Below are 42,186 nucleotides of genomic sequence, written 5' to 3' on the forward strand. Positions count from 1 at the left end.
ACTAAGATACTTCAGACAAATATTCCCGATAACTTCACTACAGTTTCACCCAATTTTTTAGGAGAAATTCAAGACAGCGGCTGCATCATTTTCTTAGGTGGAAAGGATGGTCAAGGTTATGGCAGATACTGGAAAAATGGGAAATTAAAATCAGTTACCCGTGCTGTTTTAGCCGAGAAATTAGGATATGAACTTCCGACTTCGATGGATGCTTGTCATACCTGCGATAATCCCAGTTGCATCAATCCAGAACACCTTTGGGCTGGTACTCGCACTCAAAATTTGTTAGATGCTTCTAAGAAAGGACGCACTCAAGGAAAAAGTCATCCTCTTTCCAATGCCAAATTAGATTGGGAAAAGGTGCGAGAAATTCGGCAAAAACTAGCAGCAGGAGAGAGAGTGAAGGATGTAGCTCAGGAATACAGTGTTGGTCGCAAAACCATACACGATATTAAGTATCACGTCACTTGGAAGGAAGCAGGCGAAGAGGTTCCAGTTCCTCGCATGGGTGGATATCTCGATCGCAAATTGACCTTCGAGCAAGCTCTTGAGGTACGAAAAAGAATTAGAGGTAGAGAATCAGTCTCTAAAATCGCTGATGACTTTGGAGTATCGTCAAGTGTGATATCTGATATTAAAAACAACGTCACATATAGAGGAGTCTAACATTGATTTAAGCCGTAAAACAAGCAAACAAAAAAGATAAACAACCACAAATAATCGCCTGTAAATTATCAATTGGAGTCAAGAATGGCAAAAATAGAACAACGCTTTGATTACGTAAAGATCGGGTTAGCTTCACCAGAAAGAATTCGACAGTGGGGAGAGAGAACTTTACCCAACGGTCAGATAACTGGCGAGGTGACAAAACCAGAAACAATTAATTATCGCACGTTAAAACCTGAAATGGATGGCTTGTTTTGCGAGCGCATTTTTGGGCCTGCAAAAGATTGGGAATGTCATTGTGGGAAGTACAAACGAGTTCGCCATAGAGGCATTGTTTGCGAAAGATGCGGTGTTGAAGTAACTGAATCTCGCGTCCGCCGCCATCGCATGGGGTTTATCAAATTAGCAGCTCCAGTAGCTCATGTTTGGTATCTCAAAGGCATCCCGAGTTACATGGCAATTCTATTAGATATGCCGCTCCGAGATGTGGAACAAATAGTTTATTTCAATGCCTACGTTGTCCTAAATGCAGGTAATGCAGAAAAGCTGCAATACAAGCAATTGCTCACCGAAGATGCTTGGCTGGAAATAGAAGACGAACTTTACAGCGAAGATTCCACGCTGACGGGCGTAGAAGTAGGAATAGGTGCTGAAGCTTTGCAAGTTTTGCTGCAAAATATTCCGCTAGAAAGTGAAGCAGAAAAGTTGCGGGAAGATATTGCTAATGCTAAAGGTCAAAAACGGGCAAAGTTAATTAAACGGTTGCGGGTAATTGACAATTTCATCGCTACGGGATCTCAACCAGATTGGATGGTGCTGAATGTGATTCCGGTGATTCCCCCCGACTTGCGGCCGATGGTGCAGTTAGACGGCGGGCGTTTTGCAACGAGCGACCTCAACGACCTCTATCGGAGAGTCATCAACCGCAACAACCGCTTGGCGAGACTGCAAGAAATTCTGGCACCGGAGATTATCATCCGCAACGAAAAGCGGATGCTGCAAGAAGCAGTGGATGCGCTGATTGACAACGGTCGCCGGGGCCGGACAGTGGTGGGGGCAAATAATCGGCCGCTGAAGTCGCTGTCGGACATCATTGAAGGGAAACAAGGCCGCTTCCGGCAAAACTTGCTGGGGAAACGGGTTGACTACTCCGGGCGATCGGTGATTGTGGTGGGGCCGAAACTGAAGATTCATCAGTGCGGTTTGCCGAGAGAAATGGCGATCGAACTTTTCCAGCCTTTCGTCATCCACCGCTTGATCCGCCAAGGATTGGTCAACAACATCAAAGCTGCCAAAAAACTGATCCAGCGAAACGATCCCAGCGTTTGGGACGTGCTTCAGGAGGTGATTGAAGGACACCCGGTAATGCTGAACCGGGCGCCGACGCTTCACCGTTTGGGGATTCAAGCCTTTGAGCCGATTTTGGTGGACGGGAGGGCAATTCAGCTTCACCCGCTAGTCTGTCCGGCTTTTAACGCTGACTTTGACGGCGACCAAATGGCCGTGCACGTGCCTTTGTCTCTGGAATCTCAGGCGGAAGCACGCTTGCTAATGCTGGCTTCTAACAACATTATGTCGCCGGCAACCGGAAGACCGATCGTTACTCCTTCTCAAGATATGGTACTCGGTTGCTATTACTTGACAGCCGAAAATCCTGACGCTCAAAAAGGAGCAGGTCACTATTTCTCCAACCTGACCGACGCGGTTGTAGCTTACGAACAAGGAGTCGTTGACTTGCACTCTTATGTGTGGGTGAGGTTTCAAGGCGCCATAGAAAATACAGAACCCGAAGGAGAACCGCTGAAGGTGGAACGCTCTACCGACGGTATCGTGACGAAAGAATACAAGTTCCGCCGGGTTCGGGAAGACGGAGAGGGCAAGGTGATCAATCAATTTATTCGCACTACTCCAGGCAGGATTATTTATCACCAAACCATCGAATCGGTAATTAACAATTAGAAATTGGGAATCGGTAAGAGGTAATGGGTAAGAAGTAATAGGTAAGAGGTAATGGGTAATAACTGACAAATGATCGCTAACAAATAATAGTGATTGCAGCCGGAAAAATTACCCCTTATTACTTACCACTACCTCGGCTACGCGGTTCCAGATCGCAGTTGAAGGGCAGTAAAAGTTACCAATTACCAATTAAGTAGGTAGGTGAAAATAAACTTTATTATGGGAAGAGCAGGTGAGTGCATTCATCTTCTAGCTTAGCTCTCTTCCTTATACGCTAAACCCACCTCTACAAAATGGTTGGTGTTTTTTCCCACCGCTCTACTTACCAATTACCAATTGCCAATTACCAATTACCAATTTTTCGGCAACGCGGTTCCTGAACCCTTGGGTTTCGCTCAGGGGAACCGAAGTCGAACGGCAGTAAAAGTTACCAATTACCAATTACCATTACTCAGAAAAATGACAGAAAATAAGGAAATTGTTTTTCGCAATCGAGTTGTTGACAAAGGTCAGCTCAAAAAATTAATCTCTTGGTCTTTCATGCACTACGGAACAGCCCGTACAGCGCAAATGGCCGATAAACTCAAAGACTTGGGTTTCCGCTTTGCGACACGAGCGGGAGTTTCGATTAGCGTAGACGACTTGCAAGTGCCCCCGTCAAAACGATCGCTCCTCGATGCAGCCGAAGAAGAAATCCGCATCACCGAACAAAAATACACCAGAGGCGAAATCACCGAAGTCGAACGCTTCCAAAAAGTAATCGATACCTGGAACAGTACATCAGAAGACCTCAAAGACGAAGTAGTCAAAAACTTCCGAGCCACAGACCCCCTAAACTCGGTGTACATGATGGCATTCTCCGGGGCTCGGGGAAACATTTCTCAAGTGCGACAGCTAGTCGGAATGCGCGGATTGATGGCTGATCCCCAAGGAGAAATCATCGACTTGCCAATTAAAACCAACTTCCGCGAAGGACTCACCGTCACCGAATACATCATCTCTTCCTACGGCGCGCGCAAAGGCTTGGTAGATACAGCTTTGCGGACGGCAGACTCTGGCTATTTGACTCGCCGTTTGGTGGACGTATCCCAAGACGTAATCGTGCGGGAAGTGGACTGCGGCACTCAGCGCGGAATTCGAGTACGGCCGATGACGGACGGAGCAACAGTGCTGATTCCCCTCAAGGACAGGCTGCTAGGGCGGGTGTTCGCCAAAGATGTGGTGCACCCCAAAACCGGGGAAATCGTGTCTTACGGCAGCGAAAAAGCCGTCCGAAATCAGCCAATTACTGAGGAGTTGGCGACGGAAATTGGTAATTCTGGGGTGGCAGAGGTGTATTTACGATCGCCCCTGACTTGTGAATCTACCCGATCGGTTTGTCAGCACTGCTATGGCTGGAGTCTTGCCCACTTGAAAATGGTGGACATGGGAGAAGCGATTGGGATTATTGCAGCTCAGTCGATCGGGGAACCCGGAACCCAGCTCACCATGCGTACCTTCCACACCGGCGGCGTATTCACCGGAGAAGTCGCGAAACAAGAACGCGCACCGTTCCCCGGTGTAGTGAAATTCAAGAACTTGCGTACTCGCTCGTTCCGCACCAGACACGGCGAAGAAGCACTGGTGGCAGAAAACAACGGCAAACTTGTATTTGAGGGCGACGGATTTGAAGAAGGTAAGTCCGGCGCCAAGAATCAAAAACTGAAAATCGAATTGGCGATCGTCCAGGGTTCTACTCTGATGGTCAAAGACGGACAGCGCGCCATTCCCGGTCAAGTTTTGGCAGAAGTGCCGATCGTCGGTCGCGCCGCCCGCAAAACCACTGAAAAAGTGACTACAGACGTGGCTTCCGACTTAGCCGGAGAAGCCAAATTTGCTGATTTGGTGCCAGAAGAAAAAACCGACCGCCAAGGGAACACCACCCGCACAGCCAGCAAAGGCGGGCTGATTTGGATTCTCTCAGGAGAAGTCTACAACTTGCCCCCAGGCGCGGAACCTGCAGTGAAAAATGGCGATCGCATTCCGGCCGAAAGCGTGATTGCCGAAACTAAACTCGTCTCAGAACACGGTGGCGTAGTCCGCATCGCTGACCCCAGAGAAATTGAAATTATCACCGCCCAAGTCCTGCTCGACCAAGCAGTCGTGCGGGCGGAAAGTGCAGGCGGCCGCGACCACTACACGATCGAAACATCTTCTAAGCAGCGGTTTTCCCTGAAGACGGCTCCTGGGAGCAAAGTGATTAACGGGGAAGTCGTCGCCGAACTGCTCGACGACAGCTACCGGACAGCTACAGGGGGCATTGTCAAGTACGGCGGGGTGGAAGTCCACAAGCGCGGCAAAGCTAAACTTGGCTACGAAGTGGTCAAAGGTGGCACTCTGCTCTGGATACCGGAAGAGTGCCACGAGGTTAATAAGGATATTTCTCTGCTGCTGGTGGAAGATGGCCAGTACGTTGAGGCTGGTACAGAAGTCGTTAAGGATATTTTCTGCCAAACCAGCGGGGCAGTGGAAATCACTCAGAAAAATGACATCCTCCGGGAAATTGTGATCAAACCGGGCACACTCCATGTAGTAGACCGCCCGCCGCTAACATTTGGGGAAGGTCAAATCGTCAACGCCGGTCAAGAAATTTTCCCTGGCTTGGTTGCCGAAGAGTTGGGCTATGCGGAGTATATCGAAACTCCCGAAGGCCCGGCTTTGCTGCTGCGGCCTGTGGTGGAGTTTCCAGTGCCGGATAAGCCACCTGTGCCTTCTCAAACGGCGCTCAATGAGTCCATCTCTTTGAAAGCGGTGCAGCGACTTCCTTATAAGGATGGGGAGCGCGTCAAGTCTGTCGAGGGATTGGAACTGCTGCGGACTCAGCTTATCTTGGAAATTGGTTCCGGAGCTCCGCAACTGGCGGCGGATATCGAGCTGCTGCCGGATGAGGACGATGCTATGGCTTTTGGGGCGGATGGTTCGGGCCCGGCTTGGGGATCGGCTGAAGACGGTACGGAGTCGCAAGAATTGGCTATGACAGTAGCCGATGGGGGCGATCGAGCTTCAAAGACTTTCCGCTTGCAGTTAGTGATTTTGGAATCGCTGGTGATTCGGCGGGACGTATCTGCCGATCCGACTCAAGGCAGCACCCACACGCGGCTGTTGGTCGAAGATGGGCAGTCGATCGCGCCCGGGGCAGTAGTCGCCCGCACAGAGATTCTCTGCAAAGAAGCGGGTATCGTTCGAGGCATCCGTGAGGGGCATGGCGAACCAGTGCGCCGCCTGTTGGTGATGCGAGATGCGGATTCTATTTCGATCTCTGTGGCGGGTACGCCGGATGTGAGTCCGGGGCAACTGCTGGTGGCTGGTACTGAAATAGCTCCGGGAGTTGTTCTCGAAGAGTCCGGCCAAGTTGTGAAGGTTGTACCTGGGTCGGAGACAGAACCGGCGAAACTCTTGCTCAGGGTGGCTCGTCCTTACCGGGTTTCGGCCGGTGCGGTGCTGCACGTAGACGACGGCGACTTGGTGCAGCGAGGTGACAATTTGGTGATTCTGGTGTTTGAGCGGGCAAAGACTGGGGATATCATTCAAGGTTTGCCACGGATCGAGGAACTTCTTGAAGGACGGAAGCCGAAGGAAGCTTGTATTTTAGCCAAGCGGCCGGGGACGGCTCGCGTGGTTACGGATGACGATGTTGTGGAACTTGCGGTGATTGAGGATGATGGCCGGATTGAGGAGTATCCTTTGTTGCCTGGTCAAAACCCGATCGTTTCCGACGGACAGCGCGTAGGCGTCGCGGAAGCTTTGACCGATGGGCCCGCCAATCCTCACGAAATTCTGGAGGTGTTCTTCCACGTGCTCAAGGAGCGGCAGTCTACTTTTGAGGCTGCCTTAGAGAGTTTCCAACAGGTGCAGACGTTTTTGGTGAATGAGGTGCAGTCGGTTTATCAGTCTCAGGGCGTAGATATTTCCGACAAGCACATCGAGGTGATTGTCCGCCAGATGACCAACAAAGTCAGGATGGAAGATGGCGGCGATACTACTATGCTCCCCGGCGAGTTGGTAGAATTGCGGCAGGTTGAGCAGGTGAATGAGGCGATGTCAATTACTGGTGGAGCGCCGGCGGATTATACTCCGGTGTTGCTGGGGATTACTAAGGCTTCGCTGAATACTGATAGCTTTATTTCCGCTGCTTCGTTCCAGGAGACTACGCGGGTGTTGACTGAGGCTGCGATCGAAGGTAAGTCTGACTGGCTGCGCGGGCTCAAGGAAAATGTGATTATCGGCCGCCTGATTCCTGCGGGTACTGGGTTCAATGCCTATGAGGATGCTGGGGTTCAGGATGCGGGTTTTGATGGTGCTGTGTTTGATGACGACATCCACGATTTGCAGGAGGATGTGGTACTTGATGACCGTACGGCCCGCCGCGCTTATACGATCGAGAGCGGTTTTGAGATCGGGCGCGCCTCTGATCTTGAGCCTGATGAGGATTTTGAGGAAGTTGAGGTTGATGAAGACGATTTTGTCGCTGAGACTGAGGATGATGCCTTGGGACCGGATGATGATGATGATGATATCGGTTTTGACTTCGATGAGGACGAAGACTAATCATAGTTTTGAGATTGCATGAATGAATGAACAGCGTTGCGCTCGCTGAGGATAAGTTGCTTCCTCGCCGCAACGCACACTTCGATTTCATGAGTTGAAAAATCTCAAGTTTTTCCTCACTAATTCAAGCTGCGAACTCATAGCATCGTGTAATCGGGACATCCAAAGGAAGAAGGAAGAAGGAAGATTCAGAGTTTAAGCAAACTTTGTAATTCTAGAGTTTTAATTGTTTGTGGGTTCAAACAAACAATTCTTTCTTCCTGCTTCCTTTTTCCTTCTCCCTTCTTATTTTTTATTCATGTATGGTTCACTCAATCAGGTAGCAAAGCCTTGATTTGATTAACAAACTCTTGATGGTCTACCACAGGTTTAGAGATGTAACCGTCGGCACCGCTTTGATCCAGAAATGTTTCTTTATCACCAGCCATCGCGTGAGCAGTCACCAAAATAATCGGCAGCGAGGCCGTTTGCGGGTCAGCTTTGAGCAGTTGAGTAATCTTAATGCCGTCAACAGATTTGCCCTGGTACACGCTGCGCGAAAGAGACACATCCATTAAAATCAAATCAGCTTCGCCGTTGGCAGCAATCTGCATCACCTCTTCAACATTTTCCGTGTGCTTCACGGCTAAGCCCCCCCGCTTAGTCAGAATTTTGGAAAAAACCCGAGCATTAACCAAATCGTCCTCTACAATCAGAACGGTTTTCATAAATAAATATGGGAAGTATAGAAACTTTGTGACTTTAGTCCAAAGAGGAACACGAGACGGGGACTACATTCCCCGTCAAAAATGCAGAGTTTTTAGCGCCATCAGCCGGGAACCCTGCAAAACCCGTATGTATATCCTTGAGCCACTAGCTGTGAGAGGGTTTACAGATGCCTAGAAGCATCCAGTACCATCATTTAGACTACTACACACAGACAGTTTAGTTCTTTTTTATAACTAGACCTGACACTGGTGAGAGTCTCAAGATTCTCAGGTAGCAGGTTTCTAGTACAATCCAGGACGCAGGGACGACGCCTCGCAACCGGGTTTTTGCTCGTTTCGGCGGGCTATAACGAACTATTGTTATGAAAAAACCCGGTTTCTGACTACCCGTGCGTCCTGGACTTATAATATCCTTTCTTTCGGTCAAGCCTCCGGCTTCTACCATTTCTGATTTTATATTTTATATTTTAGATGGGAACTGATTGACTGGATATCAGTTTGGATCACTCGCCTACAGTTGCATTATTTTTTGAACTGGTATTAGAATCGGGAATGTGTGATAATTATTTCCTTCCTCGCGTCGCCACAGAAATCGAAGTAGCGAATCTAGCGGGGATTGTTGGAGATTCCTAATTCTGAGTTTTAACCCATCAAAACGGCTTCAAATATCGACGCTTTCTTTCATCAAGCGGAGGCCAGACTACGAGATATCGCCAGGAGAGCTTTTGAGTGATGAATTCATCGATATCGGCATTTTTGACACTCTCAGTGAGGGGAGCATTTCATAATTTGTACAAACACTTCTTCTGGCTCCTTCCTTCTTCCTCTTTCCTCCTGGCTCCTGTTTCCTGCCTCCAATTTCTAGCTTGGGTGCTTTCATTGAGATGCTTCATCAGTGAGTCACGGCCACGCTCTATGGTTGAATAAGCCCAAAACAGGGACTTCACTCATCGTCCAGTCGTCTCTACACGCTCAGAACAATTACCACTACCAGGGGTATTCCAATTGCGCTTACTTTTCTTTTTTAATACTTTCGGAGTCCATCACGCTTGCCAAAATACGGTAAGCTCGATCGTCAACCGTTGCTGCTCGATCCACACTACGGCTGTACTGAGACGAGATCGATCCGGGGTTTCTCCTGAATAGAATATTTCTTCGTGTAGATGGTTATTCCTAATTGCAATTAAATTCTATCATAGATTGACGGGGACTCAAGTCCCTCGTGACGCTTGCCTAGGAAGAGCTACAGCCTCACTACGTTCTGAGTTTCTGGCATTCCGTGTTCTCCTGTCTATTTACCTTCTCACGGCAGAAGGTAAATAGACAGGTAGGCGCAAATGAAGGCAACATAGAGGTTAGGGTAAGAGTGGAGAGTAAGAGGCAAGTGTTGCCCGTCTTCGGGACTCTGATTCTGCTTTCACAAGTTAAGTTTATTTTTATTCTTCAAATGGGCGGTTGGGTCGAACTTTCGGTTCGCCAGCAGCAAAGGCTTTTCAATCGAGACAGGGAACCTCGGCATTATTGACAGAGGCTGTTTTCACTCAGGAATTAACGGACACAAGGACTAATGGCTAAACAACTCAACCTACTTTCCGGGCAAGTAATTTCTACGCCTCTGCACGCCGAGATGCAGCAATCGTACCTCGAATATGCCATGAGTGTGATCGTCGGGCGAGCTTTGCCTGATGTCCGCGACGGTTTAAAACCTGTTCACCGTCGAATTTTATATGCGATGCACGAACTCGGTCTGACGCCAGACCGACCTTACCGTAAGTGCGCCCGGGTAGTTGGAGATGTTTTGGGAAAATATCACCCCCACGGCGACCAATCGGTTTACGACGCTCTGGTACGCATGGTTCAGGAGTTTTCGAGCCGCTATCCTTTACTGGCGGGTCACGGCAATTTCGGTTCGGTGGACAATGATCCGGCGGCTGCTATGCGCTATACGGAAACTAGGCTGGCACCGATCGCCCACGAAGCTATGCTAACCCAAGTCGGCGAGGCAACTGTTGATTTTACTGGAAACTTTGACAGTTCGCAGCAGGAACCGACGGCGCTGCCTGCTCAGTTGCCGTTTCTGTTACTCAACGGCTGTGCTGGCATTGCTGTGGGGATGGCAACTAATATCCCGCCGCACAATTTGGGGGAGGTGGTAGACGGTTTAATTGCTTTGATTGAAAACCCGGAACTATCCGACGAGAAGTTGATAGAACTGATTCCGGGCCCGGATTTTCCAACAGGAGGGGAAATCGTTGCTACAGAGGGCATTGTTGACGCCTACACTAAGGGCCGAGGCAGCATTGCGGTCAGGGGTGTGGCCGGGGTGGAAGAGGTGCCTGGTAATCGCAAGGTGCGTACTAAAACGGCGATCGTGGTGACGGAGTTTCCGTTTCAGGTAAATAAGGCGGCTTGGATTGAAAAGGTGGCGGAGTTGGTAAATGCTGGCCGCCTCGATGGTATTTCTGATTTGCGTGACGAGAGCGATCGCGAAGGCATTCGAGTGGTGATTGAACTCAAGCGGGAATTTTCCCCAGAAGCGGTTCTCGCTCGCCTTTACCAACAAACTGACCTGCAAACAAATTTTGGGGCGATTTTGCTGGCAATTGTCAACGGTCAACCGCGACAGTTGACGCTGAGACAATTGTTGCAGGAATTTCTGGATTTCCGGGAAGTGACTCTTACCCGCCGCTACAATTATGAGTTGCAGGCTGCGGAACGCCGCTGTCACATTGTCCAAGGCTTAATGTTGGCTTTGACAAATCTCGATACAGCGATCGACATTCTCAGAAATTCTCCTGACGGCTCTACTGCTAAGCAAACTTTGCAAGTTCGCCTCAATTTGAGCGAAAGTCAAGCTGATGCGATTTTGGCGATGCCTATGCGTAGGCTGACTGGTTTGGAAAGGCAAAATTTACAGTCTGAGTTTGATGAGTTGACGGCTAATATTCAAGAATTGCAGCGGTTGTTGAGCGACAGGCGCGAACTTTTGAAGGCTTTAAAGAAGGAATTTCGCTCGCTAAAACGCAAGTACGCTGACCCCCGCCGCACTAAATTCGCCAATGGAACCGCACGCGCAGCAAACGCCGAACCGCAATTTTCGGGTAAGAAAAATTCTGCGGTGAAGCAGTTGTCGCCTGCAACGATTCAGCCTAACTTATTGCCCGTTGTAGAGGCAGAGGAAACTATTGTTGAATTTTCACACAAGCAGTACGTGCGACGCTTGCCGGCTGGGGAAAGGCCGCGCTCGAAAAGTCGCGAAAAATCGGTTTCAGCTTTAGAAAAAAATGAAGATTTTATTGTGACGGCAAATCTGACAAAAACAGATCGCACTTTGGTCGTCTTAACTCCTAATGGCAAAGCTTACCCGCTGAAAGTGGCGGATATTCCTAGTAGTAGCGCCAAAGACCGGGGAACGCCGATCGTTAGTTTGTTGTCGCCGAGTGCTACTAAAGATAGTGCGGGTCGCGCTTTGTCAGAAATCACAGTTGCACACTTTATTTTGCCGGAAAATTCGGAAGCAGCAGATTTAGTAACTCTGACTCAGCAAGGGAAAATTAAGCGCTTGCCGATGCAGGAATTTGCTGATTTGACTAATCGCGGCGTTACTGTTGTTAAACTCAAGGAGGACGATCGGCTGCGCTGTGCGAGTCTGGCTAAAGTAGGCGAGCAAGTGGCGATCGCAACTTCAGGAGGCCGAGTCCTCCGGTTTGAGATCGATGATGAACAACTGCCGCCAATGGGCCGCGCGGCCCAGGGTTCTCAAGTCACCAGGTTGCGGAAGCAGGAAGAGTTGGTGGGTTGCATAACTCTCGACCCGGACGACAGTCTGGTGCTATTTTCCGAATTGGGTTGGGCAAAACGAATGCCTGCAGGTTCTGTCAGACTTACTAACCGGGGCGAAATTGGCACTCAAGCTTTTCGTTTCTCCGAGCCTAAAGATGCTTTAGTTGGCTTGCTGCAGGCTGTTCCGGGTACGGATGTTAAACTTTTTACTAATTCTGGCCGCCTGCTGCGATCTGCTATTGATGCTATAGCTTTTTGGGGGAAAGATGCTGCGGGCGATCGAGTTTTTGACCTCCATCCAGGTGAAAAAATTATCAAAGTTATCAGCAGTCAATAGTCATTGGGCATTGGGCATTGGGCATTGGGTATGGGGCATTGGGCATTGGGAATTAATCTGATTTCTGACCTCTGACTTCTAAATTCAACATCCATCCGTTAAATCATTTAAATCCCGTATACTGATCGTTGCCGAACTTCCTCCTTCCTTGAATACCTCAATTACCAATGCCCCATGCCCGTGCCCCATGCCCAATCTAAAATCTAAAACCTAAAATTGTTTGATGGCGCAAGTTTTATTAGAAAATATCTACAAAAGTTTTCCGCTCCGCCAAGGGGAACAGGAAAAAGAAGCAAACACCGTCGCAGAAAGTGTCTCGCCTGTGGTCGATCGCCCTTCGTCTAACAGCGTTTTGCGACGCATTAACCTAACGGTCGAAGACGGCGAGTTCATGGTGCTGGTGGGGCCTTCTGGCTGCGGAAAAAGCACTTTGCTGCGATCGATCGCCGGTTTGGAAGTTTTGACGGGCGGTAATATTTGGGTTGGCGATCGGCTCCTTAACGATTTGCCTCCTAAAGACCGAGATATCGCTATGGTATTTCAAAATTATGCTCTCTATCCTCACTTAACAGTTTACGATAATCTCGCCTTTGGATTGCGCCGATCGGAAAGGGAGAAAGACGAAAGAAGGAAGAAGGAAGAAGGAAGAAGGAAGAAGGAAGAGGGAAGAGGAAAGAAAGTAGAAGGGATAAGGGGGAAGATACAAGGAGAAGAACGAAGCATCCAGAATATAGAAAAAATTAGGAATAAGGTAGAAGAGGTTATTAATGATTTAGCTTCTAATTATTTTAAAAATCCTCTAAGTTATCCTTTGTTTGAGGACTTTTTAGGGGGAGCGACTCGCAAGTTGCCTCCGGGTTTGCGCTATTTGTCGGAACGGGAAAAATCCATAGGAAAACGAGTGCGGGAGGTAGCTGAATTATTGCAAATAGAATCTCTTTTAAATCGCTTGCCCAAACAACTTTCGGGAGGGCAAAAGCAGCGGGTAGCTTTGGGTAGGGCGATGGCTCGAAATCCTCAAGTTTTTTTGATGGACGAACCGCTATCTAATCTTGATGCGAAATTGAGAGCGGAAACTCGATCGCAAATTGTGCAGTTGCAGCGACAGTTGGGAACTACAACTATTTATGTGACTCACGACCAAACTGAGGCGATGACTATGGGCGATCGGATTGCTATTATGAATAGAGGTCAGCTTCAGCAAGTAGCTCAACCTCTAGAGCTTTACAACAAGCCGACAAATCTTTTTGTTGCTGAGTTTATCGGTTCTCCGCCGATGAATTTTTTGGCGGTGGAATTTAGTGCTCCGCTGTTGATTTCTCACCCGCAATTTCGCTTTACTTTACCCGATATTTGGGCAAAAAGTCTACAACAATATGACGGGCGAGGGCTTATTTTGGGCATTCGGCCGGAACATTTGAGCATTAACCCTCCCGCTACCAAAAATCTTTCGGTACAAGTGGAAATTGTAGAGGCTTTGGGACACGAAACTTATTTGGGGGTTTGTTTGACGGATGCTCCGGCGGTGCGGATGCAAGTGCGGGTTCCTCCTGAGCGATCTATCCGAGTTGGCGAGGAGCTTTGGTTGGCCATCGCCCATGACAAAATTCACTTGTTCGACCCTGATACCGAGTTGGCTATTTTTCCTCGTTAGGTAAAATCATCAAGGTCGATCGACCGTTGTGACCGATCGCACTAATCACAAGCTTGCATTTTGATCGAGGAATGTTATATTTATTCACATAAGCCTTACACAAGTTAACGAAAGGAGTTCGCACTATGCAAGAACAAAAACGCAACGCTTGGAACTGGGGCTTCAGCGAAGGAGCCGAAAATTGGAACGGTCGTTTGGCGATGATTGGTTTCTCTGCGGCTGTCATCATCGAATTGGTTTCCGGTCAAGGCCTGCTTCACTTTTGGGGTCTGATGTAATTTTATAGTTAAGACTTTTGTGACACCGCAAAGCTTGGGAGTTCCGTGACGGACTCCCTAAATTTTGGCAGCGGGATTTTGGCAGCCAATAGTCGCTTGCTCCGGGCAGTTAGGAGCATAAAATTTAACAGCTATAGCCCAAACCGGGGCGGGGGGTCTCCCCCCCCAAAAAAAAGAGTGCGAATCACTCTTTTGGGTGATGCTAGCAAATTACTCTAGCGGATATATTCTTTTAAGATGCTGTTGCGGTTGGGATGGCGTAACTTCCGCAGGGCTTTAGCCTCGATTTGGCGAATTCGCTCACGAGTGACGTTAAAGATTTGACCAATTTCCTCCAAGGTCTTCATCCGTCCGTCATCTAAGCCGTAACGCAGTCGCAGTACATCTCGTTCTCGGGGGCTGAGAGTATCTAAAACGCTTTCCAAGTCTTCCCTGAGCAAGTTTTTCGAGACTTGATCTTCAGGTGTTTCCCCGTCTGATTCAATAAAATCTCCCAGACGTGAGTCTTCCTCTTTGCCGATCGGAGTTTCTAGAGAGATGGGCAACTGTGCGGACTTAGCGATGAACCGCAACTTCTCGATAGTCATCTCCATGCGGGTAGCAATTTCTTCTTCCGTAGGCTTGCGACCCATTTCCTGAGACAGGAGTTTGGTAGTTTTCTTGATCCGCGAAATGGTTTCGTAAAGGTGAACCGGCAGGCGGATAGTGCGCGATTGGTCGGCGATTGCCCTGGTAATGGCTTGACGTATCCACCAAGTTGCGTAGGTAGAAAACTTGTAGCCTTTTTCGTGATCGAATTTTTCAGCAGCGCGGATCAGCCCCAAAGAGCCTTCCTGAATCAAATCTTGGAAAGACAAACCGCGATTCATGTATTTTTTGGCGATCGACACCACCAAACGCAGGTTTGATTGCACCATTTTTTCCTTTGCCCGACGGCCGACGTGGAGTCGGTGACGGAATGCAGGAAGTGCCATATCTACAGCATTAGCCCATTCGCTGTCTTTAGGTTCGCGGTTATACTCTTCGAGCAATTGTTCTCGAACTCGCTCTAATTCCAGCAAATCTGCAATCTTGCGCGCTAGTTCAATCTCTTCGTCAGCTCGCAGCAGTCGAATCCGACCGATTTCTTGCAGGTAAAGACGAATAGAGTCTTCAGTATAATGCTTTTTCTTTGCCTGTGCCCGACGGCGGGCTTTGGCGCCTTTGCCAGATTTAGGGTCTTCCTCAGATTGAGAGTCTAAGAATTCTTCTCGATCGTCTTCTTCGTCGATAAAGAGTTCTAACTCGCTCTCAGGTAGAACGCTTTCGGCGCCCCGAAGCAACTCGATTGTTTCCATTTCCGGTGTAATTGTGGTTTCGAGTACGGTGTTAGCCTGGATCATGCCGTCTTCCTCATGCTCCTGAATTAAAGAATAAATAACAGTGGAATAGTGTCGTCTGTTTGTAGTTTAGACAAGTTAGCCAGTATTGACATTCCCGCAGGAAAAAATAGTGGGATTTTCGGTCTGCTAGCTGAATCTGTTACCGAAATTGCACCATTTTTATGAGTCAAAGCTCGAGTTCGGGTTTGAAGCAGGCAGCGCATTCAATCGATCGCAGATTTTAACATCGCGACCTTAAATTGAGCTAGCGGCTTTTTTTTCGGAGCGAGTTACCACATCATCTGCAATACCTTGCCCAGAGAAGCAAACCATGAAGTGCGATCGATCGCACTTCCAAAAATACTGACTTTTTTACTCGGTACTTCGAGCTTTTACCCGTACAAGTTTTCCGGCACGGAACCCTCTAACTTTTGTATTGGAGGTGTCGAACTTTTGATTCGCCTTGCTTTCACTCTGGTTGTCAGACATGACAGTTGCACGGCAAGTTTTCGCCACCTTGGATGCTAGTCTGCTGCCTCAAATGCAACAGCAGAGGGTTGAAGCACCAAACGGGGAGAATCGGATCTTGCAAAGACCTTCCCGATTGTAGCCTTTCTCACAAAAAATGGAAGTTGTTTTCCATTGTTTGTCAAGAACTAGGAAAACTCTGTCAGCTTAGCTTGACAATACTAACTCATGTCCGGCTCTGCTAAATCCTGAGAACGGCCCGCAAAAACTTTGGCACGATCGAACGGCGCTGTTTTCTGCGTATATCTGGGTGAACGGCTGCGGCGTAGTTGGCCAGACACTTAGCAGACAATTTTTGAGTTGCCCAAATTGGAACCAATACAATCCGTGTAGATACACCCATCATTACCCTGTTTCCCTGAATTGAATCATACGCAATCTGCGATTGAATAAAGCTCGTAGCTTTAGTTTTAAGCCGGCCGCTCTGGATTAGAGACCGACTCTGACCCCCCATGAAGCGTTGCGGGTTGAGTAGTGCAACAGGGGCTTTCATTGTTAAGTTAGCTCAAATCTCAGAAATTGGGTTTAATTTTGACGTTAAATCACATTAAGTTCTTAACGTCACATTCTTATTTAAGCAGTTCGACACGAGTTTGTCGCGTCAATGGCAAAAACCACCCGGATAAATTCTACTAAGAGTTAACCCGCCGCGCAACTCTCGACTGCGGATTTCTCTAAAATTTTTTGGCTTTCAGTGCGCACTGTCGCGATCGCACTTTTTTCTCACAAACAACACAATTCGCCATCTTCCGGAAGTATAACTTCACGATCCCTTTAAATATATCGTGACACTGTGAAGATTCCATAAAGCCCCTCAATAAATTTTAGGTAGCATTCCCCAATTGTCTTGATAATTTCAAGCAGACGCAAAAAATTCCCCAGCGGATGTTGATGCAACTGCCTGATGATAACTCCGCCAGGGAAGAAAAATTTGCCAGTTAACGATGTGCTTGCTATGGTTAGAGAAGACCTAAACTCCAGGATACTTAAAGCAATGGAACGGTAGGACGTTGGTGCGATGCTCAAAATTTTGTTATTATTTACAGCGTCTCATCAGAAAGCACAGAGCCTTGCTTGATCCTCTGCTCTGGTTTAAATTATGTGGCTTGACCTTTAGAAGATGAAGCTATCAAGCAAAATTTCCGATCCGCGTCTATATTGACAACCCAACGAAGGTTGACTACCTAGAAAGAATTAACCTGATTGAGAGAAAGATATAGTAATTAATCGGGCAGAGATTACCATCTCTTTATATTGCCTGTTTCTAGTCAGGACTTCAGTTTTTTTTATATTTGTGAATAAGCACTAAAGTCCTGACTGCCAACTTAATTTAACCGCGAGACAAATTACTGCTGATTCCGCAGGCGAGGGTTGACAAATTCGTTTAATCCTTCCCCCACCAAAGACAGTCCCACCACCATTAAAGTCATCGCCAAACCGGGAAACAAAGCCGTCCACCAAATGCCAGTAGGTAGCGCATCTAAAGCTAAACGCAAGTCGTGTCCCCATTCGGGAGTTGCTTCGGGAAGTCCTAATCCGAGAAACCCCAAACCTCCTAATGTTAAAATTGCATCGGCAGCGTTGAGCGCAAACAGCACAGGTACGCTCTGAATCACATTCAGAAACAGGTAGCGCGAAAGCACTGTCCAAGTGTCAGCACCCATTGCTCGCGCGGCTTCGACAAACAATTCGGTTTTGACGCTGACGGTGTGATTCCTGACGACGCGGTAGTACTGAGGGATGTAGGAAATGCTCAGGGCGATCGCAGCATTCAAAACTCCTTTCCCCACTACAAACGCTAGCGTCAAAGAAAGTAGCAGCCCCGGCAAAGTATAAATTGTATCCATTAAAAATAACAACACTCGATCGAGCTTACCGCCCAAATAACCGCTAACCAAACCCAGCGGCACACCGATAAACAAACTCAAAGCAGTGGCTAAAATTACCACTTGCCAAGCCGCGCGAGAAGCAAACAGCGTGCGGGAAAACACATCGTAGCCGCTGCGGCTAGTACCGAACCAATAATTCGCCGAGGGCGGTTCGTGGATGGGGTTAATCAAAGCCTCGGTAGGATTTTGCAGCCATCCCCAAGCTTGCATAGCTGGAGACAAGGTGGCTACCAATACAAACACGGCTGTTATTGTCAAACCTGCCCACATCATTTTCATTGACAGGCTTGAGGGCGAGGCACTGTTGAGAAATCGCGGCAGTCGGAGACGGCTTTGAGCCATAATGACGATCGACCTATATAAGACTTTTCGATTTTAGTAGCACTCAGGCGAAAAAACCCGGAACGGTCAAAAATCCTCTTTCTCATTCGCCAAACACTCGCGACAAACCGGGTTTTTTTGCGCGATGCGGCTAAAAAAAATCGGTTTCTCCCCTGCACGGGACTGGCGCGCAGGGGAGAAACCTGGTTTTTGGCAGGTGGGACGCAAGTCGAGTTTAGGTTAAATCTCTCTTAGCGAACCTCAAATCTAAAATCGATCGAATTCCTACAAATTACTGGCAATTAACTCGCGGTACTGGCTTTTCGGCTTAACTCCTTTGAGCTCAGCTACCAAATCTTTGTCTTTGAAATACTGAATCGTCGGCGTACCGATCACGCCAGCATTTTCAGCAATTTCTGGATCTTCTTCGATGTCAATTTCCACGTAGTGGATCTTGCCCTCGAACTCATCTACTACTTTGCTCAAAATCGGCTTGAGGCTGTGGCAAGGCCCACAACTCGGAGAGGCATATTTGACCACAATCAGTCGATCGCTATCGTGGAACAACTTCCGCAAAGCATAACCTCCTTCGTGGCGCGTATCTTGGATATCAAAGTTCTCGCTGGTTTTGCGTACTTTTTGAGCTTCCGGCGCTGCGACGGGTTGCTCGGATTCCTCGGCTTGATGGAATTCCTGAGCTAAACCATTGGACGACAGCCACCTTTCTGCCAGCATCGCCCCCATACAACCGCTACCGGCGGCGGTGATGGCTTGGCGAAACTCGTGGTCTTGCACGTCGCCGACGGCGTAAACTCCCTCGACGCTGGTTTCTACCGAACCGTGCTTGGTAACGATATAGCCTACTTCGTCGAGTTCTAGCTGACCTTGGAACAGTTGAGTGTTGGGAGTGTGACCGATCGCGTAAAACAATCCCTTCACCAGCAAATCGCTTTCGGCACCCGTCTCAATATTTCTAATTCTCACCCCGTCCATTTTTCCGCCCGGTTCGCCCAAGATATCCACTGCTTCGGTGTTCCAGTGCACGGTAATTTTAGGGTTGCTCAGCACTCGGTCTTGCATGGCTTTGCTGGCGCGCATTTGATCGCGCCGCACCAGCATATGTACGTGAGAGCCGTATTTTGTCAAATAAATAGATTCTTCCGCTGCTGTGTCGCCTGCGCCGATTACAGCTAAGTCTACTCCTTTAAAAATTGGGGTAGCGCCGTCGCAAATCGCACAGGCAGAAATGCCGTGACTCCAAAATACGTGTTCGCTAGGCAGCCCCAGCCGTTTCGCCGTCGCGCCTGTAGCTATTACTATCGTGTGGGTTTTGATTTCTCTGTCTTCCGATCGCACTGTAAACGGCCGCTTGGTCAAATCCACAGAAATTACATCTTCTGTGTATAATTCTGCACCCCAGCGCACTGCTTGAGCTTTCATCCGATCCATGAGTGCCGGCCCGGTGATCCCTTCAGGGAAACCGGGGAAGTTTTCTACTTCTGTGGTGGTCATCAGTTGACCGCCGGGGACGCCTCCGGCTTGGTAGCCTTCAAAGACTAAGGGTTTCAGGTTTGCCCTCCCGGCGTAGATGGCTGCTGTATAGCCTGCGGGCCCTGAGCCGATAATTACTAGGTTTTCTACGGTTTCGTTGGTCATAGCTATTTACTTAAACTCATAACGACTTCGTTTTACTAATTTTAGCAGAGTTCGATCGAGTTTGGTTGGATGTCATTGGGCGATCGAGCATCTGTATCTATTTTTGAGGGTCGATCGGTCTTCGGGGCAATTACAACTACTTTAATAAGCAAAAACAATCTAAAAGTCGATTTAGTTTTAAATGTTCGATCTATTTTGACTGCTGAAATCTTAAGAAAACCTAAAGATGACCCAAATTATTGACTTCATTCTCAATTATTTTACCTATTTAGTTGCTTTGAGGCTTATGGTAAGATTTTCACAATCCAGGGGCATTATAACTAATTTAAATTTTTGGCGCTGAAAGCTTTTAAAATCGTAAAATTAACGAACTCTGCAAATGTAACCAGTACAATTATTTATGCAAAATCCGCATTTTATGGTTTAAGAATTGTAAAGGATATTTGGGTCAATTTGACAAAGTACATGATTAGTGGTATGTAAGGTGCGGTCGGGGGGAAATTCGATAGAACTTTTTAACCGCTTCGGAAGCACAGGCGGGACGGCCGTGCCACGATTAACATAGAATTTTGTATTTGTATCTGAATGGATAAAATCAAGATATTGTTTGTGTGCAGCCGGAATAAGTGGAGGAGTTTGACTGCCGAGAAGATATGGGAGAATGTTAGCGGCTACAGCGTGCGATCGGCTGGAACGGAAAAAGGTGCAAGAATTAGAGTAACTGAGGGTCTTGTAGGTTGGGCAGATGTGATATTTGTGATGGAGAAGAAGCATGGCGATCGACTCCGCAGCAAATTCCCGGAAAGTCTCGAAGGCAAGAAAGTTATTTGTCTGCAAATCCCGGACAATTACGAATATATGGAACCGGAGTTAGTCGAGCTTTTGCAGGCGAAACTTAACCCCTATATAAAAATGCCAGATAATGAGATAAATTTTATGCAGCGAGTTTTGGAACCGGAAGTGATGGATTCCTTGGAAGAGACGATCGAATACGATTCGATGGACTTTGCTGAGGTTAATGCTGCTTTTGCTCAGAGTGCTGCGGCGTTGGGACCGATTTTTGGAAACGTTTTGGATGCGGGGACGGGTACCGCGAGAATTCCGATCGCCCTTTGTCAACTCCGGCCAGCATGGAAATTGACTTGCATTGATTTGTCGGCAAATATGCTGAAAGTCGGGGCGGAAAATGTGGAAAAGGCGGGCGTGCGATCGCAAATTAGTCTCGAATTAGTCGATGCTAAGGCCATGCCGTATCCAGACAGTTATTTTGACATGGTGATTTCCAACAGTATTATCCACCATTTGGCAGATCCGCTGCCATTTTTGCGCGAAGTCAAGCGAGTCTTAAAACCGAACGGAGCAATATTTTTGCGCGATTTACTCCGACCTATGGATGAGGCAATGAGGGTTCATTTAGTCGAGATCTATGCGGGAGATTGCAACACGCATCAGAAACAGTTATTCAGCGATTCCTTGCAAGCAGCATTTACGCTGGATGAAGTTGAGGAGATGCTCCGAAATGCCGGGTTGGATGGGTTGAGGATTTATGAATCTTCAGACAGGCACTGGACGGCGGAGCGTGCTTGGTGCGAGTCTTTGTAGGCACGGGACGATCGTCCGATAATATTTTATACGCAGTATTGCACACCTTCAAGCTAAATACTTGTCCAAATCTGACCAACTGCGAAACTGACCCACGACGCTTCTATTGTCAATTGGGAAGCAGGCGAACAATAACCTAGGAATTCAGACGCTGTTTGTAAGGCATAATCGATTCATGTTCCTTTCCAAAATTGTCTAATCAATTTATTGTTTAGTCAAGATGCTTAAGCATCTTATTATATAAAAAATGTGCGATCGAAGTTATGCCGAAAAAGCCTGTGCCGCGACCAGAAGATGAATAGTCGCATTTGAAGAAGCTCAGGGAAGAACTGGAGATGAGTCAGGAAGATTGGGCGCGAGAGCTTGGCGTTTGGTCGCAAACAATCAGTCGTTGGGAGTTGGGAAAGAACGTGCCGACGTTCATCGTCAAGCAGATGAAAGCTTTGGAGAAATTTTTGGCTAGCATCGGCAGGTCGATCGGCGATTTGCCAGCCAATCTGTGATGGAAACGATTTTCCAATCTAAAATCCATCCGTATCTAAAATTACTCGATCGCGCCCTCGGTTTTTAGCTTGATAAAGCGCGCGGTCTGCCGCTGCAATCAAGTTTTTTTGTGCTGCAGACGATCGAGGAAATGTACTCGCTACCCCCAAACTCAGCGTCACGAGAGAACACACCGCAGAATTAAGGTGTTCGATTTCTAGTTCTTTTACGCAAACTCGAATTTGCTCTGCAATCCAAACAGCTATTTCAGACGAAGTGCGGGGTAAAATTACCGCAAATTCTTCACCTCCGTAACGGGCTACTAGAGTGTCCCCCGAAACTTTGCCTGCTGAGTAATTTACCGCTGCCAAAATAGCTTGGGCTACCTGCTGCAAGCAAGCATCTCCCGCCTGATGTCCGTAAGTATCGTTGTATTTCTTAAAAAAGTCAACATCGCATAAAATTAAAGATATTTCTGCTGCGGCTGCTCCCAATTCTAGCCATTTTTCCTGTAAGTATTCGTTAAAACAGTGGCGGTTGGCAATCTGAGTTAACCCATCTAAGTTGGCAAGGCGATATAATTCGGAATTAGCTGCTTTTAATTGAGAATTAGCTGCTTCTAGCTCGGATTGCGTAAGCGATAAATTGTAATAAAGTTCGCTCATAGACCAAGTAGCTTGTTGGTGAATTTGGGATAAAGCTACCCACAGTTGATGCACGTCTAAAAGTCGGTAAACTTGAGGTTCTAACTGCACAACAATCGGCTCGTAAAGCTGTTCCGGCGGTCGGTGTACGGAGCGCTGAGCTGCCAGGACAATTAAGGCTACTCCTGGTAAAATCAAAATATCGCTTTGAGCTATTTGATACAAGGCTATAATCGGTCTGCAAGCAAATATATCTACTCCGTAAGGGCGGCTCATGCGTTCCATAAACCGCCGACGGGATATCATCCCTAAAAATTCCCCATTTACGGTCAAGATAACTCCCGGAAGCAGGGGGTGAGATTGAAAAAAACGAGCTACTTCTTTGGCGAGATATGAGGAGTCAACCTGAAAATTGAATAGAGCCAGATCTTTAAGAGTAGACTCTAAAGATAAATTTTTGGGTGAGTTTTCGGGCGAGTTAGACGGCTCAATAAATTCAACAGACACAGCGCAGATCCGAATAAACAATAAAGCAGCAACGAAGCTAGTGTCAACTATTAACTTATCTTAGTATTTGTTTTTTGCCATTGGCTGTATTTTTACTACACTATACATTTAAGGGAATAAGCTCATGCGTTAGTTTATGCCCTGCCTGCATTGCCTTGGATTGATGCCTCCTCACTCAATTACAGATTTATTAAATTATTAGTCATTTTTTAGTGTTTGCTTTTTGCACGGTAAAAAAAAGATTTTACCGCCATTTCTCAACTCATTCACGGGTCACAAAAACTCAAAAAATCAGGTTTTTATAACTAGGTTTTGCGTAATAAAAAAACGTGGTTTGTGCCGCTGCGATCAACTCAAAACTCAAAACTCAAAACTCAACATTCTCTCACCACCCCCAAGTTCCTGGCCCCCCCTTAAATGGGCCGACAATATCTTTGGTAATCCAGCCACCGTAAAAATCCCCTGGTTGAGATTGCACTAATTCCCCGTCCACATAACAGGCATCCATCTTGCTCGGATAAAAAGCCACATAATCTTTAATAGCTGCAAAAACCTGATTGGGATTGGGATAAAACCAAGCTGCATTTACTACTTCTTTCGACTCTACCGTCACAGTGTAATAACCGGCTTGTCCCTTCCACTCGCACCAAGAACCCCGTAAAGTTTTGTGCAAATATTCCATTTTGATGTCATCGGGGCAGATATAGTAGGCAGGAGGGTGACTTGTCTCCAATACCCGCTGAGGACGGCGCGTATCGGCGATCGTCACTCCATTAAAAATTATCTGTACGTGTTTGGTCGATTCCTCAAGCCGAGGGGGACGTGGGTAATCCCAAACAGACTCTTGACCAGGACCGGGATCTATTCGATCGAAGTTCATTTGCACCATCTCCCCTGGAAAAAAACACTTAGCGACTTAGCATTACAATTTAATGTACCCTTAATCGAGTCGCTACTTCAGAGCAAACCAGCTTTTTTCAACTCTTCGTAATATGAGTATTCGCGGTATAGATGTTTCCGACTACCAGCCCAATGTCAATTGGCCAGCAGTTGCCCGGGATGGTATTGTCTTCAGTTTTGTCAAATCGACGGAAGGTGCCACGTTAGTTTCCCCAACTTTCGCTCGCAATTGGGCGGCGATGAAAGCGGCGGGGATTCAACGCGGTGCTTACCACTTTTTTCGACCTGCAAGCAGCGTTCAAGAACAAATCGATTTGTTCCTCAAAACTGTCAAACTCGAAGTCGGGGATTTGCCGCCAGTCTTGGATATGGAAACTACAGGCGGTTTGAGTGTGGATCAATTTTGCGATCGAGCCGCAATTTGGCTAGAAGCAGTCGAAAAAGCCACCTTGATGCGGCCGATTATCTACACCTACCCCGGTTTCTGGGACAACCTGGGGACAAAACGGTTTGCCGATTACCCACTGTGGATTGCTCACTACACCACTGCTGAGGAACCTTGGGTTCCCGGCGGCTGGAAAACTTGGACTTTTTGGCAGTACAGCGACACAGGCACCGTGTCCGGCGTTTCGGGCAATGTAGACACCAATATTTATGAAAGTGTCCGAGAAGGCGCCGTAAGTTATAAAGTGGCAGACATCCAGAGGGAATTAAGAATTAAAGGTTTTTATCCAGGTGCGATGGATGGTAAATTTGCAGCCACTACCACAGCGGCGCTCATCTCGTTTCAGAAATCTCAAGGTCTCAATCCAGACGGCATTGCAAGTCTCCAAACCTGGGCCGCTTTGATGCGAAAATCTCCCAAAGTAGTTGTCCCCCCTCCAGCGCCGACTCCCGCTCCAACTCCCCCTCCCATATCAGCCGTGCGGCTGACTCAGGTATTTTCGTCTTATCGAGCTAGCGCTAGCCAAGATACTGCCTTAATTTGGCTGCAAAGTCAAGTTTCTACCTCTATTTTAGGGGAATTCGCTCAAAAATGGCGGGCAACTACCTTACCTCAAGACAGTAATTTGCGATTGATAGATGTCGGCAAATTTTATCGCGGTTTAGCACAACAAGACCAAGCTTTAGATTGGCTGCAAAAACAAATTTCTCCGGCTATTATTGCCGAGTTTGCCCAAAAGTGGCGCTCTCAATCTACTGGCACTAATTCTCCGATTCGGTTAATAGATGCGTGCAAATTTTATCGGGCCGCACCCCAGCAAAACCAGGCTTTAGATTGGCTGGAAGGGCGAATTTCGCCGACCATTCTATCGGAGTTTTTTCGCAGGTGGCAGAATGCCAATCGATTATAGATTATAGATTTTAGATTTTAGATTGACTCTACAGATGAATCTTGCGGTTTGACCTTTTAGAGGGGAAATCTACTCTAAAGATGAGTCTGGGGGTGCTCGATTTGAGATGTGAGCTTTTTGATTGGAGATTGACTCCACAGATGAATCTGCGAGTTGAAGTCCTCTATAATGGAAAGGCAGGGAAATCTTGGTATCTGAGATGTAAGATTGACTCCCCATCAAAATTCGTCAAATCCTCTCCCTCTGTGCCCGCATCCCCATCGGACTCTCTAACATAACAGACAATCTCTCGCTTAGCTACAGCTTACTGCCATCTTTGACGCCAAGAGAATTATCTGATAAAGTTATAGCCAATATCAAGGTTTTTTAATCTTATTCGCAAAAATCCAGTGCCGTGCCGAGCTGGTAAGCTGGGCCGAAAATAGCGCCTGCACTCCAATTACCCGCGATCGAACATTTAAAACTAAGCGGGCAGCCTGTAACAATTATATCTATGGAAATCTCCTTTAACATCACCCTGTTGATGGTCATGACCGTCATCTGTGGCATCAGCGCTCAAGTTCTCGCCGCTTATTTGAAAGTTCCGGCGATCGTCTTTTTGCTGCTGTTTGGAATTTTAGCCGGCCCAGACTGCTTCGGAGTGCTGCACCCCAATCTGCTGGGCAGCGGTTTGGAAGTTATGGTATCGCTTTGCGTAGCGTTAATTCTGTTTGAAGGCGGCTTGAATTTGGAATTGCGAGATTTAGGAAAACTTTCCGGCAGCATCCGCAATTTAGTTACCGTAGGCACTTTAATTACGCTAATAGGCGGCGGAATGGCCGCACACTGGTTGGGGGAATTTCCCTGGCCGATCGCATTTTTGTATGCTTCTCTAGTAGTAGTCACAGGCCCGACAGTAATCGGTCCTTTGCTCAAACAAGTATCGGTTGACAAACAAGTCGCAGCTTTGCTAGAAGCTGAAGGCGTTTTAATCGACCCTGTCGGAGCAATTCTGGCGGTATTGGTGCTGAATATTATTTTAAACGGCAATGCTGATTTGGTGGTTTTGTTCCGAGATTTAATCGTGCGGCTTTTCGTTGGCGCAGTCGTAGGAGTTGCGGGCGGTTGGTTGCTGGGATTCATTCTCAAGCGATCGCAATTTCTCTCCGAAGACCTCAAAAACTTAGTAGTTTTAGCCGGTTTGTGGGGGTTTTTCGGTTTAGCAGAAGAAATCCGCAGCGAATCGGGACTGATGGCAACTGTCGTATCGGGCATCGTCCTCAGAGCCGCTGCTGTGCCGGAAGAAAGGCTGCTGAGGAGGTTTAAAGGTCAACTGACAGTCTTGGCTATTTCCATGCTGTTCGTGCTGCTGGCGGCCGATTTATCCCTCGCTAGTGTGGTCGCCCTCGGTTGGGGAAGTTTGTTTACAGTTTTAGCTTTAATGTGGGTAGTGCGGCCGATCAACGTTTGGCTGTGTACTTGGAACAGCGGACTGAATTGGCGGCAGAAATTATTTGTTTGTTGGGTAGCGCCGAGGGGAATTGTCTCAGCGTCGATCGCATCTTTATTTGCAATTTTGCTCACCCAGCGGGGAATCAACGGTGGCGACTCGATTAAAGCCTTAGTTTTCCTAACAATTATTATGACAGTTTTCGTCCAGGGACTAACGGCCGGACGGATGGCTCAACTTTTGGGCATCACCTCAAAATCTGCAACCGGTGCTGCAATTGTGGGGTCAAATCCTTTGAGCAGATTAATTGCTCGCTTGTTTCAAGAACGGGGAGAATCGGTGGCAATTATCGACACGAACCCGGAAGCTTGTGCACAAGCAGAACGAGAGGGTTTGCGGGTGTTTTTGAGCAGTGCTCTCGACCACAGCGTGTTAGAAGAAGCCGGACTAGAATCGATGGGAACTTTTCTGGCAATGACTAATAACGGCGAGGTAAACTTAGTGTTAGCTCAGCGGGCGGCAGAAGAGTTTGCACCGCCGAGGGTTTTGGCAATCTTTCCCAAAGATCCGCAAGCAGCAAATACGCCTGCAAATCCGACTAAAATTAATCAAGCTTTTGTCTCGGATTTGTCGCTGAAGGATTGGAACGAATATTTGAGCGATGGCGAAGTAAAATTGGGGGAAACTGAGTTAAAAACAGAGGGATTGCAGTTTCAGATTGCTCACTTACAAGCTTTGGTTAAAGCCGGGGAGTTGGTGCCGCTGCTGCTGGAAAGGCAAGGATACTTGCAAGTAGTGTCGGCGACTCAGATTTGGCAAGCAGGCGATCGAATAATTTATTTGTTGTACGATCCGACGCCGAAATTGTTGAAAAGATTGTCTGGTTCGTCTCAGTCTCGTTTGACTTTGGAAAAGCATCAGGTAGTTGAAGAAGTGCCGATTCCTGCTGCGGTTTTAAAGCAGGTTTTGGAAGAAAAATCAGTAATAGCCAAGGAAAAGGAAATTTTGCAGCCACCAGTTTCTAGGTAGGGCATTAATCCTAGGTCTGACTAGCGCTAATACCAAGCCTGAAAAATTATTGCTACCATAGAATTTTTGGGTTTGTTTCGTCCATTCAATGTGTAGGGTGCGTCGCCGAAAAAAAGTCGATTAAATTTAGGGATTGAGCCAGCTACGCACCCGAAGATTACTGTTGCACGATTGGAAAAATGGTATAAAATCTAGGCGTCCAGCAAGAAGAAGGATAATTTTATGACAGCAGAAGGTTCGTATCAAGCAAGTACGTTCAATCGAGACCTTGAGACAGAAATCCAGCGGTTAAAAGCTCAAGTTCACCTCAGTTGGGCAAAGGAAGCGCGCACTTTAAAGTGGTTCGGCTTGACCGACGGGATGAATGTTATGGAAGCGGGTAGCGGGCCGGGATTCTTCACGGAAAAACTTGTAGAATTCCTGCCCAACAGTTCGATAACAGCGGTAGAAATTGACCCCGTACTGCAGGAAAAAGCAGCAGAATATTTGCACCGAAAAGCGGACGGTCGAGTAAATTACGTGCAAGCATCGGTTGGGGATACGGGTTTACCTACTAACAGTTTTGATTTCGCGATCGCCCGTTTGCTGTTCCTTCACCTCCCCGATCCTGTCGCAGCAGCTAGAGAAATATTCCGCATCTTGAAGCCTGGGGGAAAACTGGTAATTATCGATGCCGATGGGGATCTGTTTTGGCTGACAGATCCACCTTTGTCAGTGGAGACTCTCAAGAAGAAATTAAACCAGGTAACGGCATTGCGGGGTGGCCATGGATACTTTGGACGACATCTGTGTCGGCTTCTGAAAGAAGTTGGATTTGTTAGCGTTGATTTAGAAGTGGCTGTCAGCCACAGCGATATTATCGGAATTGAAGCATTTGAATCTTTGCTGGACTCCGGGCCCATTTTACAAATGGTCAAACAGGGGTTGATTTCAGAGTCAGACATAGAAAGCTACCTGGTTTCGCGGGATGAATTTTTAGCTGCGGGCGATAGACGATTAATGATGAGTTTTTGGCTAATGGCTTGCGGGGAAAAAAATGAATAAAATTAAGGCAATTTTTTTCACTAAACGTTGATATTCCGCTACAGCGAAGCTTCTAGCACTATCGCTAAATTCGCAGCTAACAAAGCAAACTTATCTAACAGTAAAACAAGAAAAACTTCCGAATAAATTCTCCCCTCAGCATTAGGTTAAAACTTCACCTATAGCTCTAGAATCGTATCCGCTCAAATCGGGTAGAATCGTTCTGGTCAAATCGAGTCAACAGTCAACCATCACGGATGCTGCCACCGAACTCGATCTAATTCATCTGCGTTAATCTGTGTTTATTTGCCCTCATCTGCGGTTTTAAAAAGAGAAATTTTCGGATCGCAGATGACAATGGATTGACGCAGGTTCACGCAGCTCAACAGAATAGACATAGAAATAATTCCGATCCTAAAAGATTTCATATAAAAGCTATAAAATTTCCTCTTTCTGAGCTTAGTAACTTGACACCTACCAATCTAACAAATCCTGGGAGCCGATCGCGCAAAGGTTGTTTGTGAGAGTCAATTGTTGTCTGTCACATTTTAGCTTAACCAATCAAGCCGTTAGCGAGGCCCTCGTAGTCGATCGTACTTTTTACCACCTCCTCAGCATTCAACCCACTTGCCGAATTCCATTAAGAAACTCTGTCCTTGCCTCAATCCTTGAAGGCATTAAAACGCAGCGTACCAACAATTCTAAATCCAACTCCGGCAAAAACTCGCTTCTTGAAACTTGCTCGTAATCATCCTCGCGCAGCCGATAGACAGCAAGCTGATTATTTTCCCAAAACCAAACTTCCGCAATGCGAAGTCGCAGATATTTAGCTAGTTTATTTGTGCTACCGCTAGTAATCGTTACTTCCACGGCTAAATCGGGATGTTCTTTTCTTGAACCTATATAATAAGACTCGTCTGGTTCAAATGATACATCTCTTGCCCGGTTTCTGCGAGTCGCACTACCTACAGGAATATATTCAATTCCCATTTCACAAAAGTAGAGTTGTAGCAAAAAATTAAGAATACAACTGATTGTCTCATGTGCTTCACCCAGTGTCATAAACTCGATCCACCCATCAAGATAAGTTATCCGCAAACCCGGAGAGTCTGCCATTAAAGATTCGAGATCCTCAAATTGCTCCCAAGTATAATAACCGGGGAGAAGCAATCGCTGTTCCGCAAGCGTACCTTTTTCTTCTAAAAGTTGTGCAGTCACAGGTATCACCATCCTATTTTAAATATTACTAGCCCCTACCCAGGACAAACCAGGCAGGGGCATTCACTCATATTCTAACTTAATGAACTAGCTCGATCGCCCTTTTAGTCAACGCCTCAGCAGTCAACCCATTAAACGCCATCAACTGACCAGCACTAGCAGTCGTTTCCCCCCGCTTCCAAGCGAAAGTATCCCGCTTGCAATTGCTGCGGAGCATCACAGGTTCCAACATCCCAGAAGCACCGCCTGTCACGCCAATCAAAGCATCTCCGCCAAACAATTCGGCAAATTTCTCATCGCTCAAAAAGCCGCCGTCAGCTTCCGAACAAGTATCCCAAGCAACATCGCTAGCACGGTACAAACGCCGGGGATTCACAACAGAAACAATCCGCACTCCAATCCCTTCTGTTTCCAAAAATGCCGCCGCTTCAAACACTGGCATTAACGTCATGTCGCCGACAACTGCAAACACAACTTTCTTGCTCCCCCCTTGATTGTGGGGAGCTTGCGGGGAATCGACTTCGTGCAGCACTATTGCACCGTCTTGCAAACCTTGGCGAGTCTGTTCAAAAGTAGTGCGAATTGGCAGTGGCGACTTGCTTGCAGTAATCACAACTCCCTTATTTTTAGCAGTCAAAGCCCACTCATAACAAGCTTGAATGCTGTTAGCATCCGGTGGAAACAAAGGAAACACATTTCCGTTCCGCATCATCGCCGCAAAATAAGCCTCAATTTCCGGCCGCTGGTGCGTCCAACCGTTCCGGCCTTGTTCCAATGCACCCGCTGTAAATAAGGTGACAGTTGCCGGAGTTGGACGGCGCAATTCTGCCATTGCTTGGGTTACAGTTTGCCAAATTGGTAAACCGTTAATGGCAAAAGATTCGTAGGAACACCACAAACTCCGCGCTCCAAATAGCGATAAACCTACGGCTAAACCGGCGCAAGCATCTTCGCTCAAAGGTTCGTAAACTTGACCGTTGGGCGATTGATTGTAGAGGTCATCTGTCGTGGGGTGAATAATCTTGAGAGCTTGGTTGATATTGGCAATTGCCGATGCTTCATTGCCGTCAGCATTAGTGACAAGAAAAGTACGATCGCGCTCGCCAACTTTCCCTACCAAAAACCCCATTGCTGTTGTCGAAATCTTCGGTTCTCCCCCAACCGCAAATTCTTCCAAAGGTAATTCGCCTAAATCTGCCAGCGGCAATGTAAACTCAGTAACAACTGTTTTCGCCGCCGGCCCGCCGCCCGCACGCTCGCAATTTGTCCGCACCAACTCCCAAGCACCAGCAGTCAAAGCGCGCTCTTTTAAAGCACTGATAATGTGCGGAGCATCCAGCGTATCTTTCGGATAAAGGTTGTGAGATTTTGCGCCGCGCGCGTGGACGCCGGCACCTTTCAACTGTTTGATGATAAATACAGTTAATTTGCCGCCGAGAGCAGATTTTGCCGCTTTGTCAACTCCTTGTAAAACAGCTTTGGTAAATGCCATACGCTGTTCGAGGGAAAAAGCAGTGCTGTCAACATAATCTTCCGGTTGATTTTTATCGTCAAATTCCTTAGCATCAACTAAGATAACTTCTTCAAAACCGTTGCCTTGCCAATAAGCAATCATTTCAGCATTAGTTTTAGTCGAAACCATGCTGTGATGTTCCTGAGAATATCCGTTCCAAACCAACACAGGCAAAAAGTTAGTAACACTCGGATAAGCAGTGTGGAAATGCGCCATGCTGCTCATCGGATAGGGTTCGCCCATGCCGCCGTCGCCCATTGTGAAAGCAAACAGTTTTTCGCGGTGCAAAATCGCTCCAGCCATTGCGAAATGCTGCCCTTGTCCGAGGGGACCGGCCGGTGCTAAAAGGCCGGGAATGAAACCGGAAAGATGCCCTAACAAACCGTCTTTTTCTCGGAATTTATCGCGCATTTGCTGCACGTTAACAATTCCCATATCCTCTAAAGATCGATCGAGAAACATGGCACTGTAAAAGCCAGGGGCGTGATGGCCGACTTCGGTGACAATGTTCTTGTGTCCGAGCATCACCAAAGCGGCATAAGCCTCAGCTTGGCTAGCAAAACCCCCCGGATGTCCCGATGCCTTGCTGGCGGTAACTTGCAGCGTCAGGTAGCGCAGGGCGTCTGCTCCCAGCATCGTTTGAAAGACGGCGACGGGATCGGCAGGATCGGCGATCGACTTGCTCCCCTCGGCGATCGCAGGTGCTTTCCCATAAGTCTCAAAACCAGGGAGTGTTTCCGAAAAATATTGAATGCCTTCGCAAAAAGCGGGCGTTGTTGACGTTGCCTGCGGGGTAGTTGCTGTCATGCTTGATACCTAAAAAATTTGAATTCGATTAATGTAAGAGTAATTTTATAGCTTCCGCGTTCCAAAAAATCATGAGTTCTATTATGTCAGTGATAAATAAGTAAAATATCTCAATTTTTAAGCTAACAAGTAGTTGTTTGAGAACCCCGACTTTTTGCATAAGTCGGGGTTCTGTGTTTACCCATTACTAATCCATCTCAACTCCCAAATCTAAAATTGTTCCAGCCGTTCCCGGACATCGATATAAAGCGCAGTACCGCTTTCAGAAAGAGAAGGCACAGCCTTTTGATTCCCCAGCCAAACAAAAAAACTGCTAAGTGCAGGAGTCGGATCTTGATCGCGGCGCAGCGTGTAGATCAAACCTTCGCAAGGCCCATTAACGCGGCTTGTAGTGCAAATCGCTTTCTGGTTATTTACAATACCCACCGTGACATAATTTAGCTGTTTATTTCGGTTATAATTTTCAAGGCGCTGAGTCACTTGTTGGCAGCGAGTTAGAGGATCGTAGCCCGAACTAGAAAAGAAATTAGAATTCCAGCGAATCCAAGGCTCCCTGAACCCTTGCGGATTTTGATACACAGTCACGGGCTCGCCCGTCGAGGTATCGCACACAAATCCTCCATAACCCAGACTCGGCTGGTTTTGACCAGAGGCGGTGCTGATTGAAAGATTGCTGAGAATATCAAATCCGTTACGCTTATTTTGTGATAGCAACTCCCTAAAAGCATCGATCGGGATTGCCGCGTTCAACCCCGTTTTTATCTCCTCAATCTGACCGTTCCACTGACTTCTAATTGTGCCAACAGTATCCCCCTGGCCGTGAATTCCTACCACCCTGCCATCAGCATCAAATACAGGCCCGCCACTCATCCCGCGCCTGGTTACAGCTTGGTAGCGCAGACGATACCCCGATGAGGCGGTCCCCAAGCGAGAAGAGATGATACCAGCAGTAAACTCAAGTTTTCGTTCAAATCCCGAAATTGGCAGCGGATAGCCAGAAACGTAAATAGCAGAACCAACAACAGCACGTTCTGACTGGCCCATTGGTGCTACTGGATACTGTTCTCGGCTCTGAAACTGTATCAATGCCAAGTCTATATCCCTGTCATTTTTCGGTAGTCGCTGTATTCTAATCGCAGCATAGTCCTTCTCCAAATGAGTGCGAATGCTGTATTTTTGAGCGAGGCTTGCCACTACATGATTAGCTGTCAGAACAGTGTAAATATTACCCTGTTTGGCAATAATTACTCCCGATCCGCTAGCAAAAAACCCCAGCGTATTGTTGACTTCCACAGTTGTCAAGGTCGCTAGCTGGGCAATTTCTTCGGCTGTTTTGGCACAGGCAGCATATTGTTGGCTGACAACCGCCGTCACTGTTAATGCACCTGTCAAGATGATTGTTAGCGCGTCAAACCGCAAACTCCACACATTCATCGATAACTCCCTAGATAAGACGAGGCGAACTGCAAGTATATACCGAGCGGAATTCCCTAACTGGATTTAACCATTTTCTTCCATAATTCCGCTATTAATTCATATCAAATCCGGGTACATCGGAAGGATATATAGGAAACGGCACTGACGTTTCCCTACAATTAATCGCGGTAGGGAAACGGCACTGCCCTGTCGAAAGCTGTGGGTAATATTAATTTCGATGCTACCGAATTTGATATCACTTCCATCTTCAAAAGCATAGACGCCAAAATTTGGATCTCGATACTTGCCCCTACCGTTAATCCCAACCAAGAAACCTTTGGCATTAAAAATCGGGCTGCCACTCATGCCGATTTTAACCTCATTTGTATAGCCCAAGCTATAACCTTGAGCCAAAGATTTGGGTAGCAGCACCGAAACGAAGTCCGCGTCACCGCCCAAGCCCCAACCTCAGCAACCCTAGGAGACTGCCAGCACGGGATCTGACACCGCTTCTGGCTCGCTGCTTAATGGTGCTATTTTATACTCGATCGCCCTGGGAAACTGAACGATCGCCGGCTCGATATCGCCCAGCCGCCTCAGAACTCCTAGCAGTGGGTGGAGGAGACCGTCGTCGGTGACCATTGTCCGATCGCCACAACGTGCTAGTTAGTCAGCACCCTATAGGTTTGCCCCTGCTGCCGGACGATCGTCCCGCAACCAGAAGATTTCCCCGTCTGGATGCGTACCGCTGTTTAACGCGCCAAGTTTTCGACATCCACCCTTGGAATTGGTGACGAAATGGAAAATTTTTCCATCTTTAAGGCAGTCCCGACGGCGGGGAAAAAGGGGGCAGTTGCGCCTCATCATCCATTTTTTCCCCTAGCTTTTCCCTGACATCAATGTAAGGAATTTTACTGGTTTCATCAAAAGACGGCATCCCGACATATCCTTGGCGCCAAGCCAACAAATTATACAAAGAGCCGATCGGGTCTTGGCCGGGTCTGAGGGTATAAATCAAATTTTGACACAGCCCATTGACTTGATTCGCCGTGCAGATGACGTTCTGGCCGTTCATCTGACCTGCAGTAATGTACTTAAGCATTCGTCGGCGGCGATAGGTTTCGAGGCGTTGACTCACTAATTGACACCGAGTTACCGGATCGTACCCAGAACCGGAGAAATAATCGGAAGTCCACTCAATCCAAGGCTCTACGGCACCTTGAGCGTTTTGGTACACCGTCACCGGCGCGCCGGTCGAGGTACTGCACCAAAATCCACTTTCCCCCTGTGCTCGCCGAGCGTAACTAGGTTGAGAAGCAACCGTCAAGCCGCTGAGGGCGATCGCTGTTGCCACCAAAACTTTTGTCAATAATTGCTGTTTCATGATTTTTTCACTGTGTTTTATGAGATTTGGCACAAAATCAGCGAACGCTCCTATAACACCCTTGAGACGCCTGTTCGTTAAAGATCGGCTGACTGGGGAATTATGTGATTCACGACTTGACCAGAAAGCAGTTTTTTTTACGAAAACACTTCGTTGCAGCTCTTATGCCTGGTTAAAAAACCCGGTTTCTTTGCTCTTGATTCGTAAGTTTTGATATTGTTCGCGACTTGCACATTCCCTCTAACGGCGATTTCGGCGCTGTTAAAAAAGCGCTCCGAAGGCGAGCTTAAAATGCCCCCGCCAGTCTGAACTATGTTGTCATTACTACTAATCCAACTCAGGCTGTCGCAAACCGGAAAGAGGCTCTTGGTCTCAGACATTGGGATGGCTCGAATTGCAACGGTACATCTGACCACTGACACGGTATTTGGTATCACTTAAGCTCTAGGTCGCTAGCTTTATCTGCTGAGATACGGAGACGCCTGGGTTGCACAGATGAGGGGTATTACCCTATGTGCCTGATCGAACACTAAATTGAACGTATTAACCAGAACTCTTAACTTGTTTTCATCTCCGGATTAGGGATACCTAGAAATACTTCTAAGTGAGTGTAATCAGGGAGTAAGTGCTTTCTACCACCAAAGTTCATCCTCGGTACACTAACGTTTAGTTGAGTATTAAAAACTATGAACCGTATCTGCAAACAGTTCGGGTATTTAGCGACTGGATTAATTCTGACTGGCGCTAGCAGTTGTTCTAGCTATGATGCAGCTAACTCGGCCGAAAACCAGAGGCAATTCCCAGCAAGCGGGCGTCAGTTCCCACACTTACAGCTAATGGGAAATCAAATTGAGGCTCGATCGAGCCAATTAACGCAGCCTTCTAACTCTGTTGCCTCAGTTTTAGGCAGTGCTGCCCTCTCAGAAAATACTGCCACCGTTACGGTTTATAAGGTAGACAATCTGTGTCAAACTCTGAAGCCGGAAACAGTTACAGGCCCAGACAAACAGTTAATGTCATCCGCGGTTAATGAAGTGTTAAAGCAGCAGATTTTCGATAGTCTTGGTTTGGCTGGTTATCGCCTCAAGATCGATCGCAACCTCGGAATAGCTACCGTGGATCTGCGAGCCTCCGGAAATTCGCGGCAGAAATTGCAAAATCTGTCCAGTTGTCAGATGTTAGGTTTGTTCGGGGGCGTGCGCCAAACTTTAACCAGTTATGCTCCTTGGCAAATCAAAACTGTTCGTTTTACAGAGCTTGGAGAGGATATTTTGAGCACCGTTCGAGAATAAGCTATTAAAATTATTGGAGATGGGACTTACGCAATTCTCCCCTTAAAAAAAAGCGTTGGGAGGGATTGAACAAACCTTCAAACCGTTTGAGATTTCTTGATGCTGCTAAGTCCTGTGACCCAAACCCCGGTAATTCCTATGACGCTACCTAACGGCCCCAAAGCTCCACCCCTTGTGCAGCTAATTCAATGGATCGGCGATCCGCTGACATACATGGATAAATGTGCCAAACAATACGGCGACATTTTCACAGCTCAAGTGAACAACGGGAAACCATTGGTGATGATCCACCACCCCCAAGCTGTCCAGGAGATGCTCAATAGCAGCGCGTTTCACGCTCCAGGCCGCCTGAACAGCATCCTAAAACCCTTGATGGGAGAACAATCCATGATTATGCTGTCGGGAGAAAGGCACAAACGCGAGCGCCAATTATTGATGCCACCCTTTCACGGGGAACGGATGCGGAATTACGGCCAACTAATTTGCGATATAGCTCAAGATGTTGCCAGCAAATGGTCGGTAGATCGACCTTTTGTGGCCCGCAGCGCGATGCAGGAAGTCACCATGCGGGTAATCTTGCAAGCTGTCTTCGGCATGGATGACGGGCCGCGATTGGAAGAGATCAGGCCCCTACTTGCCTCAGTCCTCGATATGACCAACTCTCCCCTGCGATCGAGTATGCTGTTTTTCGGCTGGATGCAGCAAGATTGGGGCGCTTGGAGTCCTTGGGGACGCATGAAACAGCGGCAGCGGAAAATTGACGAACTGATGGACGCGGAAATTGAAGAACGCAGACTGCAACCAGACGCCAATCGCACCGACATTCTCAGCTTAATGATGGCCGCGCGTGACGAAAACGGGCAACCAATGACGAATGAAGAATTGCGCGACGAGTTGATGACGCTGCTGTTTGCAGGCCACGAAACCACAGCAACGGCCCTAGCTTGGGCGTTTTACTGGATTCACCACTTGCCCTCCGTGCGCCAGAAGTTGCTGCAAGAATTGGACAGTTTGGGGGAAAATCCCGACCCGATGGAGATTTTTCGCTTACCTTACCTGAGTGCAGTTTGTCAGGAGACGCTGCGAATTTACCCGGTGGGAATGCTGACGTTTGCGCGAGAAGTGCTCAGGCCCGTGGAACTGATGGGACATCAACTCGAACCGGGAACGGTTGTCGTCGGCTCGATTTATTTGACCCACAGACGGGAGGATTTGTATCCAGAACCCCTGCAATTTAAACCGGAACGGTTTTTACAGAGGCAATTCTCGCCTTACGAGTATTTGCCTTTTGGAGGCGGCAGCCGCCGCTGTATCGGCTTGGCGCTGGCGCAGTTGGAGATGAAACTCGTGCTGGCCACCATTTTGCGGGATTTCGACCTAGTATTGGCCGAGAAAAAGCCCGTACAGGCCAAACGCCGAGGGGTGACTTTAGGACCTGCCGGCGGCGTGCGGATGGCCCTGCTGGGGCGGCGGATGCGGCAGCAGATGCCTGAACCTGTCGCTAGTGGGGTTTGATGTCGCAGCGGTGGCAGCGGGCGATCGAACTTTCTGCTTTGAGTGCCCACCATTTAGGGAGAAGGTGCGATCGTCCGCAAATGCCACCATTTTTTGTAGCACCCGCTACAGATAAATAGCTATAATCCTTAACCTGTAACCATCGCCCCTCTCAATTTTCAAATTTTCAGTCTAAAATAGTTGCAGCCTTGCAAACACAGCCTGAAAGCAAAAGTGGGTGATTGCAATAGTCCTCTTGATATCTCAAAAGCCTGCCTGCCATACTTTAAAAACATATGCATACCCTGTTATTCAGCAAGGTCGGAAGCGTGTTGGCATTGCCAGCAATCTTCCGGCCTCTTTATTTTTTGGGCTACTTGAGGCATTGGGAACAAGATGCAGAAGGCAAGGCAAAAGTATAAATTCTCCTCCTGTCCTCGTCTACCCCTGTCCCCAATCTAGAGCTTCTGCCTCTAATTCCAATAGAATCCGACAGCAAGTTTAAGGAATCACTAAGGAATAATTAATGATTTGTTAAATTATCTCCTTCTGTCCTTCTCTCAATCTTCTGTTTTCAGAAATTCCGATACCGAGACAGACTTCGGGAGACTCTCCAGATCTTGAATTTCGCTTTCGTGGGCAAAGAACTCGACTTCTTTGTCGTCAATCTGGATCTGATAGCTAGCGGTAGCTGTCACAACCCGTCGCTTTTTTTTATCTTCTATTAAAACCCAACACACGACAGGTCTTACCCATCTCTCAACGTGCTGGCTTTGCTTGGTACTCCCAAAGGCATACCAGCCTTTCGCTTCAATAATTTGAAGCACTTTAAAATCGTTATTTGCCATATATTTATATCGCGTTAACTTCAGTATTCTTCTTAGATAGAACTGCTAGCTTACTAAGCAGGGCAAAGGTTTTGCAATTCTAAGCCGCACTAGATAACCTGATTTTTATTCAAGAGAAGCGGGTTGACAAGGCATTGTCTGCGTTGTTGCCCGCTAAATGTAGTGCGAGCTTTTTGTACTCTCCCACAATTACTGTCAAGTATCTATACCGCATCCTCAAAAATTATTCTCGCATTAGCCTCAACAGCAGCCAACTAGACCTTAGCTAGCTGCATCTAACTGGATGCCAACAGCTTCTAACGCTTGGTTGGTGAGAGAGATCGGCATACAATCTTGTTAAGACTTTTTGCTGCAATCAACTATCATCTTTACCCGCTGGGGTAAAACTTAACTAGAGGTTGCCGCTTTCAATTCTAAGCCTCGGCGCGCCTAATTCCTAATTAATTGTATGGTGTAGTTGATAATTGCCAAACTGTCGATCGCACTCAACAGCCGTGTCTAACTCTTCGATTACCATCACCGTTAAACTTTTCGCCGCCTTCGGTGAAGCCTACGGCGTTTCGGAACTTACATTAGAACTTCCTCCCGAAACCCCAGTGTCTCAAGTGCTCGAAAGCTCGATCGCCCAATATCCTCAATTAGAACAATGGCGCGACCGCACCCGCTTCGGCCTCAACCTGGAATTCGTCTCCCCCGACACCATCCTCCAAGACGGCGACGAAGTTGTACTCATCCCCCCCGTCAGCGGCGGCTAGGTTAAGTTGGTTAATCAAAAATTCGAGGTTTTGTAGTTGTGTTCGATCGCACGACTGCCCAATTGCGATCCCAAAAAAGGTTTATTAAGTTTTGTAACAATTTCGTCGGCAAATCATCCTTGAACTCGATCGGGATCGGGTGCGGGCCTGACAATCTGGATTCCCAGCCCGATCCAGAAAACAAGTCAAATCCTTGTGGGGTCAGCGTCCCGTCCGCCCAAATATCTAAGTTAAATACACCGCTGTTTAACTCAAAAGTAACTGAAAAATCAATCCCGACTAAAAAAATCGGGTATAGTTGACGGGCTAAATTGACCGTGCTAATCTTGCACAAGACTAAGAAAACATCGCAAAACTAGAGAGTTGAGCTATGACCCAGGCGACCAGAACCCAATCCACAGCAGCAACCTTCACAGCCCTTAAATGTAAAGAATGCGGCGAAGAGTACGAACTCCAAGCCAAGCACGTCTGCGATTGCTGTTTTGGCCCGCTAGAAGTCAAGTACGACTACGACGCCATCCGCCGCAGCGTCACTCGCCAAACCATCGAAGCCGGCCCCAACTCGATATGGCGCTACCGCGCATTTTTACCAGTCGCTACAGATAACGTCATCGATGTCGGCACCGGCATGACTCCTCTATTAAAATCCCACCGCTTGGCGCGCCGCCTCGGTCTAAAAAATCTTTATATTAAAAACGATGCCGTCAATATGCCCACTCTCAGCTTTAAAGACAGAGTGGTGTCAGTCGCCCTCAGCAGAGCCAGAGAATTGGGTTTCACAACGGTATCCTGTGCCAGCACGGGCAATTTAGCTAACTCTACGGCTGCGATCGCCGCCCACGCCGGACTCGACTGCGTAGTCTTCATTCCCTCCGACTTAGAAGCAGGCAAAGTCCTCGGCACTCTGATTTACAATCCAACTGTCATGGCAGTTCACGGCAACTACGACCAAGTTAACCGTCTCTGTTGCGAAGTCGCCAATACACATGGCTGGGGATTTGTCAATATCAACTTGCGGCCCTACTATTCCGAAGGCTCAAAAACCCTCGGCTACGAAGTTGCCGAACAGCTAGGCTGGCAATTGCCCGATCACATCGTCGGTCCCCTCGCCTCCGGCTCTTTGTTCACAAAGATTTACAAAGGCTTTAATGAATTCATCGAAGTCGGTTTAGTGGACGAAAAGAAAGTTCGGTTCAGCGGCGCTCAAGCTGACGGCTGTTCCCCCATCGCCCAAGCATTCCGCGAAGGTCGTGATTTCGTCACACCGGTGAAACCGAATACAATTGCTAAGTCGATCGCGATCGGCAATCCAGCAGACGGTATGTACGCCTTGGAAATCGCCCGCAAAACAGGTGGCAACATTGAATCCGTCAGCGACACCGAAATCATCGAAGGCATGAAACTGCTAGCAGAAACCGAAGGCATATTCACTGAAACCGCAGGCGGCACCACAATCGCAGTCTTGAAGAAACTCGTAGAAGCAGGTAAAATCAATCCCGATGAAACCACAGTCGTTTACATCACCGGCAACGGTTTGAAAACGCAAGAAGCAGTTCAAGGCTACATCGGCGAACCCATCACCCTCGAACCGAAACTAGAAGCGTTCGAGCGCGCCCTAGAACGCGCCCGCACACTGGAACGCTTAGAATGGCAACAAGTTTCGGTTTAACAGCTATTAGCCAGTAGTCGGCAGTCATTAGTCATTGGTTGTTAAGCTGTTGACTGATGACTACTGACTGATTACTGAGGACTAATGACTGAGGACTAATAACTAATAAATGACTACTGACTAAGGACTAAAAAAATGACCGTCAAAGTTTTAATTCCCACTCCCCTGCAAAAATTTACAAACAATCAAGCCACCATCGAATGCGCCGGCGAGAACATTTCCGAACTAATTGAATCGCTGGAAACAAATTGTCCCGGCATCAAAAAAAGCCTGTGCGACGAAAAAGGAGAGCCCCGCAGATTTCTCAACTTCTACGTCAACAGCGAAGACATCCGCTTTTTGGACGGCTCAAAAACTGCTCTCCAAGATGGCGATGAAGTCAGCATTGTTCCAGCAGTTGCTGGTGGCTGATTTTGCAACCGCAGATGGTGGCTGATAAATACAGATGAACGCAGATAGAATTAATTACTATCTGCGTTCATTTGCGTTTATCGACGGTTAAAAACTATTCGCTCACTTAGTGATACCAATTCACTATGAAGATACACTAAATGAGCTGGCGGGGTGACAACCCCGCCGCAACCAAGATAGAGTGAGGTGTTAACCGACTTGTGGTAAAAAAAGATAGGTCAGAAGAAGGTTCGCAACGACCTATCAAAAAATATGCTACCCCTATTTTATCAGACACATCTCCAACAACACTTAACTCGCGCTCAGTTTTTAGTATTAGGCATCTTGCTCGAACTGCTGCAATCTCAAAGACAAGTAAAGTTAGAACGATTAGCCTCTGTGTTTCCCTACCCGATTACTACCGAAAGTCGGCGTCGCAAATTACAAAGGTTCTTGAGTTTACCTCAATTAACGAGCGAGCGGATTTGGTATCCCATTATTACTTATTGGTTAACTACTTATTGCCAAGTGGGTCAGACTTGATCAATTGTTATCGATCGCACCTGGCGGGGGCTGTATCAACATACTCACGAGCGCCCGGCGGTATGGGAGAAAAGAGCTATCGCTTTATCCTGGTCGCTGTTACCAAAACTAGGAAGCAGCAAAGTAGCTGAGCAAAAGGATGCGATCGCAGAAATTTTA

Annotated in this window: 30 protein-coding genes and 1 pseudogene; 17 read left to right on the forward strand and 14 right to left on the reverse strand. The window is 47.5% G+C overall.

Features of this window, described 5'->3' with window-relative positions; translation table 11 throughout:
• The 3 genes and pseudogenes from QUA45_RS09415 to QUA45_RS09425 form a co-directional block, all read left to right on the forward strand.
• Nucleotides 1–666: pseudogene (locus tag QUA45_RS09415) on the forward strand (HNH endonuclease); the annotation flags it as partial.
• Nucleotides 667–750: 84 nt separating this feature from the next.
• Nucleotides 751–2,625 (forward strand): DNA-directed RNA polymerase subunit gamma, encoded by a 1,875-nt coding sequence (locus tag QUA45_RS09420; RefSeq protein ID WP_333142354.1) that lies wholly within the window; start codon nucleotides 751–753, stop codon nucleotides 2,623–2,625.
• A gap of 459 nt (nucleotides 2,626–3,084) precedes the next feature.
• Nucleotides 3,085–7,212, forward strand: coding sequence for a DNA-directed RNA polymerase subunit beta'' (locus tag QUA45_RS09425; protein ID WP_333220431.1), 4,128 nt, complete (start codon nucleotides 3,085–3,087; stop codon nucleotides 7,210–7,212).
• Between the two features lie 311 nt (nucleotides 7,213–7,523).
• On the opposite strand, the gene QUA45_RS09430 is transcribed toward QUA45_RS09425, so the two are convergent.
• Nucleotides 7,524–7,919, reverse strand: a complete 396-nt coding sequence (locus tag QUA45_RS09430; RefSeq protein ID WP_006632892.1) for a response regulator — start codon at nucleotides 7,917–7,919, stop codon at nucleotides 7,524–7,526.
• 1,567 nt (nucleotides 7,920–9,486) lie between these two features.
• On the opposite strand from QUA45_RS09430, the gene QUA45_RS09435 reads away from it, so the two are divergent.
• From QUA45_RS09435 to QUA45_RS09445, 3 genes are all read left to right on the forward strand, one after another.
• Entirely contained in the window at nucleotides 9,487–12,039 is a 2,553-nt protein-coding gene (locus QUA45_RS09435; RefSeq protein WP_333220433.1) for a DNA topoisomerase (ATP-hydrolyzing), read from the forward strand.
• Between the two features lie 391 nt (nucleotides 12,040–12,430).
• Nucleotides 12,431–13,693, forward strand: a complete 1,263-nt coding sequence (locus QUA45_RS09440; RefSeq protein ID WP_445305297.1) for an ATP-binding cassette domain-containing protein — start codon at nucleotides 12,431–12,433, stop codon at nucleotides 13,691–13,693.
• Nucleotides 13,694–13,818: 125 nt separating this feature from the next.
• Entirely contained in the window at nucleotides 13,819–13,971 is a 153-nt protein-coding gene (locus tag QUA45_RS09445; protein ID WP_172186457.1) for a chlorophyll A-B binding protein, read from the forward strand.
• A gap of 215 nt (nucleotides 13,972–14,186) precedes the next feature.
• Here the strand turns inward: QUA45_RS09445 and rpoD are convergent, their stop codons facing one another.
• From rpoD to trxB, 4 genes are all read right to left on the reverse strand, one after another.
• Nucleotides 14,187–15,353: an RNA polymerase sigma factor RpoD gene (gene rpoD / locus QUA45_RS09450; protein WP_190735350.1), complete on the reverse strand. Its 1,167-nt coding sequence runs from the start codon at nucleotides 15,351–15,353 to the stop codon at nucleotides 14,187–14,189.
• A 688-nt stretch (nucleotides 15,354–16,041) separates the two neighbouring features.
• On the reverse strand, nucleotides 16,042–16,206 hold the full coding sequence (locus QUA45_RS09455) for a hypothetical protein (protein ID WP_333096143.1): 165 nt from the start codon (nucleotides 16,204–16,206) through the stop codon (nucleotides 16,042–16,044).
• A 1,000-nt stretch (nucleotides 16,207–17,206) separates the two neighbouring features.
• On the reverse strand, nucleotides 17,207–18,091 hold the full coding sequence (locus QUA45_RS09460; RefSeq protein ID WP_333096144.1) for an ABC transporter permease: 885 nt from the start codon (nucleotides 18,089–18,091) through the stop codon (nucleotides 17,207–17,209).
• Between the two features lie 264 nt (nucleotides 18,092–18,355).
• The gene (trxB, locus tag QUA45_RS09465) at nucleotides 18,356–19,726 is read right to left on the reverse strand and encodes a thioredoxin-disulfide reductase (protein ID WP_333096145.1); all 1,371 of its coding nucleotides are present in this window, start codon (nucleotides 19,724–19,726) and stop codon (nucleotides 18,356–18,358) included.
• A gap of 585 nt (nucleotides 19,727–20,311) precedes the next feature.
• Between trxB and QUA45_RS09470 the strand changes: the two genes are divergently transcribed.
• Nucleotides 20,312–21,328: a methyltransferase domain-containing protein gene (locus tag QUA45_RS09470; RefSeq protein ID WP_333220436.1), complete on the forward strand. Its 1,017-nt coding sequence runs from the start codon at nucleotides 20,312–20,314 to the stop codon at nucleotides 21,326–21,328.
• A 308-nt stretch (nucleotides 21,329–21,636) separates the two neighbouring features.
• Nucleotides 21,637–21,831, forward strand: coding sequence for a helix-turn-helix transcriptional regulator (locus tag QUA45_RS09475; protein ID WP_333220438.1), 195 nt, complete (start codon nucleotides 21,637–21,639; stop codon nucleotides 21,829–21,831).
• Nucleotides 21,832–21,849: 18 nt separating this feature from the next.
• Here the strand turns inward: QUA45_RS09475 and QUA45_RS09480 are convergent, their stop codons facing one another.
• A complete protein-coding gene (locus tag QUA45_RS09480; protein ID WP_333220440.1) occupies nucleotides 21,850–22,962 on the reverse strand; it encodes a diguanylate cyclase domain-containing protein in 1,113 nt (370 codons plus the stop codon).
• Between the two features lie 385 nt (nucleotides 22,963–23,347).
• The gene (locus QUA45_RS09485) at nucleotides 23,348–23,842 is read right to left on the reverse strand and encodes a DUF427 domain-containing protein (RefSeq protein WP_333066819.1); all 495 of its coding nucleotides are present in this window, start codon (nucleotides 23,840–23,842) and stop codon (nucleotides 23,348–23,350) included.
• A gap of 112 nt (nucleotides 23,843–23,954) precedes the next feature.
• Between QUA45_RS09485 and QUA45_RS09490 the strand changes: the two genes are divergently transcribed.
• The 3 genes from QUA45_RS09490 to QUA45_RS09500 all read left to right on the forward strand — a co-directional run bounded on the left by QUA45_RS09490 (nucleotide 23,955) and on the right by QUA45_RS09500 (nucleotide 28,719).
• Entirely contained in the window at nucleotides 23,955–25,217 is a 1,263-nt protein-coding gene (locus QUA45_RS09490; protein ID WP_333096150.1) for a GH25 family lysozyme, read from the forward strand.
• 493 nt (nucleotides 25,218–25,710) lie between these two features.
• Nucleotides 25,711–27,675, forward strand: coding sequence for a cation:proton antiporter domain-containing protein (locus QUA45_RS09495; RefSeq protein WP_333220442.1), 1,965 nt, complete (start codon nucleotides 25,711–25,713; stop codon nucleotides 27,673–27,675).
• A 222-nt stretch (nucleotides 27,676–27,897) separates the two neighbouring features.
• Complete coding sequence (locus QUA45_RS09500; protein WP_333096152.1) at nucleotides 27,898–28,719, forward strand: methyltransferase domain-containing protein; 822 nt, start codon at nucleotides 27,898–27,900, stop codon at nucleotides 28,717–28,719.
• A 597-nt stretch (nucleotides 28,720–29,316) separates the two neighbouring features.
• Here the strand turns inward: QUA45_RS09500 and QUA45_RS09505 are convergent.
• From QUA45_RS09505 to QUA45_RS09530, 6 genes are all read right to left on the reverse strand, one after another.
• The gene (locus QUA45_RS09505) at nucleotides 29,317–29,916 is read right to left on the reverse strand and encodes a Uma2 family endonuclease (RefSeq protein WP_333096153.1); all 600 of its coding nucleotides are present in this window, start codon (nucleotides 29,914–29,916) and stop codon (nucleotides 29,317–29,319) included.
• A 79-nt stretch (nucleotides 29,917–29,995) separates the two neighbouring features.
• Entirely contained in the window at nucleotides 29,996–32,236 is a 2,241-nt protein-coding gene (locus QUA45_RS09510; protein ID WP_333096154.1) for a phosphoketolase, read from the reverse strand.
• Nucleotides 32,237–32,446: 210 nt separating this feature from the next.
• Nucleotides 32,447–33,670, reverse strand: coding sequence for a COP23 domain-containing protein (locus QUA45_RS09515; RefSeq protein WP_333096155.1), 1,224 nt, complete (start codon nucleotides 33,668–33,670; stop codon nucleotides 32,447–32,449).
• A 99-nt stretch (nucleotides 33,671–33,769) separates the two neighbouring features.
• Entirely contained in the window at nucleotides 33,770–34,111 is a 342-nt protein-coding gene (locus tag QUA45_RS09520) for a hypothetical protein (RefSeq protein WP_333220444.1), read from the reverse strand.
• Between the two features lie 18 nt (nucleotides 34,112–34,129).
• Nucleotides 34,130–34,294 carry a hypothetical protein gene (locus QUA45_RS09525; protein ID WP_333096157.1) on the reverse strand — a complete coding sequence of 55 codons (165 nt, stop codon included), beginning with the start codon at nucleotides 34,292–34,294 and terminating at the stop codon, nucleotides 34,130–34,132.
• A gap of 175 nt (nucleotides 34,295–34,469) precedes the next feature.
• Entirely contained in the window at nucleotides 34,470–35,036 is a 567-nt protein-coding gene (locus QUA45_RS09530) for a COP23 domain-containing protein (protein WP_333096159.1), read from the reverse strand.
• 686 nt (nucleotides 35,037–35,722) lie between these two features.
• Here QUA45_RS09530 and QUA45_RS09535 point away from each other — a divergent pair.
• Nucleotides 35,723–36,328 (forward strand): hypothetical protein, encoded by a 606-nt coding sequence (locus QUA45_RS09535; protein ID WP_333096160.1) that lies wholly within the window; start codon nucleotides 35,723–35,725, stop codon nucleotides 36,326–36,328.
• Between the two features lie 138 nt (nucleotides 36,329–36,466).
• On the forward strand, nucleotides 36,467–37,843 hold the full coding sequence (locus tag QUA45_RS09540) for a cytochrome P450 (RefSeq protein WP_333096161.1): 1,377 nt from the start codon (nucleotides 36,467–36,469) through the stop codon (nucleotides 37,841–37,843).
• 539 nt (nucleotides 37,844–38,382) lie between these two features.
• Here the strand turns inward: QUA45_RS09540 and QUA45_RS09545 are convergent.
• Nucleotides 38,383–38,670: a hypothetical protein gene (locus tag QUA45_RS09545; RefSeq protein WP_006632921.1), complete on the reverse strand. Its 288-nt coding sequence runs from the start codon at nucleotides 38,668–38,670 to the stop codon at nucleotides 38,383–38,385.
• A 494-nt stretch (nucleotides 38,671–39,164) separates the two neighbouring features.
• On the opposite strand from QUA45_RS09545, the gene QUA45_RS09550 reads away from it, so the two are divergent.
• The 4 genes from QUA45_RS09550 to QUA45_RS09565 all read left to right on the forward strand — a co-directional run bounded on the left by QUA45_RS09550 (nucleotide 39,165) and on the right by QUA45_RS09565 (nucleotide 42,027).
• Nucleotides 39,165–39,425 (forward strand): MoaD/ThiS family protein, encoded by a 261-nt coding sequence (locus tag QUA45_RS09550; RefSeq protein WP_015179186.1) that lies wholly within the window; start codon nucleotides 39,165–39,167, stop codon nucleotides 39,423–39,425.
• 370 nt (nucleotides 39,426–39,795) lie between these two features.
• Nucleotides 39,796–41,094 (forward strand): threonine synthase, encoded by a 1,299-nt coding sequence (thrC, locus tag QUA45_RS09555; protein ID WP_333096162.1) that lies wholly within the window; start codon nucleotides 39,796–39,798, stop codon nucleotides 41,092–41,094.
• Nucleotides 41,095–41,229: 135 nt separating this feature from the next.
• Nucleotides 41,230–41,505, forward strand: coding sequence for a MoaD/ThiS family protein (locus QUA45_RS09560; protein ID WP_333096163.1), 276 nt, complete (start codon nucleotides 41,230–41,232; stop codon nucleotides 41,503–41,505).
• Nucleotides 41,506–41,757: 252 nt separating this feature from the next.
• Nucleotides 41,758–42,027, forward strand: a complete 270-nt coding sequence (locus QUA45_RS09565; RefSeq protein WP_333220446.1) for a hypothetical protein — start codon at nucleotides 41,758–41,760, stop codon at nucleotides 42,025–42,027.
• Nucleotides 42,028–42,186 lie beyond the last annotated feature (159 nt).

The sequence above is a fragment of the Microcoleus sp. Pol12A5 genome (assembly GCF_036701435.1).
Taxonomy (GTDB): Bacteria; Cyanobacteriota; Cyanobacteriia; order Cyanobacteriales; family Microcoleaceae; genus Microcoleus.

Bases quoted from the DNA above. Each gene is read 5' to 3' on its own strand.
- QUA45_RS09420 (WP_333142354.1), top strand. From the start codon at position 751: ATGGCAAAAATAGAACAACGCTTTGATTACGTAAAGATCGGGTTAGCT.
- QUA45_RS09425 (WP_333220431.1), top strand. From the start codon at position 3,085: ATGACAGAAAATAAGGAAATTGTTTTTCGCAATCGAGTTGTTGACAAA.
- QUA45_RS09430 (WP_006632892.1), bottom strand. From the start codon at position 7,919: ATGAAAACCGTTCTGATTGTAGAGGACGATTTGGTTAATGCTCGGGTT.
- QUA45_RS09435 (WP_333220433.1), top strand. From the start codon at position 9,487: ATGGCTAAACAACTCAACCTACTTTCCGGGCAAGTAATTTCTACGCCT.
- QUA45_RS09440 (WP_445305297.1), top strand. From the start codon at position 12,431: ATGGTGCTGGTGGGGCCTTCTGGCTGCGGAAAAAGCACTTTGCTGCGA.
- QUA45_RS09445 (WP_172186457.1), top strand. From the start codon at position 13,819: ATGCAAGAACAAAAACGCAACGCTTGGAACTGGGGCTTCAGCGAAGGA.
- rpoD (WP_190735350.1), bottom strand. From the start codon at position 15,353: ATGATCCAGGCTAACACCGTACTCGAAACCACAATTACACCGGAAATG.
- QUA45_RS09455 (WP_333096143.1), bottom strand. From the start codon at position 16,206: ATGATGGGTGTATCTACACGGATTGTATTGGTTCCAATTTGGGCAACT.
- QUA45_RS09460 (WP_333096144.1), bottom strand. From the start codon at position 18,091: ATGGCTCAAAGCCGTCTCCGACTGCCGCGATTTCTCAACAGTGCCTCG.
- trxB (WP_333096145.1), bottom strand. From the start codon at position 19,726: ATGACCAACGAAACCGTAGAAAACCTAGTAATTATCGGCTCAGGGCCC.
- QUA45_RS09470 (WP_333220436.1), top strand. From the start codon at position 20,312: ATGGATAAAATCAAGATATTGTTTGTGTGCAGCCGGAATAAGTGGAGG.
- QUA45_RS09485 (WP_333066819.1), bottom strand. From the start codon at position 23,842: ATGAACTTCGATCGAATAGATCCCGGTCCTGGTCAAGAGTCTGTTTGG.
- QUA45_RS09490 (WP_333096150.1), top strand. From the start codon at position 23,955: ATGAGTATTCGCGGTATAGATGTTTCCGACTACCAGCCCAATGTCAAT.
- QUA45_RS09495 (WP_333220442.1), top strand. From the start codon at position 25,711: ATGGAAATCTCCTTTAACATCACCCTGTTGATGGTCATGACCGTCATC.
- QUA45_RS09500 (WP_333096152.1), top strand. From the start codon at position 27,898: ATGACAGCAGAAGGTTCGTATCAAGCAAGTACGTTCAATCGAGACCTT.
- QUA45_RS09510 (WP_333096154.1), bottom strand. From the start codon at position 32,236: ATGACAGCAACTACCCCGCAGGCAACGTCAACAACGCCCGCTTTTTGC.
- QUA45_RS09515 (WP_333096155.1), bottom strand. From the start codon at position 33,670: ATGAATGTGTGGAGTTTGCGGTTTGACGCGCTAACAATCATCTTGACA.
- QUA45_RS09525 (WP_333096157.1), bottom strand. From the start codon at position 34,294: ATGGTCACCGACGACGGTCTCCTCCACCCACTGCTAGGAGTTCTGAGG.
- QUA45_RS09530 (WP_333096159.1), bottom strand. From the start codon at position 35,036: ATGAAACAGCAATTATTGACAAAAGTTTTGGTGGCAACAGCGATCGCC.
- QUA45_RS09535 (WP_333096160.1), top strand. From the start codon at position 35,723: ATGAACCGTATCTGCAAACAGTTCGGGTATTTAGCGACTGGATTAATT.
- QUA45_RS09540 (WP_333096161.1), top strand. From the start codon at position 36,467: ATGACGCTACCTAACGGCCCCAAAGCTCCACCCCTTGTGCAGCTAATT.
- QUA45_RS09545 (WP_006632921.1), bottom strand. From the start codon at position 38,670: ATGGCAAATAACGATTTTAAAGTGCTTCAAATTATTGAAGCGAAAGGC.
- thrC (WP_333096162.1), top strand. From the start codon at position 39,796: ATGACCCAGGCGACCAGAACCCAATCCACAGCAGCAACCTTCACAGCC.
- QUA45_RS09560 (WP_333096163.1), top strand. From the start codon at position 41,230: ATGACCGTCAAAGTTTTAATTCCCACTCCCCTGCAAAAATTTACAAAC.
- QUA45_RS09565 (WP_333220446.1), top strand. From the start codon at position 41,758: ATGCTACCCCTATTTTATCAGACACATCTCCAACAACACTTAACTCGC.